This window comes from Pseudoalteromonas sp. SG45-3, assembly GCF_014164075.1.
GTDB classification, from domain to species: domain Bacteria; phylum Pseudomonadota; class Gammaproteobacteria; order Enterobacterales; family Alteromonadaceae; genus Pseudoalteromonas; species Pseudoalteromonas distincta.
This window is the reverse complement of sequence record NZ_JACJEN010000001.1, coordinates 289,252-346,922: the sequence shown is the minus strand read 5'-3', so window position 1 is coordinate 346,922 and position 57,671 is coordinate 289,252. Positions and strand designations below refer to the sequence as shown.

The window sequence follows — 57,671 nt, the reverse complement described above, 5'->3', positions numbered from 1 at the left end:
AAGCCGCTGTAGTCTGTTGTACCTGTAATACGGTTCATTGTTAACTGCATATCAGCTTTAGACATAATACGGCGCTTAAGGCGCTTGTCTAAAATTTTGTAGGTGTAGCTCATTGCATTACTAATGCCCTGCTCTGCTACATCTTTAATACGTACCGGTACTTTAGCTTTAACAGCACTTACGTGCGCAATACCTGCGCCCATTAGTCCACCACCTAAAACAGCAGTTTTGCTAATTGCGGGTGCGTCATCATTGCGCCACTCTTTTTTCATTTCAGTGGTTGCAAAGAAAATACCGCGAAGCGCTTTCGATTCGTCACTCATTACAAGTGTTGCAAAGCTTTCAGCTTCTGTTTTATACGCTTTTAGCTCATCAAGCTCTACACTAGCACGCACAGCTTTAATAATAGCGAGTGGTGCTGGGTAGTGCCCGCCCGTTTTTTTAAGTACGTTTTCTTTAGCTTTTTTAAAAATAAAGTTACGGCCAAACGGGTTTGACTCTAGTAATTTACTAATATTGTCGAGCTTTGGCTCTTTTGCTTGTGGCTTTTTCTTAGTCGCAAATTCTTTTGCAACTTTTAGCAGCACACTGTGTGGTACACAGTCATCAAGCACGCCTGCTTTTTTAGCTTGCTTAGGGCGAATTTGTTTACCTGTTAGCATCCACTCAAGTGCTTTTTGAATACCAACAATTTTAGTTAAGCGCTGCGTACCGCCGCCACCTGGTAGTAAACCAAGTTGCACTTCTGGTAAGCCAATTTTTGTTAAATCGCTGTCGGTACCAACACGGTAGTCACACGCTAAAGCAAACTCTAAACCACCACCTAATGCAGCGCCATGAATCGCACTTACTGTTGTGTATGGCAGTTTTGTCATATCAAAAAATGCTTGATGGCATAGTTCGCTAATAGCTAAAGCATCATCACGCTTTTGAACGCTATCAAGCATTTTTACATCGGCGCCCGCGATAAAGTTATCGGTTTTTCCGCTTATAAATACCATGCCTTTTACATTTTGCGACTTAGCGTCTTCTAATAATGCTTTTAAGTCATCGGCAAAACTACTGCGCAGGGTATTCATTTTCTCCCCTGGCACATCAATCGTTACTACGGCAATTTTGTTTTCATCTACCGCTAAATTAAATACTGAATCAGTCATTACGCGCTCTCCAATACAAAGGCTGCACCTAAACCACCAGCAGCACACGCTGTTGTTAATGCCAAACCGCCACCACGACGCTTAAGCTCGTGTAAGCTTTGCGTAATTAAGCGTGCACCTGTTGCTGCAAATGGGTGACCATATGCTAAAGAGCCGCCGTTAACGTTAAACTTATCCATGTTAATTTCGCCAATTGCTTTGCTGCGACCTAAATGCTCTTGTGCAAATTTGTCTGAGGCAAACATTTTCATATTGGCAAGTGTTTGCGATGCAAACGCTTCGTGCATTTCAATTAAATCTAAATCAGCAAGCGTAATACCCGCTCTATCTAGTGCAATAGGCGTTGAATGAGCTGGGCCCATTAACATGTCTTTTTCTACGCCAATTGCCGAAAATGCAAAGCTACGTACGTAACCTAGTATTTCATAGCCAAGTGCTTTTGCTTTGCTTTCGCTCATCATAAGTACGGCCGCTGCACCATCAGTTAATGGTGTTGCATTTGCGGCGGTAACAGTACCGTGCTGACGGTCAAAAACAGGTTTAAGCTTGGCGTAGCCTTCAACCGTTGAGTTTTTACGAATGTTGTTATCTTCTGAAATAAAGCTTTTATATGGCGGTAAATGCGCCGTCATTACTTCATCTTTTAACTTACCATCAGCCCATGCTTGCGTTGCAAGTGAGTGAGAACGATGCGCTAACGCATCTTGATCTTCACGGCTAATGTTGTGTGTTTTAGCCATTTGCTCAGCAGTTTGCCCCATTGAAAGGCCTGTTGAGTACTCTGCAACTGCAGGAGGCACTGGTAATAAGTCTTTTAAACGCAGTTTTGAAAATATTTTTAAACGTTGACCAAGCGTACGCGCTTTATTTAAATCAACTAAGCTGCCTGCTAGCTTTTTACTTACACCAATTGGCAATACTGATGACGAATCTGCGCCACCTGCAATACCTACACTTACAGATCCCGCCATAATAGACTCAGCTACATTAGCAATAGCCTGAAAGCTGGTAGCACATGCGCGCGATACAGAATATGCATCAACCGATACAGGCATACCTGTGCCCAATACAATTTCACGTGCAATATTTGGCGCTTCTGGCATTTGTACTACTTGACCAAATACAAGTTGATCAATTTCTGACTTATTGAAATTTAATCGTTCAAGCATTTCGTTAACCACCAATTTACCCATATCAAGTGCTGGTACATGGTGAAACGCTGTTGCTTGTTTTGCAAAAGGTGTACGTAAGCCGCTAACGATGGCAATACGGTCGCCCTTTGGTGTTTTTAGTATGTTTTGCTCAGACATTTATGCTCTCCCGCTGACAGGTCTGACCTGTTTGTTTTCCTCGATTCTAAACAACCCGTGCCCTAAAGCCAATAGATAAACACAAATTTATATAAACAGTGTTTAATTACGACTATCACAATAGGCTTTTTTAGACGCATTTACAAAGTTTTGTGGTACGCTAAAATTCGTTAAAAAATAACGAACTATTTTAAAAAATACAGTCTAACTCTTGAGTTACCCAATTATAAACCTTATAAATAGGTCAGTATTTATCACCTAACACTATTAGGTACAAACCCAGCTGACGAGGACAGTCCACTTATTATGGCAGCTAACGCATTTTCACAATTAAAAACGTACTTAGATACACAAATCATTGGCCAGCCAGAGCTTACTCAAGCGCTACTTATTGCTATTTTAGCTGATGGTCACTTATTAGTAGAAGGCCCTCCTGGGCTTGCAAAAACACGTGCAGTTAATGCACTTGCTAAAGGCATTGAAGGCTCATTTCAGCGCGTACAGTTTACGCCAGATTTATTACCAGCTGATGTAACAGGTACCGATATTTACCGCCAACAAACTAGCGAGTTTGTATTTGAAAAAGGCCCTCTTTTTCACAACCTAATTTTAGCTGACGAAATTAATCGTGCACCAGCCAAAGTACAATCAGCACTATTAGAAGCCATGGCAGAGCGACAAGTTACCGTGGGTAAAAATACCTATCCGCTTAGCGAACTGTTTTTAGTTATGGCAACGCAAAACCCGCTAGAGCAAGAAGGGACTTACCCGTTACCAGAAGCCCAGCTGGATCGCTTTTTACTGCACCTAAGTATTGACTACCCTGGCGCAGAGCATGAGCTTGATATACTGCGTTTAACACGCGGCGAAGCGCTTAACGAGCAACAACCAGTAATGCAAAAAATTAGTCAAAGCGATTTATTTGCAGCGCGTAAAGAAATATTAGGCCTTTATTTAGCAGAGCCACTTGAGCAATATTTAGTACAACTTATTATAGCCACCCGTGAAGGCGCTAAATTAGACGCGCAACTAGGTAGCTGGATTGAGTTTGGTGCAAGTCCGCGTGCAACAATAGCACTTGATAAATGTGCTCGTGCTCATGCATGGCTTCAAGGCCGTGACTTTGTAGCACCTGATGATATTCAAGCTGTTGTGCATAACGTACTGCGTCATCGCATTATTTTAAGTTACGAAGCCCAAGCCGATGGCATTACTAAAGATCAAGTAATAAGCCGTATAGTTGAACTTGTAGCCGTACCATAAGTTATGCAAAAACAATTAGAAACCCAAGCATGGCTCAAACAGAGCCATAGCCACGGTGTTAATTTAGCACTCAAAGAGCTGATGTATTACAAAGCCAAAGCGCAATTGCTTGAACTTGCCCCTAAGGTAAAAATAAAAAACACCTTAACAGGGCAATACCTTGCACCGCACAAAGGCCGAGGAATGGAATTTGCCGAAGTGCGACATTATCAGCAAGGTGACGATATTCGCTCTATTGATTGGCGAGTTACTGCGCGTACCGGCGAGACTCACACAAAGCTCTTTCAAGAAGAAAAAGAGCGCCCTGTGTTTGTGTTCACTGATTTTTCTAACTCAATGCTGTTTGGCTCAAAGTTACTGTTAAAGTCGGTGCAAGCTGCGCATATAAGCGCTCTTGTTGCATGGTCGGCGTGTCAGCGCGGCGATAGAATTGGCGGTATTGTGTTTAATCAGCACTCGCATTTAGAGCTAAAACCCAGCGCCCGTGAAAAAGCCGTGCTTAAGCTTTGTCATAATTTATGCGACAACCACCAGCAAGCGCTTAACAATATTGATAAAACAGCCACTAACAACTTTAGCGATAACCTAAAGCGCCTTAACCATTTAGCAAAACCAGGCAGCTTAGTGTATTTAGTGTCTGATTTTAATGCTCTGGATGATGCCAGCTTTAAGCAACTTGAAATATTAAGCCGCCACTGCGAGCTGATTGGTTGCCACATAAGCGATCCATTTGAGCATCAGTTACCTGCGTTTAAGCAAGCCGTTACCGTTAATGCAAATGGTCAAGACTTTGCCCTACCATTAATGGATAACAGCTTTAGAGAACGTTTTGCTAAAAATGCTGAGCAAGCATTTAGCGCGCGCTTTAATCGCCTAACTAAATCGGGTCTTAATTTAATATCATTCAATGCAGCAACACCGCTTGAGCTGCAATTAGTGAGAAAATAACCATGCAAACCAATCCACTCGATGGCCTGCACGATATAATAGCGCCAAGCCAAGTTAATTGGTGGCCACTCGCCCCTGCTTGGTGGGTTATTATTGCACTGCTGTTTTTAGCACTGTGCGCAGCTATTTATATATTTTATAAAAAACATAAATTTAAAAAGCCTAAACGCTACGCAATACAATTGAGCCAAAGTGAGCAAAACCCTCAGCAACTGCATATTATTTTAAAACGTTTAGTGATTGAATATTACGACAAGCGACTTGCTGCGCAATCTACCTCTAAATGGTGCACAACACTTAATACACTCACCGGTTTAAGCTTTACAGAACAAGAAATACTAAGCTTGTATAACCCCAGCCAAAAAGATACAACACTGTGCGAAAAATTTCGCCAAGGTATTAAGCAATTTAAAATAAAGGAGTCAGTAAATGTTTGAATTTAACTGGCCATGGTTATTTTTATTACTACCCTTGCCTTTATTACTTTTACTATTAAAACCCGCAGCAAGTAATGCCAGTACGCGTTTACGTATACCCAGTTTTGCAAAGCACAATTTAACCAGCCAAAGCATCGAGCCACACGCACGACGTTTAAACCCTTTCGAGTGGGTAATTTGGTTATTACTTGTTACTGCTGCTGCCAATCCAACATGGTTAGATGAGCCAATTTCATTACCAAATGAAGGACGCGATATAATGTTAGCAGTTGACTTATCAGGCTCGATGACCGAACAAGACATGGCTTATAATGGCCAATATGTTGACCGCCTTACCATGGTAAAAGCTGTACTCAGTGATTTTATAGAGCAACGTCAAGGCGACAGGCTTGGGCTAATATTATTTGGCGACACCGCGTTTTTACAAACCCCGCTCACCCGCGACGTTAAAACAGTAAGTAAAATGCTCAGCGAAGCGCAAATTGGTTTAGTGGGGCGCGCAACAGCAATTGGTGATGCATTGGGTCTTTCGGTAAAACGCTTTGCCAATAAAGATGAAAGTAACCGAATTGTGGTGCTATTAACCGACGGACAAAACACCGCGGGCAATCTAAACCCAGAAGATGCCCTACTGCTAGCTCGCGAAGAAGGTATTAAAGTGTACACCATTGGTGTTGGCTCAGATAATCCGCGCGGCTTTAGTCTCTTTAATGTGGGTGGCTCTAGTGGCAGTAATTTAGATGAAAGCTTACTTAAAAAGATTGCCGAGCAAACTGGCGGATTATACTTTAGAGCTAAAGATGTAGCTGGCCTTCAACAAATTTACGCAGAGCTTGATAAGCTTGAACCTATTAGCGCTGATGAACAAACATTTCGCCCACAAAGCTCATTATTTTACTACCCGTTACTTATCGCTATTTTACTTATTAGCTTAAAAGTAATGCTTAGTACACTGCGTGCATTAAAGGAGCCAAACTAATGGATTTTGAATTTATTCGCCCCGCTCTTTTATGGTTACTCATACCTGCTGTGGCATTATTTTTTGTTGCCTTAATTAAGCATAAAAAAACCACCAGTGAGCAGCTAATTGCACCTCATTTAGCACAATTTATAATGAGCGAAGCAAACACTAAAGCCAGCCAGCCACTTTGGTTAGTTGCTTTGTTTTGCAGCCTTGGCATTTTATTTAGTGCTGGGCCTAGTTTTGAGAAAAAACAAGTTCCTGTATTTCAAAGTAAAAGTGCCCGTGTAATTGTTATGGATATGTCGTACTCAATGTACAGCACCGATATTTTACCAAATCGTTTAATGCAATCACGCTTTAAAGCGCTTGATATGATTGAGCTATTTAAAGAAGGTGATACCGCGCTTGTAGCTTACGCAGGCACGGCCTATGTAATTTCGCCACTAACAAACGATGCCACAACACTCAGTAATTTAATTCCAAGCTTAAGCCCTGAAATAATGCCAGACAAAGGCTCAAACGTTTTAGCCGGTCTTGATATGGCCAAAGAGCTATTAACGCAAGCGGGTTATATTGATGGCGACATTATTTTAGTAACCGACGGTATTGACCAACAAGAACAAAGCGACGTGAGTAGCTTTACCAGTAACACCCAATATAGATTAAATATTTATGGTGTAGGTACCGCTCAAGGCGCACCAATTAAGTTACCTGAAGGCGGCTTTTTGAAAGACAGATACGGCCAAATTGTTGTACCTACAATTAATGCCTCTCAGCTTAAAAATTTAGCATCAAGCAGCGGCGGTAAATTTGCTAGTTACCAACCTAGCAATAACGACATAAATACGTTTGCTCCAAATGCGCAGAGTGAATTATTGAAAGACGAAAAACAAAGCCATGCGCTTTGGCGAATAGATGCAGGTATTTACGGACTCTTGTTATTACTGCCATTTGGTTTGTATTTATTTAGACGCGCTGCCTTGCTAGGCGCATTTTTAGCTTTTGGTTTTTTACCGCAGCAAAATGCGTATGCCGTAGAGCTCCCTACTCTTTTGAAAAATGCAGAACAACGTGCATTAGAGGCTTACAATAATAAAGAATACGATGCAGCAACACAGGCGCAATCGAGTGAGTTAAAAGGCGCTGCGCTTTACCAGCAAGGTAATTTTGATGCTGCACTTAATGAGTTTAGTAATGATAAGTCGGCTACCGGTTTATACAACTACGGTAATGCCCTTGCCAAAGCTGGTAAACTTGAGGACGCAATTGAAGCGTACAAACAAGCCCAAACCTTACAAGATGACTTTACGCAAGCAGCCGATAACCAAGCCTTAGTTGAGCAATTACTAAATCAACAAGAGCAACAAAACCAGCAAGATCAGCAAAGCGACGGCGACGACTCTCAAGACCAAGATGATAGTCAGAAAAAAGATGAGCAAAACCAAGGGCAAAATTCTGAACAGTCAAAACAGGATCAGCAACAAAATGGTGATAAAAGCGATTCTGAAAAAGGCGAAAACGAAAGTCAAAGCTCAAGCGATGAAAAATCAGATAAAGAGTCTGAACAATCAAAAGATCAACAAGGTGAGCCTGGCGAGCAATCAGATAAGCAAAATGAGCCTGATATGCAAGCCCAGCCACAAAGCGAACAAGGGCAAAATAAAGACGCTGACCAGCCTAAAGAGGATGAGCAGCAACAAAGTAAGCCACAAGCAATAAGTGAGCAACCTGCCACTGATGAGCAAAAACAAAATGCTCAGCAACAAGCGATGCAAGCCCAAGCAAGTGAGCTCACTAATGAAGAAAAAGAAAAAGCACAACAGCTTAATCAACTACTTAGAAAAGTCCCGGACGATCCGGCTATTTTATTACGGAATAAAATGCAATTAGAAGCCCAAAAAAGACAATACAAACGTCGCCCTACAGGAGTCGAAAAATCATGGTAATGCGATTATTTTGCTGTTTATTGCTATTAAGTGCGATGCCTTCGTGGGCTGCCACCAAATTAGAAGCCAGCGTAGATAAAAACCCTGTATTAGCGGGTGAATTTTTTATGCTTAATATATCGGTAGACGATACAGTTAAAGGCGAGCAACCAGACACCTCATCGCTGTTAAAAGACTTTGTTGTAGGCCCGACGAGCTTAAGCTCTCGTACCAACATTATTAATGGCAGCATTAATAAACAAACTACGTGGTCAGTTAAACTAATGACCCGTACAGAGGGTGATTACACGATACCGGCATTTAGCGTTGCAGGGTTAACCTCACAACCTATTAAGTTAAAAGTGGCAAAACGCTCAGTTGATGCAGATAAAAATAACGAAATATTTTTAAAAACGTCACTCTCGAGTAATTCATTATTTGTCCAAGAAGCCGGTGTTTACACTGTTAAGCTCTACCTTGCCAAAGAACTGCTTGATGGCAGCTTAAGCACACCAAGTATGGAAGATGCTCAGCTAACCCAATTAGGTAAACAAACTGAAAGTTATGAGCTAGTTGATGGCAAACGCTACCTTGTTATTACTCGTGAGTATTTGATTCAGCCACAAAAAAGTGGTGCCTACACGATTGCAGGCCCCGCTTTTCAAGGGCGAGTACAGCAAAATTACCGCCAACTGGAGGTATCTGCTCTTGGCGATGATCAGCAAGTAGAAATAAGACCAATCCCGAGTGATTATAAAGGCGCATGGTTACCAAGCGAATTGGTTAACCTTGATGAAGAATGGCAACCTAACGACAACACAGTAGAAGTAGGTACGCCTATAACACGTACTATTACGCTTACCGCGCTTGGAGTTACAAAAGAGCAATTACCTGAAATCTCTATGCCTACTATTGATGGCATACGCAGCTACCCTGATCAAAAAGAAAATAACAATGCAGTGCGAGACGGACGCGTTGTGTCGCAGCAAACGGCATCATATGCCTTACTGCCGCAAAAACCAGGTACTTATACTTTGCCTGAAATAAAGCTGCCTTGGTTTAATACCAAGATGAACCGTATTAGCGTAGCTACATTACCAAAGCGTACTATTACAGTAACGCCAAGTACTACCGCGCCTAATACAGCCATAGCAAACCCACAACCCAGCACAAATAATTCACCTACTCTTGAAAATATTTCGAATCAAGCAACTGGCACACAACCTATTGAAACTAAAAGTGATACTCCTCTTTGGTTAATAGTTGTTGCCGCTTTAGGGTATATTTTATGGATTGGTACTGTAATTTTTTACTTAATAAGCCGTTCTACTAAAAATACGACTGAAAAATTACAGCTAAACACCCGTGGTACTTCTCAGCCAAGCTTAAATGAGCTTAAAGCATTAGCTAAAACACACGATGTGAAAGCCTTTTACACCGCATTAAATAACTTTTCTGTAAAGGTGACCCATAAAAATGTTGGCGCGATTGATGAGCTCTGCATCCGTGTAAACAGCAGCGAGCTTAATGGTCTTATTAGCCAATTGCAGGCACAACTTTATAGTAATAAAGGCGCAAACACGGATCTTAATGCTATTATTAAAATTCTTGAGAACTATCAAACTCAGGCATCAAAGTCGCAACAAACTGTATTAAAAGACCTTTATGATTAATAACTACGAACCTCAGGTCTTTTTTTGCAATAACTAATAATTTTTAATTAAAAAAGTGCTTATGCTTGGAAAGAAAAAATCAAACAATCAGGTCTTAATCGATATGGCAGAGAAACAAAAGCGTTATGAAGCCTTGGTCCACGTTTACAATAAAGAGCTTTATCGCTTTGCTTATTGGTTATGCCGTGATCCGCACATAGCAGATGATTTAGTACAGGAAACGTTTTTACGCGCATGGCGTTCACTCGACTCTTTACTTGATCAAAAGGCAGCTAAACCTTGGCTGCTTACTATATTACGAAGAGAAAACGCACGCCGATTTGAACGTAAACAGTTTGATTACAGCGACGTAGAAAACGATACGCTTGTTGATGAAACCAGCCATTCATTAGACGATGAAATGGAACAAACGGTAATTCAACGCCAGATTGCACTGCTATCTGATGAATACCGAGAGCCATTATTACTGCAAGTTGTAATGGGCTGCTCTGGTGAAGAGATTGCAGGCATACTTAATTTAAATAAAAACACGGTAATGACTCGTTTATACCGTGCCAGAAATCAACTTAAAGAGGCTTTAAGCCGTGATGATGAACAACTTAAAGGGGCATCAAAATAATGGATGAACTTGAGTTTCGTCGCCGCACTATTGCGCAGCCAAACGACATTGACAAGGAGCTTATGGAGTTTGCTGACAATAACCCAGAGCGACAAAGTTTTATTAACGATATGAAAGATTTTGATAAATTCATTCAAGATTCTTTAGATATACCTGTGCCTGAAAATCTTGCAGACCGCATTCTTTTAAACACATCGTTAAAAGAAAAAGCACTCCAAGAAGAACAAGCAACAGGCAAAAACGTGGTTGATGCTCGATCGCGTTTTAAGTTTGATCGTGTACATCTTGCGTTAGCAGCGTCTTTTGTAGTGGCGATTAGTGCCTTCTTTTTTAGTACAGAGCAAAATATTGCACACGAAGCAGGTGAGCATGCGCTTGCCCATGTGTACTACGAAATTAATGCGCTTGATAAAAAAGACCCCATTAGCCTACAAAGCGTTAACGACAAGCTTGCAGTATTAGGTGGTCATCTTGATGAACTTCCTGGCGCTGTAACTTATGCCATGTTTTGTGATTTTAAAGGCGAAAAAGGACTGCATTTAATATTTGAGTCTGATTTTGGTCCAATGACGGTATTTATAGTGCCTTCTGAAAATAAATCATTTGGTTTTGGGGATGACAACTTCCGCGATGAGCGCTTTGAAGGTCACATTAATCGTGGCTCACAAGCTGATACTATTTTAGTGGCAAGTCTTGGAGCACCTCTAGATACATACAATGAACGCGTTACTGGCGCAATTCGTTGGCTTTAAAATAGACAAATTTACCGCTTAGTTTCTACTGAGCGGTTTTTTGATTATATACTCACTAACAAAGCGTTTCTTCACTCCCCAAAACCTCTGATTTTTAAAGTAATTAATTAAATTCCTAAAGAAAGTAAATTATAATCGCGGCTCGATTTTAATTAGGGAATTTCATGAAGAACATCATCGTTATTTTTTCATTATTGGCATTGTTATGTACAGCCAGTTTTGATGCACATGCACGTAAAAAGTTTGGCAGCAGTAAACGCGGACAGACACCTGCAACACAACAAACAGCGCAAAAACAACAAACAGATACAACAACACCTACAGCTGCACCTAAAGCCACATCGAATAAAAAAGGCATTATGGCAGGCGTTTTTGGGGGACTTTTAGCGGGTGGCTTAATTGCAGCAATGCTAGGCGACGATTTTGAAGGTTTTCAGCTATTAGAAATGATTTTATTAGCTGGCGGACTCTTTATTTTATTTAAGCTAGTAACGGGCTTTTTACGTGCTAATCTTGCCCCACAACTTGCCAGTGCAAGTACAAGTGCTCAGCAAAATGCTTTTAAACAAGCACCTATCGAGCAACCAACAAGTACAGCCTTTGCAAGCAGCGCCCCACAAGGTGAAAGTGTGCCTTTTAATTTACCACCTAACTTTGACGTTAATGGCTTTTTGCAAGGTGCCCGTAGTCATTACCATACGCTACAAACTGCATGGAACAATGCCGATTACACCACAATGGCTGAATACTTAAGCCCTGCACTTGTTGCCGAGTTTAAAGCTGAACGTGAAGCTATACAAAGCGTAGAAACAGAAGTGATGTTTATTGATGCCGAACTTGTGCGCGCAGATACAAACGCGCAATCGTGGCAGATTAGTGTTCGCTTTAAAGGTAAGTACCGTGATTTAGGCGATAAAAAAGAAGAGCCTATTTTAGAAATTTGGCACTTAGAGCGTCTAATTTCAGACGATGCTCCATGGCTAATAGTGGGTGTTGAAGATTTAATTGATACTCAATAATTTTGTATTGTTTAAAGCACCGCGCTTTTAGCGCGGTGTTTTTTTATTTAAAAAACAATTGATTTACCACGTCCTGATGCTTCAGAAGCGGCATCTAATTGGCCCTCTTTATTAATAATAACGTGTAAGTCACCAAAGTGATTCTCATCTATGGTGTAGCCCATTTTTGTAAGCTCTGCTTTTACGCTATCGGTTAAACCTATGTGTGTTCTAATTATATTTTTAGGCCACAGTTGATGATGAAAACGAGGGCTATTTACAACCTGCTCTGCAGTCATATCAAACTCTACCGCATTTAAAATAGATTCGTACACAGAGCTAATAATTGTTGTGCCACCAGGCGAGCCTGTCACCATTTTAACGGTGTTGTCTTTAAGGAGTATTGTAGGCGTCATAGAGCTAAGCATACGCTTGTGCGGCTGTATTTCGTTAGCTTTGCCGCCTATTGCACCAAACACATTCATAACGCCTGGTTTGGCACTAAAGTCGTCCATTTCATCATTTAAAATAAACCCTGCACCTTCAACAACTACACCGCTACCAAACCCTAAGTTTATTGTGGTGGTATTTGCGACAGCGTTACCCATTTTATCAACGATTGAAAAGTGTGTAGTTTGCTCACTTTCTTTAAGGCCCGGTTTAATATTTTTGGTAGTCGAGATAGCGGTTAACGAAATGCCATTACTGCGCTCTTTGAGGTAGTTAATATTAGTTAATGCGTTGACTGGTACATCAAAAAAATCAGGATCGCCTAAATACTCCGCCCTATCTGCAAATACACGTTTACCTATTTCAGAAAGTAAGTGTACATACTGAGTAGAGTTATGCGCTAAGCCCGCATCTGGTTTTTGTAGCTCATACATTTTAAGCCACTGTAAAATAGCAATACCACCTGAACTCGGCGGTGGAGAAGTAAGTACTTCATAACCATTCCAACTCGCTTTAATAGGTGTACGTGATTTAGCGGTGTAACCTTCTAAATCATCTTGATTAATTATACCGCCATGTTGGTGCATAAATTTAGCAATAATATTTGCAGTTTCGCCTTTATAAAACCCATCTTGGCCGTTATCACGGATACGCTTTAGCGTTGCCGCTAACTCGGGTTGCTTAAATACTTTATTAGCTTTTACATCAGCAAAGTATTTTTCGAAGTTTACATTTATTTTTTGCTCTTTTAGGTGGGCTATATAATTGCTCACACCTTTTGCTAACTTAGGCGGAACTACAAACCCTTGCTCAGCCAACGTTACCGCTGGTTGTACTAATTCTTCCCACTTTAAAGTGCCATGTTTTTTATGGGCAAGCCACATGCCCGCTACACTGCCAGGTACACCGCTTGCGTGAATACCATATATTGATTTGTTTGCAATAACATTACCTTGCTCATCTAAATACATATCACGATGAGCCGCTGTTGGCGCTGTTTCGCGATAATCTATAAAATCGCCCTTGCCATCTTTTTGAATAAGCATAAATCCCCCGCCGCCAATATTGCCGGCTTCAGGAAGCGTTACTGCTAGTACAAATTGTGCCGTAATAGCCGCATCAACAGCATTACCGCCTTGCTCTAATATACTTTTAGCAGCATCGGCACTGAACGAGTCAGGCATTGCTACCGCACTTTGCGATAAAGGCTGCGCTAAAACACTAAAAGCAGCGAACTGTAAAACCAGCACACTTTTGACAATTAATTTACGTGGTGAAAAAAGCAATCCCATACAACATCCTTAATTTATTATTTTTTAGTTACGCATACTTATTAATGCACGTCACTTAAGGACAGGTCAATCTTTATACTGTTGATATTTAATCATCTTTAAACACTTTTTGAATAAAGCACCGCAGGTAAGTCGCCTTGCTCGTCTGTATGTGTATAATTTTTTATAAATTGCAGACCTAGCTTTTTCATTATATTTATAGAGGCCGTATTATCTTTTAGTGCCGTTGCACTTATCGCCTTAACGTCATCTTGCTTTATAAGTTCATCACATAATGCTAAAGCCGCCTCGGTTGCATAACCATGCCCCCAACTTGCTTGCTTAAAGCGCCAGCCTATTTCAATATCACTGTAGTTTGGTGCATCAGTAAAAAAGCACATAGGCCTTATTAATACCCAACCTATAAATGTATTGGTTTGCTTTATAGTGATACTCCACAGCCCCCAGCCTTTAAGCTCATTTCGATATGCGAGCATACGAGGCACTCCCTCATTTTTTATTTGCTCTAAAGAGGTAGGTTCACCTCGTGTTAAATACTGCATTACAGCCGGGTCTTGGTCGAGTTCAAATAATTGAGGCCAATCATGCTCATTCATTAATTTAAAATTTAATCGTTTTGTTACGGGGGCGTTCATTTTCATTGTTGTATAGTCTGCCTCGAATTAATTATCAGTCTCTAAAGGAGATAGCACATGAATAAATTAGCAGGTTTAGCTTTATTAGGCACTTTAATTACATTAACTGGTTGTGAAGATGCCAACGAAGTTAAAGAAGATGCAAAAGATAAAAGCGCACAAATGCAAGAAAAGCTTGGTGATGCATGGAACGACGTTAAAGAGACAACTAACGATCTTAAAAATGACGAGTCTTTAAACGAGCTATTAGAGCAAAGTAAAGCAATGGGCTTAGACATGTACGACGACGGCAAAGAGATTGCGGTTGACGCATGGATTAAAAGCAAAGAAGCTGCTGGCGAGTTAACTGAAAAAACTAAGCAAAAAGCGCAAGAAATTGCAGACGAAATTGAGCAAGCGCGTCAAGAACATAACGAAGGTTAATTAAACTTTCGATAATAAAAAAGGAAAGCCTCGGCTTTCCTTTTTTGTTTTGGGCTATTTAGCCCAGATATGCGTTTGCATATAGGGCTTATAAGCTCAAATTAACCTTTGTACTTACTCATAACTAAAGTCGCGTTTGTGCCACCAAAGCCAAAGCTATTAGACATTACAGTATTTAACTCAACATCACGACGCTCAGTAATAATATCTAAACCTGTCGCTTGCTCATCTAGCTCATCAATATTAATTGAAGGTGCTACAAAGCTGTGCTCTAGCATTAATAATGAGAAAATAGCTTCGTGAACACCTGCAGCACCTAGTGCATGACCCGTCATTGCTTTAGTTGCGCTGATCATTGGTGATTTACCACCAAACACTTCTTGTATCGCACCTAACTCTTTAACATCGCCTACAGGCGTTGATGTACCATGCGTGTTTAGGTAATCAATACTATCTACATCTTGCATAGCTTGGCGCATACAACGTGCTGCACCTTCGCCAGATGGAGCAACCATGTCGTAGCCATCTGATGTTGCACCGTAGCCAACAATTTCAGCGTAAATGTGCGCGCCACGTGCAAGTGCATGTTCAAGTTCTTCAACTACAACAATACCGCCACCGCCAGAAATAACAAAACCATCGCGATTTGCATCATATGTACGAGATGCTTTTTCAGGTGTTTCATTGTATTTAGTAGAAAGTGCGCCCATAGCGTCAAATTCCATTGCCAATGTCCAGTGCAGCTCTTCACCACCACCAGCAAACACAACGTCTTGCTTGCCAAGCTGAATTTGCTCTACGGCATTACCAATACAATGCGCAGATGTTGCACATGCAGAGCTAATTGAATAGTTAACACCTTTAATTTTAAATGGTGTTGCTAAGCAAGCAGATGTAGTGCTCGCCATAGTGCGTGGCACCATATAAGGCCCTACACGTTTTACGCCTTTTTCACGTAAAATATCAGCAGCTTCTACTTGCCATTTAGACGAACCACCGCCAGAGCCAACAATAATACCCGTGCGCTCATTTGATACTTGGTCGTCAGACAAACCTGAGTCTTCAATTGCTTGCGTCATTGAAATATAAGAGTAAGCAGCAGCATCTCCCATAAAGCGCATTGCTTTGCGGTCAACGTGTGCTTTAACGTCAATATCAATTTTACCCGATACGTTACTACGTAACTTATAATCGGCAAATTCTTGATTAAAAGCGATGCCGCTTTTGCCCGTTTTTAACGATTCTAATACTTCTTCTTTGTTGTTACCTATACTTGATACAACACCGATACCTGTAATTACAGCTCTTCTCATGGGTAATTCCCTTAGCTTAATACTTAATTGCATTCTATTTTACGCGAATTTAATCACCTAAGTGGTCAGCTTTCTAGCGTACACTTGTACTCTGAACTGCTAGCTTATAAATAACGCCAGACTATTTCAAAGAAAACCCGTAAAATAATTAAAAAATATATCTATAAAATTAAAAAATCATGATCAAAAATGCACATATACACTTTAATAATTTAGGTACACCTTTCGCTAATGACTTCGGTGATATTTATTTTTCTAATGACGATGGCTTAGCTGAATCGCATTATGTGTATTATGAGCAAAATAATATAGATGCACGATTACAAAATCATGACCAGCCACATTTTGTTATTGCTGAAACCGGCTTTGGTACAGGTTTAAACTTTTTAAATACATGGCAACGCTTTACTGACCACCTTGCACGTCAACAAGTTCAAAATCAATTAGATAATGGTGTTAAACGCTTACACTTTATTTCATTTGAAAAATATCCACTGCACATAGACGATTTAAACAAAGCACTACAGGCATGGCCATCATTAAGCGCCTTTAGTAACAAATTATCTAAACAATACCCAATTAATTTAGAAGGATGCCACAGACTCGAATTTGACAATGGACTTGTTGTTCTCGATTTATACTTTGGTGATGCACTTGAATCAATACAAGCAATGAGCTATCCGCAAACAGGAATTGTTGACGCTTGGTATTTAGATGGTTTTGCGCCAAGTAAAAACCCCGAAATGTGGCAGCAAAGTTTATTTAATTCTATGGCCAATATATCAAGGGCAAGTGCAACCTTATCAACATTTACTTCAGCAGGTTTTGTTCGTCGTGGATTAATTGATGCAGGCTTTAATACTAAAAAAGCCAAAGGCTTTGGCCAAAAAAGAGATATGCTTGTTGGCCAACTAGAGTGCGTAAATGATGCTCAATCAGCTCCTGCATATTTTCATCAAGATAGCAGCGCTTTAAAAAATGTAGCGGTCATTGGCGGCGGTATAGCCAGTAGCTGCATTTTATATAGTTTGGCTAAACGAGGCATAGCAAGCCAATTGTTTTGCCAAGATGAAAAACCAGCTATGGGGGCATCGCACAATGTGCAAGGTGCTATTTACCCTCACCTTCAAGCAAAAAACTCGCCGCACAGTGAATTGTTTGCACATAGCTTTTTATACGCTAAACGCCTATATAACAACTTACTTAGCAGTGGTTTTAATTTTGATTACGATTGGTGCGGCGTATTACAACACGCAGTAAAAAAACCTCTGGCCGATAAACATGAAAACTTAGCACAAAAACAACTGTGGCCAACCCAGCTAATGCACAACGTAACCGCAGAGCAAGGCGACGAAATAGCCGGCGTAGAAACAGGTTATTCGGGCGTGTTTTTTGAGCAAGGCGGCTGGGTTAACCCACCGCAATTAGTAAACGCCATGTTAAGCGCTGCAAATAGCATAAACCCATTTAAAAGCGTATTTAACTGCAATATAAAACAGCTTAAAAAAACTGATAGCGGTTGGTTTTTATTAACGAATGATGAGCAGTTAGGTCCTTTTAGTGATGTAATTATTTGTGCGGGCGAGCACAGTGATTCATTTGAGCAAACAAAAGCGCTACCAATAGTAGGCGTACGCGGGCAAGTTTCACATATTGAGGCAAGTGAGCAATCACGCAAACTTAAAACAGTGCTATGCCATAAAGGGTATTTTACCCCAGCCTATTTAGATCATCACTGTATGGGTGCAACGTTTGAAAAAAACACCAAAAGCCGTCAAGTTACAGCGCTCGACAATCAGTTAAACCAAGAGCAACTACTTAGCTTTTATCAGCAAAGTGAATTTGCCTCAACCCTTGGCAACATTACCTCGGCAAAAGCAGCTGTACGATGCACATTTATAGATCACCTACCAATGGCAGGGCAATGGTGCGAACAAAGTGATTACACTATGGCTTTTGCTAACCTACGTTTAGGTAAACGCTATCAGTATGAGCAACTTAATAAGCCACAACAAGGCCTACATATTTTTACCGGCTTTGGCGCCCGCGCTTTATGTAGCGCACCGCTAAGCGCAGAACATCTCGTAAGCTGTTTAAATAACGAGCCTCGCCCATTAAGCGAACGTGTAAGCCAAGCTATTCACCCTGCTCGGTTTATAGTACGAGATTTAATTCGTAATAAAATTTAAATGACAAAGGTGCTTATTGAGGTAAGATGAGTACCAATAAATGGAATTTATTATTTAAAGGACTTTAATGAAAACTTTAGCATTTTTAATAATACTGCTATGCACTCTATCGTTTAATGTACTTAGCCAAAACGTCACTGAAATCCCACTTCCTGAAGAGTTTGTTACAACAATGGATGTAGCCGGCGAATATCCAATGGTACGCACTGGTTATTTAACAGATTCAATTTCTAATATCGCTCGCTTTTATCAGCAAAAATTAGGAGAGCCGTTAAAAACAAGCGGCAATAATACATATCGCACTTTGTTTTATAATTACCAAGAACATAAGGTTCGTATTAGTCTATATCGCCGTAGTTATGTGACCGAAGTGAGTATAATGGTTGAATAAAAAGTTCTAAAAAACACGCCAAAAGCAGCTAATTTTAATACTCAGTTAAGTATTGAATTTTAATTAAAGTATTTTTTGAAATTAGCTCATTTAAACTCTTTTTTACCCTTTAAAAATTATCCCCTACCCCAAGGTCTGTTTGTAAGCACATTACTTTTACTATTTATTGGAAGGAGTTAATTATGAGTAAGACCCTAATTATTGGCGCAAGCGGACAAATAGGTAAAATGGCAACTGAGCTACTTTTAGAAAATGAGCAAAATGTTGTGGCATTAGTGCGTGACAAAAATAAGCTAAGTGATTTAAACAGCTCTTTTTTAACTATTGTTGAGCAAGATCTTGAAGGCGATTTTGGCGAAGCAATAAAAGGCTGTGACCAAGTGATTTTTGCTGCAGGTTCTGGCGGAAGTACGGGCGATGATAAAACTGTACTTATTGATTTATGGGCTGCAACTAAAGCAGCTACCTTTGCAAAAGAGCATGGCGTTAAACACTTTATTATGGTCAGCTCAATCGGTGCAGACGACCCAGATTCGATTCAAGGTGATTTAAAACCTTACTTAGTTGCCAAGCACATGGCTGACGAGCACTTAATCAATAGTGGTTTAAATTACACCATTGTTCGCCCTGGTACACTGACTGATGATAGTGCTTCAATGCAAGTAACAACGCAGCGACCAAGTGATCGTTCTGAGGCTAAAATTAGCCGCGAAAACGTAGCTAATGCATTATTACATATTGCGACTAACTCATTTATTAGTAACCGCATTTTTGAGTTATTTGATGGCGACAAACCAATTAAAGCCGCTGTTAAATAAGCTTTAATACCAATTTATTTAAACGTATAAACAATTATTGCAGATTAGTATAGTTCATCGATAAGCCAAAAAATTACAGTGTAGTCGCTCTGCATCGGTAGTTTTTAGGCAATGAGTTATTTAATCCGCTTAAGTGATTTATGTTTAATAAAATTAAATTTACTCCACTAAGTAAATTAGTGGAGTAATATTTTAATACCTTGCCAACCGAGTTGTAGCGTTAATAACGTTAAAACGACTCTAAAAATACGCTTAAATTTATCCCCAGACATACTTTTAAGTAATTTAATTCCAAACCAAGTACCTACAGCACCACTTATTACCATAGCAATTACAAGCGGCATCCATTGCCAAAAGCTAAAGCCAACAGCACCATAAATTACCGCTTTTAATAAATGCTGCACACTCATAATGCTCGAAAACGTTGCCGTAAACTTTAACTTTTCGTAATTATTTATATATAAACAGCTACCAACTAATGGCCCGCTCGCCCCCACAAACATAGAAATAAAAGTCGTTATGCCACCGGCGACCATACGCCATAGCTTAGAGGTTAATTTTACTGGCGGCGTTTTACCCCACAGTAAATAAATAACAAAAATAGCGACCACTAACTTCATAGCATCAAGCGATATATCATCAATAACAAAACTTGATAACCCCGCCCCTACTAAGCCGCCTAACGCAAAATATACAAACATGCTTTTATCAATATGCTTAAAGCTGAGTAATAACCTATTTGCATTAGAGCCAAGCTGTACTAAACCATGCACAGGCACAACAACTGCCATAGGAATAAACGACGCCATAACAACAAGCAACATTAGCCCGCCACCCGCACCAAATGCAGCAGATATAAAAGAAGTAAAGCCAGCGGTGATCATCATTAATAAAAACAAAAATAAAGACATACTGTCGGGAAATAAAAAGTCCATAAAACTCCACTGCCTATTTAGGTACTTTAAAGTCGCAGTATTTTAAACAATAAAAGGTACAACATACACCTATAGCAAGCGTTATAAGCCTCTATTTCAGGCAATGTATTATGTTGCGTTGTTTTTGCACTTTGTTTGCACATTTAACAAATATTATACATTCAACTTCATTACCGGATATTTCTGATGAGAAAACTTAACGCACCAATTTTAGCACCGCTTACAGTGTGCATACTTGCACTGGGCTTAGCTGCCTGTAACGGTAGCGATACTCAAAGTACCGTCGTAACTGAAACAACCACCGATGAGGGCACTACAACAGATACTTCAACCGATTTCGTTGTAGAAGTTGACCCTTTTAACTTTGAAAGCGATGCGCTCATTTCATCAATTACCACTCAAACATGTACGCTAAGTAATGGCGATGAAGCTTCATGCTACAAAATTGATATTGCCGGTGCGCCTTCAAATTACGAGATTGGTGTATTTTGCCCTAGAAATATCACATCAACAGCAGACGAAGCCGGTATTTGGTTTGACGGCACCGGTGAGGTTTACGATATAACTGGCGACTTTATTTTAAATCTACCAACATTATATAACGATAACCATTGGCAGCTATACGACGAAGGTACAGGCCTGGTAAATGTAACAGACACACAAGAATCGTGTGATGGTGCTGCACGTCCAAACGTAGAGGAGCAATACCAAAACCACTGCGTAGAATGCTCTATTGATTATGTTGATGGCGGTATATCAGAATCATTTTTAATACCAATAACGCCTGTTGCAACCACTCAAAATAGCAGTATTGGTAACGCTAATGTGGGTGTTGCTCTCAATGGTGTTGTACTTGCTGCACCCGCCCCTGTTGAGGCTATTTTAGGCGCATACACTATTGCAGCCTTTGATGATTGCGCCGGCCATATTAACTTAGTAGCAGGTTATCACTACCACGGTGAAGCAGGCTGTAGCCAAACACAAATCCAATCAGACGGTCATGCCGCCATGATGGGTTATGCACTCGATGGATTTGGTATATTTGGCATGCTTAACGAAGATGGATTAGAACCCACTGATTTAGACGAATGTAGAGGCCACACCGACGATACACGCGGATACCACTACCATGCAGCCGATGTATCTGAAAACATGTTTATTGGTTGTTTTAAAGGTGCTACCGCAAGATAACTCGCATTCTGGCCAAATAATTAACTGAGATACTAATGAAAATATTTAACGTAATAAAAGCACTAACCACTGGCTTTTTACTTGCTACCTCATGCTCAGCGCTAAGTCATGCAGGCCACGGCTCAAACGCGCCTTGGGAAGCATGTGAAGAAAAAGCCATTAATGAAGGTTGTAGCTACACAAGCCATGATAAAAAAGCGACAGGCACATGCCAAGCAATGAACAAAGTACTTATGTGCGTTCGAAATAAACCACTTGAAACATTAATAGACAAAGCAACCCAACCTGCCAGTGATCAAAAGCAATCTGTAAAATCACTCGCAAAACGATAAAGTAAAGTAACAGCTACACGCCAAAGTCTTAACGCTGTTTGTTAAGGCTTTTTTTAATCACAAATCATTAGAAAGCATACCCTTTATCTGTTAAATTAGCTTTGTGTATCAAATAATAAAAATAAAATTCCAAAAATGGAATTACACAAGCAAGGTACTAACGTGAGCGCTACATTTAAAATTGTTTTTAATGGTCAGTTATATCAAAATACTGACCTTACCTCTGCCCAAGAAAAACTTAGCCAACTTCTAAATATTCCTCATAATATTGTTGTTCAGTTATTTGATGGAAAAGCTTACGCTTTAAAAAAAGACTTATCGAGTATTGATGCTGTTAAAACAGAATCCTCACTAAAAAAGCTAGGATTAATTACTAAAGTAGAACCGCAACTCTCTACTGTAACCTCTCAATCTAAAAATAATCAAATAGCACTCACTGAGCACAACAAAAATACAGATAAACACATTAGTGAAAGTACTGACGGCAAAAGTATTTCAATACAAAACGAACGCCTAGATACAAACGAAGCCCCAAATACAGCTGCAGCTATTAAGCAAAGTTATAATAAATATAAATTACTGCGTAACACTTTAAAAAGCGGATTGTACTTTTGCTATTGCGCACTTTGTATTATTACCATAATAGGCGTAGGGATCAGTGTTAATGCACTTAAAAACAATTTTGGCACTCTAAATAATGGAACCACAAATAACACAACTACAAACAGCTTAAGTTACCAAAACTATAAACAATATTTGATTGATCAAAACAGCCTAAATCAACCAACACAAAAAGTAACAAACGAGCAAGCAGCTAACCCTACACAGCAAAAAAGTAATGAGTACTTTAGTCGCTTTTCATCGCTAATAAATAGCTACGCGCAAAGTACAGGACAAGCTGATATAAAAACGATGGGGGGCGATAAATTACAACAGCACCTGCAAGAAATAGATGACCTAGGCCCTAAAAATGAATTTTGGCAGCAACTGGTACAACTTTCAAAAGGCTTAGATAACGATAAGCATGTAATAGGGATGCTAAACAATACTGATCCCGCCAAAGTACAATGGATAAACGCGGTAGATTGGATCAGCCAAAGCTATATTAGGCAACAGCAAAACTCGCAAACTACAAACAATTCTCCTGTCACTACCTACGAGCCAAGTAACCCTATACTTAACCTAACGTTGTTAATAAGTATGCTGTCGTTATTTAGCCTGCTTGTGATTGCAATAAAAATGAAGCTACGCGCAATAAGACATTCTTAAACTTTATTTTATAAATTCCATAAAAAAACCCGCAAATTTGGGTTAACAAATTTGCGGGTTTCTTATGGTTTTCGAATAACGAGTTCAAAAACCTTTATTGGTGGAGCTGGGGGGATTTGAACCCCCGTCCGAAAAGCCTCGACCGTCGGTACTACATGTTTAGTATTGTCATTTAATTAACCTTTAAGTCCCGGACAAACACGGTAAATAAAGGCGAGGCCGCTTAGTTTTAACGCTTCAACCCCGGCCAGGGTTTCCGTCGCGATCAGGTGTTAGGGTGACACTCCAAAATCCAGTCCACAAGAATACATGGAAGGAGCGCTAGCCAGCCTAAGCTGCTAGAGAGTAGTTATCGTCGTTTGCGATTACTTTAGGTTGCGGCTGTTTAACGAGGCAAACCGCACCTCGACATGCACCTTGGGCTTCTTGAATTCCGTCGAATCCTAATCAGCCCCTGAATTAGTAACTCAATTCAGAGCGTGCAAACAGTATAACTGAGTAAAGTACTGATACTCAAGGCCTAGTAACGCTTTATTTTAATTGCGTGCACTAACCGAGCATTAAGTAACCAAAATTTAGTTTATGCAAGCCCATATAAACATTTGCTTAACAATGTGTTTAACCTGTGTTCAAATAAGGAGTTAAGGTTTTTGTCATTTCTAAACCTTTAGTTGTAAAAAACAAAAATAATAACAGGCATAGAGTAGGGAATTAATAAATGTCGGTTTTTTCATTTGATCAAAATACAGGGTTTGTCTCTTTAGTTAGTCACCCTATTGATAGTGGCTTTCCTGTTACGAGTACTCAGCTTACGCAAATGCTCGAACAATCTGAGTTTAGTGAGTACGAAGCTGTCATTGCCAATATTGGAAAGCTTTTTGCGCCAACTAAAAACTATCAGGAAGTATCACTTGTCGTTGCTAAAGCGGTAGATGCGTCGCTTGTCATTAATATTGATGAAAAAAACATGGTCGCAGAAGCAACATTAACTACCGCTAAAGGTGGTGCGCTTTTGTCTATGGAAGGTGCGCAAAAAGCGCTTGCTGATGCAGGTGTTAAAAAAGGCATAAGCCCACGCGCGCTTGATACCTTTTTAGGCCAGCAATTTGAAAAACCAGCAGGAAGCTCTTATAGCGCCATAATTGCACATGGGCGTAATCCTAAAAAAGGCAGCGATGCTAAATTTGTACGTTTATGCTCAACAGCCCAAGACCGTGTGCTTAGCCCACAAGCTAAGGAAGGTGGTAAGGTTGATATGAAAAATCTTGGCGCTATTATCACCGTAAAACCTGGTACCCCCTTAATGCAGCGCATTGCCGCTACCCCTGGAGAAGATGGCTATACGGTATTTGGCGATTCAATTAGTGCAAAACCAGGTACAGATCACCAACTCCAGCCTTTCGAAGGTACAAAAGTAGATCCTAATAACCCTAATATGCTTATTGCCGACTGCAAAGGTGTGCCCGTTGCCCTACCCCGAGGTATGCGTGTAGATGACGTTTTATGCTTTGATAACGTAGATGTAAGTACAGGCCACGTTGATTTTGATGGTAGCGTAATTATTACTGGCGATATTAAAGACGGCATGCGTGTAAAAGCCAATGGTGATATTACGGTACTGGGTTTTGTAGAATCAGGAGCTGTTGAAAGTAAAAGTGCGGTAACCATTATGCTTGGCGCAATTGGTAGAAAACGTGAAGGCGAGGAAGCATTTACATGCTCTATAACCGCTCTGCGAACTATTTCTATTGGTTATGCCCAGTACTGCAATATTAAATCCGAACAAGATTTATTTATTGAACGCCAAGCTCTGCATTGTGATTTAAGTGCTAGGCGATTAATACGTGTAGGCAAAGCAAACGATCCGCGAGGTAAAATTATTGGCGGTAATATTTTAGATGCTATGCGCATTGAAACGGGTGAGCTAGGCGCGCCAGCCGGTACTAAAACACGCGTATTTTTAGCGCAGCTCTGGTTTGAGCTTCGCCAAAAGCAAACACAAATAACCGATTTTGAAAAAGTACTTGCGACTAAAGTAACCGCTTTACAACAGGCTCGTGAAAAAGCGAGTAAAATTGCGGGGGCTGCTCAGCGTCAGCAATTCATGAATAAGATAACTGAAAATGAAAAGCATATAAAAATACGCTCTGCGCATATTCATCGTCAAAAACTACTTATTAAGCAAAAAATAGTGCAATTACTTGCCAGTAGTCGTTTAAAAGTAAATGAATTAATGCACCCTGGTGTGGAACTTAAAATAGCGAAAGATTCTAAACAATTTTCGCGTATTTACCCGCCCCACCTAGTTAAGCTAACTGAGGGTAAAATTACTCAGACGTTTTAGTTTCTTCGTTATTTTGTGTCTCAGTTTCAACTTCGCCATTTGCGTCGCAATCATCAGTTGGCGCTAATGGCCAACCACCTAATTGCTGCCAGCGATTTACTATTAAGCAATAAAGCTCAGCTGTACGTTCTGTGTCGTAAAGCGCTGAGTGTGCTTGGCTGTTATCAAACTCGATACCTGCCGCTCTACATGCTTTTGCTAATACAGTCTGCCCTAACGCTAAACCCGCTAAAGATGTTGTATCAAAGCTTACGAACGGATGAAATGGCGTACGCTTAATGTTATTACGCTCTATTGCTGCATTTAAAAAGCCATGATCGAATGCGGCATTATGCGCCACAATAACTGAGCGTTGGCACCCAGCGGCCTTTTGCGCTTTGCGTACTACTTTACATATTTCTTTAATTACTTCGTCTTCAGGTACTGCGCCACGTAATGGTGAAAACGGGTCTATACCGTTAAAGTCGATGGCTGCTTGTTCTATATTAGCGCCTTCGAATGGCTGAACATGAAAATGAACAGTATGATCTATGCTGAGCAGTCCTTCGTCATCCATTTTTAAAACAGAAGCTGCTATTTCTAACAAGGCATCTGTCTCTTTGTTAAAACCAGCAGTTTCAACATCAATAACAACAGGAAAAAATCCACGAAAGCGTTTTGCGAAAGGTGTTTGCTCAGTATTTGCCATAGTCTTCTTTGTTTATACGTGTAAGCTGACTATTATGTCAAAATTGATGCCCCCTAGGCTAGGGGATTTAAGTATTTATTGCTTTAAAATTGTAGGCACATAACTTGCTTTAACTAATAAGTTAGTTACGTAGAGAACAAACTAATCATTGCAGTCGTTAATTTGCCAAATTATTGGCATTCCCGGATAGCTGGAGAGCACCATGAAGTATAAGTTGTTATTTATTAGCCTTAGTATAAGTGCAGTGCTTTGCAGTACTCACTCGCAAGCTGCTATGCGCCAATATACAGCAACCCAAGACAACTCCAACTGGGAAGTCGTTAAAACAACGCGCTTACAATGCCAATTAAATCATGAGGTTCCTTATTATGGGGAAGCTATTTTTAAAGCTTCAGCAAGTAAAAATAAAAACTTAACATTTAATTTAGACATGGTTGTACGCCCAGATAACTACGCAATTGCAGGTTTAAAAGCCGTGCCGCCTACATGGCGTGCAGGGTTGCCGGCTCGCGATATTGCAAACATGAAATTACTTAAAAAGTTTGATGGCGAGCTGGGCAATAAAACCGCATGGGAGATGCTTAGCGAGCTTGAAAAAGGCTACTACCCTACTTTTTATTATCAAGACTGGCAAAACAGTGCCGATAAAATTGCCGTTGGCATATCGAGTGTAAACTTTAAACAAGCTTACTGGGCTTTTTTGCAATGCCGCGATGAGCTACTCCCTTACAGCTTTGAAGATATTTCGTTTACTGTAATGAACTATCAATCTAACAGCAGTAAATTAACTAAATCGTCGCAACAACGTCTTGATAAGATTGCTGAGTATTTAAAAAATGACGCAAGCATAGAGTCCATTAGCATTGACTCATACACCGATAGTTATGGCGGACGCTGGAATAACTTAGATTTATCGCGCAAGCGCGCCAAAACTATAAAAGATTATATGGTGAGCTTAGGTGTCGATGAAGCAAAAGTACAAACCACCGGTTTAGGCGAAAAACGCTTTGTTGATAATAACGATAACATTTTAGGCCGAGACAAAAACCGTCGTTTAATTATTCAAATAGAGAAAATGTAGTAAAACTAATTGTGTTTACTTTCTTTAGCTTTAAAAACTTATCACCAAATTGAAAAATGTAGTAAAACTAATTTGCGCTTACTCTCTTTTGCTTTAAAAATTTATCACCGAATTGGAAAAAACCCAGACTAATTAAAATAATAACCGCACCAATTATTAGCTCTTGGCTTAATGGCTCATTGTTTAGCCAAGCTCCTAAGCCTAACGCAAAGCTAGGAGTTATGAGCGTAGTAAGTGATACCGTACTCGCATTTAGGTTTTGCAGTACATGAAAATACGCCAAAGCCCCAACTAAAGATCCAAACACACCTAGATAACCAATTGCCCACAATGATTTTGCACTCCAGTTTTGTATATGCAACTGACCATCTAATAACCACCAAGCAATAAAAAAGAGTGGGGTTACAAAAACTAAGGCACCAAATGTTGTCGCCATAGGATGAATCGCAATTTGTACGCGTTTAATCATCACACCACTTAAGCTAAAAAAGCAGACAGCCATAAACACATAAAGTAACCCGAGCCCTTGAGTTTGCGAGTTTTGTACTTGGTTATAACTAACAAAATATAAGCCGATTAAGGCGCACGCTAACGCCACTAATTTAATCGGGCTAAATTTAGGTTCATTTAATAATTGCTGAGCAAGCAACCCTGACAAAATAGGTGCAAGGCCAAACATAAGCGAAATAATACCCGAAGGGACTGTTTTAGCTGCCATATAGCTCAACAACATACCGCCAAAAATACCTATACTCGAATAAAAATAAAGTAAGCATGCATTTTTGCTCCAAGGTACTCTAATGTTTGTTATGGCAACAATTAAACCACCTAAAAACAACCCCACCAGCATACGCATTAATACAGCAAGCGTTGGCGATACTGTTTCACTGCTCCACACAATCCCCAGAGGTGTAGTAGACCAAATGAGAACCATAAAAAAATACGATACTTTTACCGGCACATGCCAATCCTTAGCGTTTTATAACGCAATCCAACGTACATAAAATTATACCCTCACCACCCTATTTTAATACTTTTAAATGCATACAAGTCCTTAATAAATACAGTTGTAAATTGTAAGTTACATTTTAATACAGCTCTTTTATTACAAAACTATTTGAGATTTGAGTAACTAGTTATATCGTGCATGTATATTAATAATAATTAAGGTAATTAAGTGCTTAAAAATAAAACAACTGGAAGCATGTTAATTGTTGCAGGCACAACTATTGGTGCAGGTATGTTGGCACTGCCAATTGCATCTGCCGGGCTTGGGTTTAGTACTGCGCTTGCATTGATAATTGCTAGCTGGTTACTAATGACCTACACCGCACTACTCATGCTAGAGCTACACCAATATGCACCACGCGATGCAACGTTAAATACGCTGGCTAAATTATTGCTTGGGAAGCGAGGACAATACATCGCGAATTTTTCGATGGTTTTTTTATTTTACGCTTTATGCGCTGCTTATATTGCAGGTGGTGGTGCACAACTTCAAGCGCGTATAAATATAGGCTTTGATGTAAATATAGCCCCACAGTTTGGCTCTGTGATCCTCGCTGTTATTATTGCAAGTGTGGTAACACTGGGCACTAGCAAGGTAGATAAACTAAATAGAGTGTTATTTACAATAAAAATTATTGTATTAGCTAGTTTGTTTTACATGCTAACCCCTTATGTACAAGGTAAGCATTTATTAGAGATACCTGTAGAGCAAGGGTTAATCCTTTCGGCTATACCGGTTATATTTACTTCGTTTGGCTTTCATGGCTCTATTCCTTCAATTGTTAAATATGTTGGTGTAGAAATAAAAGTACTGCGCAAAGTAATGATTGCTGGAGCCGCCCTGCCTTTAGTCATTTATATTTTTTGGCAACTACTTAGCCAAGGTATTATGAGCCAAGCTGACTTACTCAACAGCCAAGGCCTTAGTGGCTTTGTATCAAGCGTAGCAAGTATTGCGCATAACCCAAGTGTAGCAACGGCCGTTAAGTTATTTGCTGATTTAGCACTTGCGACATCATTTCTAGGGGTGAGTTTAGGGTTATTCGATTTTTTTGCTGATACATTTAAAAAAGGTGACAATAAAATAGACCGAATTAAAACGGCCTTAATTACGTTTATTCCGCCGCTTGGCTTTGCATTATTTTATCCTCAAGGCTTTATTATGGCTTTAGGTTACGCTGCAATAGCACTTGTCGTACTTGCAATATTTTTGCCTGTAGCAATGGTTTATAAACAGCGTACAACATCAAGTAAAACAGGTTACAAAGTTAAAAGTGGGAATATTGGGCTTGGCATAGCAGCTATATGTGGCATAACGATTATTGCTGCGCAGTTTATGCAAATGGCGGGGCTAATTCCTGCTATCGGTTAAAGCTTTTTGTTTTAATTTAGATAATAAAAAACCGCACATCATTAGATGTGCGGTTTTTTATATTAACTGCGTTTATTTACAAACGTCAGCTACAGCATTTGAAAAGTATTCAATATTTGACTGGCTAACACCTGCAACATTTACGCGGCTAGAACCAACAATATAAATACCATATTCTTTTTGTAGGCGAGCAATTTGCTCTTTATTAATACCTAAGAAAGAAAACATACCGTTTTGGCGTTCAATAAATGAGAAGTCTTGCGCAATATCTTTAGTTGCTAAGCTTTCTTTAATTAAGCTACGTAAGCCATTTATGCGGCTACGCATTTCATCAAGCTCTGAGTGCCATAATTGTGTAAGCTCTGCACTGCTTAAAATAGTATTAACAATATCAGCACCATGCGCTGGCGGCATTGAGTAAATACTACGTACAACGCTTAGCATTACAGAGTTTGAAATATCTGCTGTTGCGCTATCTTTTGCAATTAGTGAACATGCACCAATACGCTCGCGGTATAAGCCAAAGTTTTTAGAACATGAAGAACAAATAATTAGCTCTTCTACTGCATCAGCTAAAATACGTAAGCCACGTGCATCTTCTTCAAGTGAAGCACCAAAGCCTTGGTATGCAATATCAACAAGTGGTGTAAAGCCAACTTCTTTTGCAAGTTCGGCAACTGTGTTCCACTGTGTTTCGTTTAAGTCCATACCGCTTGGGTTATGACAACATGCATGCACTAAAACTACATCACCTTTAGACACTTGTTTAAGTGTATTGATCATTTCATCAAACAGTAAGTCTTTATTTTCGTAATCGTAATACGGGTATTCTTTTACTGTTAAGCCTGCAGCTTCAAACAAGCTAATATGGTTTGCCCATGTTGGGTTAGTTACCCATACTGTTGCATCTGCATTGCAACGCTTAATAAATTCAGCTGCAACGCGAAGTGCGCCTGTACCACCTGGCGCTTGTGCAGTACGTACGCGATTTGCTAGCAATGCTTGATGTTCGCCTAGTAGTAACTGCTCCATCTTTTGGCAGTAATCTAAGTTACCCGCTAAACCAATGTAAGATTTGCTCATTTCGTTTTCAAGACGAAACGCTTCAGCTTTTTTAACCGCTTTAAGAACCGGTGTATTGCCTTGCTCATCTTTGTAGACACCTACACCTAAATCAATTTTATTAGGGTTTGTATCTTGTTTATAGGCCGCCATAAGGCCAAGAATAGGATCTGTTGGTAATGGTTTTAATACTGAGAACATTGGCTATCTCTTATCGTTATTTAGGGGTTAGCTGTTAAGCTAAGCTTAACATAAAAGCACATCATGTTGACTAGCGTTATTTACACTAGAAAGTGAGGAATTTTAATACAACATGCAATTAAAACGGCAAGCGTCTTTTCATCAAAAAAATCATTTTTAAAGGCTTCAGCATCTACAATACCAACACATTCATTTTGTGTATTAAATAAAGGTAAGCAGGTTTCTGATTTAACTTTAGGATCGCATGTGTAGTATTCACCACCTTGTGATAAGTACTCTTCAACGTTATTAATAATACGGCCCTTGTGAGATAGCGCAACCTGCACGTTATTACTACCTGCCGCAAATGCTTGCGTTAAAGGGAACAACGGACGACTAGGTGCACCATGATAAGCCAATTTTAATAGTTGCTTACCTTCACTAGTATTAGTTGATTGATAAATACCATACCAATCAACACTTGTTTGTTGCTCAATGTAGCTCACAATACTTTGTAAATTAGCTAGCTTGAACTGGGTTTGCTCATCATTTTCAAGATAATCAGTTAATTTGAATGGCTCATCTTGTAGGTAACCAAATAAACTACACGCACCGCCCTCGCCAAGCTCAGGTATTTGATACTCCCAACATACATTAGGCAAAGCTGTGTTTGCTAAATGTAGCTCAAGCTTTTCAAGCTCTGTTGAAATCAAAGCTGGATTAGCACTTAGTTGTGCTTGTTTTAGGTAAGAAGAAATCATTTGGCCATCCATACATCTAAAGTTTCGAGAATAATAGCATGGATATTTTTGCAGAGCTAGCTCAACTTGTAGCACATTTCAACTTGGTTACCGCTGGCGTTATAAGTTACTTTTTCGGCTATTTCTTCTAGTAAAGACACCCCTCTACCAAATTCATTATTAACCTTTGCCAACTCATCGTGCTTACTACTAAACCCTCGGCCTGAATCACAAATAATGAAATATAAACTGAGCGTGTCGGGGCAATAGCGCATATCAATAATAATCATCGCATCTGTAAGTTTAGCAAGAGCTGCCTCTCTTAATTCGTAATATCGAAAAAAGCCGTCTTCTTGTTTTTTAATCTCTGAGTTAAGCCCTAGTACACCATGATCAAGCGCATTGTTATAAGCCTCAGACAACAGTAAAAATATATTAGAACGATGGGCATTTAGCCCCCCAACACTGCTTAAAATATTAACAACGTCGTAAACGGGGTCTGTTTTTTTTATTTGTTCTGAGTTTAAACTCAAAGATAAATTAAACGCTAAAGTAGAGAATGCTTCTCGCTCTTGCTCCTCAGGAACTAAAGGCAGGCAATTTAGTAAAACAATGCTTAAATCGTCTTGCTGTTTAGTGCCATCTGCAAACTTAGTAACGTCAGCCACTATATCTTCGCTACTAATCATCGATTTACTTTTTAAGGTTTGTAAAAAACGCTCTTCCCCAAAAAATGTATCTTCTTTGTTTGCTGTTTCTATAATACCGTCGGTTGCTAATACTAGGCGTGTATTACTATTTGTTTCAAAGTGAATAACTTCATATTCAAATTCTTGATCGTCTAAAATCCCCAGCGCCATATGTTGCGACTCTAATGTTTGTTTTACATTACCGTCTTTATCTATTAGGTACGCATCTGGCAGGCCGCCCATCCATGCAGAAATACTTTTACCGGATGCACTAAGCTCTATAATGGTTGCAGCACAAAACATGTGTCCAGGTAGGAGATTGTAAAGCAGTGTATTTAGCTCACAGGCAATGTCATTAATCGCCATGCCTTTTTGTACCATAGTATAAAAAACACGAGAGATAGGTAATGCACCAATAGCTGCCGCTAAGCCGTGCCCTGTAAAGTCTCCCAACATGCAATACAGATTGCCTATTGGACTTTGCGCCACTAAAAACATATCGCCGTTAAACATAGACGCCGGCGATAAATTAAAATCGAGGTACTCTTTAAACTTGCCTTGATTCTCTAATGAGTTATTAAAAATATGCTCAATTATTTCGTGTTCACGTTCAATTTGATTGTGATGATATTCAAGCAGTTTTTTTTGTTGATTCGATTTTTTACTTAGCTCTCTGGTGCGGCTATGTGCTTTAATTTTTGCATGCAAAATAACTTTTTCAAATGGTTTATGAATAAAGTCATCGCCACCTAACGCGAGGCACCGCTCAAAACTTGCTTGATCTTCTAAGGAGGTTATAAAAATAATCGGTAAGTAAACTTCACTATACTGCTGCTTTATTTTTTCAGCTGCTTCAAAACCATCCATTACGGGCATTAATACATCGAGTAAAACAATGTCTATTTGCTCTCTTTTAAGTACATTAAGTGCATCTAGCCCATTGTAAGCCACTGAAATTTTGTAACCTTCCTGCTCAAGCATTTTACTTAGTAAAATGCGATTGAGCGCCTGATCGTCAACAATCAACACATGTATCATTAGCTAATATCAAACTTTTTATCAAAACGTGAAATTTGTAGGATTTTTCTAAGCTGAGGCTGGCAATTACTTATTTCGATGGTTTGTACTTGGCTATCAATGGTTTTTTTCATGTTAAGTAACATGCCAAGTGCTGAACTATCCATATAATCAGTCTCTCTTAAATCGATAATAACCTTTACTGTTTTTTCGCTCATTTGAGCATAAGCTTGGCGAAACGATTGCACTAAATTAAAATCAAACTTACCTTTAATTTGTATTGTTAATGTAGTGCCATCGACTGATTCATTCTTAGTTAAACTCATATTAAACTCCAATAATATTTCCTTTGAACTAAATATAACCTGTTAAAAGTATTTAGCAAAAAGAAAAACACACAACTTCAAATTTGCTATCATTTACACCAGTATTTAATTCATTTTTATCCACAAAGGTAAGGTATGAGTGATAGTCACTTAGTATATTCAACTAGTACGGGTCGCATTGACCAGCCGAAACCAGAAAAAGAGTTGCACGCTAAACTTTTTAAAGATGGTTTTATTCGCATTGAGCGTCAAACAAAAGGGCGTAAAGGCAAAGGCGTAATGCTAGTTGTTGGCATTGATCCAAAAGATCATGATTTAAAAAAGTTAGCTAAAACTATAAAAAGCAAAATGGGCCAAGGCGGCGCAGTAAAAGAAGGCATTATTGAAGTACAAGGTGATGACCGAGATAAACTAAAAGGCATTTTAGAAGCGTTAAAATTTAAAGTTAAAATTGCGGGTGGTTAACCCGCAATTTTATTAACTAGTTACTTCGCTATTTGCGAGTTCATTTAACCTTTCATACAAATTCGGTAGTTCGTGCTCAGCAATTGGCTTACTAAAATAATAGCCTTGCACAATGAAGCAATTATTATTTTGTAAAAACTGCATCTGCTCTATTGTCTCAACCCCTTCTGCGACCACGTCTAGCTTTAACTTTTGCGCCATGGCAATAATAGCTGCAGTGATTTCCATATCATTTGTATCCTCTGGGATATCTTTTACAAATGAACGGTCAATTTTCAATATATCAACCGGGAACCGTTTTAAGTAACTGAGCGACGAATAACCTGTACCAAAGTCATCAATAGAAATAGATATACCTAATGCTTTAAGCTCGTGCAATTGTGTAATGGCTGCCTCTACATTACCCATTAGCATGCTTTCGGTCAGCTCTAAATGAAGGCGCTTTGCTGAAACACCCGACTTAATTATCATTTTGCTCAGTGTTGTAACTAAGCTTGAGTCTTTAAACTGGCGGGCCGATAAGTTTATCGATATATTATTTTCTAGACCTTGTTCTGCCAATCTTACGGCAAAATCACAAGACTCTTGAAGCACCCATTCACCTAATTCAACTATAAGGCCTGTCGCTTCTGCAATAGGAATAAATTTATCTGGAGGGATTGCGCCTTCAGTTGGGTGGAACCATCTTAATAACGCTTCATAACCAACGACCTGATGAGTACGGCTATCAACTTGAGGTTGGTAGTAAACTACAAATTGCTTTTCTTTGAGCCCTATACGTAACTCATTTTCGATAAATAAACGCTCATTTGCGGCCGCGTTTAATTCTTGGCTATAAAAGTGGAAGGTATTACGTCCTTTTGCTTTTGCCTCATACATTGCCAAATCAGCATGTTTGAGTAACTGATCTTCCTCTAAGCTATCGTAAGGAGCCATAGTTATACCAATACTTGCACTGACAATAACTTCATTGCTACCTAGTTTTATAGGCACGTTCAGTGTTTTTTGAATTGTATTGGCAACATCAGCCGCGTGAGCTTGGCTTTCTATACCACTAAGCAACACTGCAAATTCATCACCACCTAAGCGCGCTATGGTGTCCTCGGCTCGTAAACGTTTTTTAAGTCTGTTTGCCACTTCAATTAATAATTGATCGCCAGCATCGTGCCCTAATGTGTCGTTAATACGCTTAAATTCGTCTAAGTCAAAGTAAAACAAAGCAAATGCATAATGCCCGCGCTCTGCTAATGCCATTGATTTACGCAATTGCATTCTAAAAAACGTTCTGTTGGCAAGTCCCGTAAGGGTGTCAAAGTAAGCCAGTTGTTCCATTTTACGCTGGCTTTCTTTTACAAACGAAATATCTTGTGCTGATGCTACATAACTGGTTATTTCACCGCCCTCTTCACGAATTGGCGAAACACTTAAAGACACCCAAATTGGCTCTTTGTTTAAACCAGCTATTAATGTGTCCCCGCGCCAGTAATTACGGCTGCGTAAATCTATGTCTATATCTTCAATTAAAATAGACATTTCTGAGGCAATAATATTAAGTAATGGTGCTCTATTAAAATGGCTTTCTGGATAGCCTGTCATTTCGAGCATTTTGGGGTTTACGTACTCAATGACAAAATTTTCATCGGTGATCACAACCCCAGTGCCCGAGAACGCGACCGCTTTAGATAAACGATTAGCTGCTTTTTCAGCAATTTCTTTTTCTGTAATTCTTTGGTTTAAACCATCAATAAGTTTGCGGATTTCTACCGTCATGTCTCTAAATGAGCCATTAAGGGTACCAATCTCATCTTTGTTTTCTGGCGGAAACTCTGTTGTTAGCTGACCTTTACCAAAGCTTGTTACTGCATAAACTAAAGTATGTAAACGCCGAAGCACTAGTTGATAAAGCGCCTGATGCAGCAATAAGGCAACTAATATTGCGTATAAAATAAAGAGTCCAAAAAACTTCAGTTTTAAATCTTGTAACGCAGATAACGTTGATGAACGTTTTTTATAAACCCCTATGTACCAATCTAAATCATCAATTTTACGGATATTAATAATGTGAGCTTCATCATTTTGTTCAAATGAATTGGCGTATTCTGGTAACTTCACCGCAATTGCATCGTCAATAATTGACTGCAGTTCTGGGTTTACAAATTCGTTAGTAGCGAGTGCTTTATTGTCACTACCGTAGTCAGCTAATAATGCAGGGTTTAGATTGGGATGGGCTAACAATTGCCCTTTACTATCAAATACAAGTAAGTGTTTTTCTTTATCGCCAACAGGTAAAAATGAAATAAGTTTATTAAGGGAAATATCGCTTCCCGTTACACCTAAAAACTCGTTATCAACATACACCGGCACTAGTAAGCTAATAACCCACTTTCGCCATACTGTATCGTAATAAACTTTTGACCATGCAGGCTCTCGCTCTGACCCCAACATACTTTTAATATATTTATACGTTGTACCTTGCGTAACTCTAAACTCGGCTGGTGCATTTAATGCCCAGTTTGGAGGAGAAACACGAATGAAATCGTCATCGGTAATTAAATAAAAGTTAAAAAAGTCATGTACCAGAGTCGGAGAAATTATACGCCATAACATTTCAGAATCATTAAATAGGCGTTTATAAAAAGGAGAGTAATTTTGCTGTGGTAAAAATGCTGCTGATAATCCGTCAGCCGAGGCACTTCGAATGGTACCATCGCTATTAAACTGTAACTGTGATTTATTACCTAAATTAATTGGTGAATTAGATTGAAAAAGCTGCTCTGTCACTACGTTATTAGCTTGCTGAGCAATATTTATTTTTGTTTTAATACGCTCATTAAACTGCTTCACTAATAAATCTGTAGAGCTTTTTAACACCTCATGTTCTTCAAAAACAAGTTGTTTCTCTTCAGATTTAAGCATTAAGGCAGCCGCACATACCCCTGCTATTAAACAAATAGCAGATATAAGCAGTGAAAGTTTTACACTTAAAGAATTCAATCCAAAACGAGATGGAGGCCGTCTGTAAACCACGGGTCAACCTTAATTATTAATAATTGTTATTATTTGAACCAGTTAACGAAATATACCAGATCCGCATTCATATTTATAAATTATTTGTAAAGTTTCTATAATAATCACCTAAGGTAAATAAATAGTACCCTAAGCTTATTTAGATCTTTATTGACATTGTTGGCAACTCTCCATACATTAACCGTATGAACATATTTATCTCTCGCACATTTATTTCGTTTTTTAGCTTCTTTATATAGAAGAGGCTTCCCTGTTTGTGAGATAAAATCAATCGAATAGTAAAGCCTCCCAACCGGGAGGCTTTTTTGTTTTTGCTGTGTAATAGCAGCCTACTTTTGGAATGAGGATACCAAAATGACAAATGATGTATTAAATGCACTAAGACACGATATAAATGAAATAGACTCCGACTTACTCGTGTTATTAGCTAAACGCCGTCGCATTAGCCACGGTGTGGTTGAATATAAAATAGCCAACAACAAGCCAATTCGCGATGAAGCACGTGAACTCGCGCTTCTAGAAAAATTAATTGGTTATGGTAAGTCACTGGGTTTAGATGCTTACTACGTAAATAATGTGTTTCAAACTATTTTGGAAGATTCAGTTTTACACCAACAAGCAATGTTACAAAAAAACCTTAATCCAGATGCACTGAGTGAAACACACCGTGTAACTTACTTAGGTGGTCAGGGTTCTTATAGCCAGCTTGCATGTCATAAATACTTTAGTCGCCGCCCTGGTAAATTAATTGAAATTGGCTGTACATCGTTTGACGAAATAACAGGTAAAGTAGAAAACGGCCAAGCTGATTTTGGTTTATTACCGATTGAAAACACAAGCTCTGGTAGCATTAACGAAGTATTTGACTTATTACAGCACGCACAAGTCTCTATTGTTGGAGAGGTCACTCACAGTGTAGAGCATTGCTTACTCGCAAACCCTGATACTGAACTTAGCCAACTAACAAAAGTATTTGCACATCCACAACCATTTGCACAGTGCAGCCGTTTTTTACAGGGCTTAGGTGATTTACAACACGAAACATGTGACTCTACATCAAGCGCATTACAATCAGCTCTAAACACACCAAATAGTGCTGCAATTGGCTCTGCCCAAGCAGGAAAAAATGTCGGCCTTGAAGTCATCAAATCAAACCTTGCTAATCAAAGCGAAAACCATAGCCGCTTTATTGTTGTTGCGCGTAAACCTCTGCAAGTGTCTAACCAAATTCCAACTAAAACTAGTTTAATCATGTCGACAAAACAGCAAGCGGGCTCACTAGCCGATGCGTTGATGATTTTTAAGCAGCATAAGATTAATTTAGTAAAACTTGAGTCGCGCCCAACTCCGGGTAATCCGTGGGAAGAAGTATTTTATGTAGATCTTGAAGCAAACTTAGCTGATAGCCAAGTAAAAGAAGCACTAGAAGAGCTTAAAGAGCACACCCAATATGTGCGTATTTTAGGCTGCTATCAAAGCGAGTCATTACAGGCAGTAAGCGTTAATACCTAATACACACTTCCATAAAATAAAAAGGGCCGATATCGGCCCTTTTTAGTAAAAAGTGACAAGTATTAGTCTAAAACTTTTGAATCATTCGCTTTATTTAATAAGCTTCGGCTTTGTGTTAAAAAGTGCTCTGTTGAGTCAGAAAAGTAAACTTTCGCCTGCGCAAAAGAATCAATAAGCGCTGCTTTATCTCCTGCTTTTAATTTTTTCAATGTACTTGCAAAAGTGTCTTGGTACTGTGCGAGCAGGCTCTCTACATCATCGAATTGCGCTAACATAATATCTGAGTACAACTCCGGCGACTGCGCAAATAAACGCCCTACCATCATCAGCTCTAATTGATAAATGGGTGACGAGCAACTACGTAACTCTTCTAGTGTATGACTTTGTTTTGCTAAAAACTGTCCGTACACAAATGTTGTTAAATGGCGCATTACCTGAATAATTTGCATTGCTTCGTCGTGCTTTTTAGCATCAAGCTCAACAAGCTGACAACCCCATACTTGTAACTGCTGTAACAAGCCTTTTGCCGCTTGGTGCTCTCGCCCTTCACATACAACGACCGTTTGTTTTACCCAATGTGATATGTCAGGGCCAAACATAGGATGCAAACCAACCACAGGGCCACTGTGCGCAGCTTTTAGTGCTTTAATAGGCGATTGCTTTACCGATGTAATATCAACTAGTAAACAGTCATCATCTAGTTTAGGTAACTTAGCAACTACTGCGTCCAATGCATTAATTGGTACGCTAATCATTACCAGCTTGGCACCTTTTAAAATATTTTGCGCATCGTTTTGCTGATCTTTATCTAAAACTTTAACTTCGTAACCTGAGCGAATAAACTGCTGAGCAAATAGCTGCCCCATAGCACCTTGACCACCTACAATAACAATTGGCGAAAGCTCTGGCGCTGCACATGCAAGTTTTGCTTGTTGGTTTTGATAGGCTTCTCGCATCATGCGTCTTAGTATATCTTCAACTAGATCGGGGCTTACATTTTGATTTATTGCTTCTTGTCTTCTTGCCGCTAATAGCTCTGCTTCACGATTAGGTGCATGCAAAGGCGCGCCTGTTTGTTGTTTTATCTCACCAATTTTTTGCGTAATACCATTACGTTTAGCAAGTAAGGCAACAAGTTGTGCGTCGCATTCATCTATACCTTCTCTCAGCTGTGCTAAATCACTTATGTCAGCCACGTTCATACCACCTTAAAAAACAAATAACGTAAATATAAATTTACATAAAAGTAAACTAATCAATACGATAAATACTAACAGGATCAGCTAATTGATAAAAGGCTAAAGCTTAAATTTTACTAATAAGGAAATAAGAATTGATAATTGAGAAGTGAAAATTGAGAATTGAGATAATAATATTCTAAAACCAAAGCGGGTTGCAACCCGAAGGATGCAACCCGTTTTTTTGCGTTGATAAACAGCGCGTATTAGTTAAGTTTTTCTCTAATACGTGCAGATTTACCAGAACGCTCACGTAGGTAGTAAAGCTTAGCACGGCGAACTGCACCGCGACGCTTAACTGCTACGCTATCAATAAGAGGGCTGTGCGTTTGGAATACACGCTCAACACCTTCACCGTTCGAAATTTTACGAACTGTGAATGCTGAGTGAAGACCACGATTACGCTTAGCGATTACAACACCTTCAAAGGCCTGTAGACGCTCTTTAGCACCTTCTTTTACTTTTACCTGTACAACCACTGTATCACCAGGGCCAAATGCAGGTACGTCTGTTTTAAGCTGCTCATCTTCAAGCGCTTTAATAATATTTTGGTTTACTTTTGCCATTATGTTTCTCACTTTCCTAGGTGTAACTGTCTTCTAGCCACAAGCTTTTTGGTACTCTTGCTGAAATTCTGCGAGTAATACCGCTTGCTCCTCAGTCAGAGCTAGGTTATGCAACAAGTCAGGACGTCGTAACCAAGTTCTACCTAATGACTGCTTAAGCCGCCACTTTGCTATCTCTTGGTGGTTTCCACTGAGTAATACAGCAGGAACCTGTTTGTCGTCCAATGTTTCTGGTCGTGTATAGTGTGGACAATCTAACAAGCCATCCGAAAACGAATCTTGTTCTGCTGACTGGTTATGACCTAACACACCTGGCACTAATCGCGCTACTGCGTCAATTAATGTCATGGCAGGTAGTTCACCACCACTCAAAATAAAATCACCAATTGACCATTCTTCGTCAACATATGATTCTATTATTCTCTCATCTATACCTTCATAGCGACCGGCAATCAAAATCAGTTTATTAGAGTTAGCGAGTTCGCTAGCGCCCTGCTGATCAAGTTTGCGCCCTTGCGGGGACATATAAATTACTTTAGCGCCATCACCAGCTGCTTTTTTAGCTTCGGCAATCGCTTTTTTTAATGGCTCAACCATCATTAACATACCTGGTCCGCCCCCGTAAGGACGGTCATCTACGGTTCTATGCTTATCTAAAGCGTAGTCTCGCGGACTCCAACAGTTAAAATCAATTAAACCATTTTTTACTGCGCGACCGGTAACACCTTGGTCTGTAATAGCGTCAAACATGTCTGGAAAAAGGCTTATCACCCCTACCCATAATGAACTAGTTTGCGTCATTAAAACCCTGGATCCCAATCTACGGTAATTTCTCTTGCGTCGTATTTAACTTCTTTAATAACTGAATCAGTTAAAAAAGGAATCAAACGTTCAGCTTGACCAAATGCGTCTTTACTGTTTGCTTTCACAACTAGTACGTCATTTGACCCTGTCTCCATAAGGTCATCAACAATGCCTAAGCTATAACCTTTATCGGTTACAACAGACATGCCAATGAGATCTCGCCAATAGAACTCACCTTGCGGAAGTTCTGGTAAATGCGCTGCATCCATTGAGATTTCAGCATGGGTATAAGCCATTGCTTCGTCTCGGTCGTTTATCTGCGCAAATTTAGCGATAAAGCCTTTGTTGTGGCGACGCCAGTCGACCACTTCTAAGGACTGCCATTTACCTTGCTGCCCTATCAACCACGGGCTGAAATCGAAGATCCCTACGGGATCATCAGTAAATGAATGTACCTTAAGCCAGCCCTTTATACCATATGGGGCACCGAGCTTTCCTACGACAATTATTGATGAGGTGTTCTCTTGACTCATGGTTACACTTACGCCTATTAAGCCGCTTTACGAGCGTCTTTTACTAACTTAGCTACGCGATCTGAAAGAGATGCGCCCTGACCTACCCAGTGTTCAACACGTGGTAAATCTAAACGAATTTTTTCTTCTTGACCTGAAGCAATTGGGTTAAAAAAGCCTACTTTCTCGATGAAGCGACCGTCACGCGAGAAACGGCTATCCGCAACCACAATTTGATAGAAAGGGCGTTTTTTAGCGCCACCACGTTGCAAACGAATAGTTACCATACCGTCCTCTATAAAGATTGACTGTTTTCATTAATAAGATTTACTCCCCAGAATGGGGAGCTGGGGAATTGTACGAGTTTTTGGCAATAACGCAAGTAAGAAGTGAAGCAAAAAGACAGTTTAGTAGGTTAAACCGTGATCTCAACGACAAATTAGGGTTAAAGGTGTATTACATGCATAATTTATTCAACAAAAAAGGAGCTATTTGCTCCTTTAAATATGATTCGCTATTATTTTAAAAAATAACTCAAAAGTATTTTTTAAAACTTAGGACCACCGCCACCCATCATCCCAGGTGGTAACATGCCTTTCATACCACGCATCATTTTAGTCATGCCGCCTTTACCTTTCATCTTTTTCATCATTTTTTGCATTTGCGTAAACTGCTTAAGCAACTTATTAATCTCTTGTACTTGTGTACCAGAGCCAGCAGCTATGCGTTTTTTACGCGAACCTTTAATGATTTCTGGACGTGCGCGCTCTTTTTTAGTCATTGAGCTAATAATAGCTTCCATTTGGATAAATGTTTTGTCACCCATTTGGCCTTTAACAGCATCTGGTAAGTTAGACATACCAGGGAGCTTATCAAGCATCGACATCATGCCACCCATATTTTTCATTTGCTTTAATTGATCAGCAAAGTCGTCAAGGGTAAAACCGGCACCTTTAAATACTTTTTCAGCAACTTTGGCAGCTTGCTCTTTATCTACTTTCATTTCGACTTCTTCGATTAATGAAAGTACATCACCCATACCTAAAATACGCGACGCTATACGGTCTGGATGAAAAGGCTCAAGTGCGTCAGTACGCTCACCCACACCCATAAATTTAATTGGTTTGCCTGTGATATGACGAATAGATAAAGCAGCACCACCACGTGCATCACCATCGGTTTTTGTTAATATTACACCGGTTAGTGGCAGGGCTTCGTCAAATGCTTTAGCTGTATTTGCCGCATCTTGACCCGTCATTGCATCAACAACGAATAAAGTTTCAATTGGGTTGATTGCTTTGTGAAGATCTTTAATCTCGTCCATCATGTTGCTGTCAACATGTAAACGACCTGCGGTATCAACAAGTACTACATCTATAAATTTCTTTTTAGCATGAGAAATTGCAGCGTTTGCAATATCCACTGGCTTTTGCGAAATATCACTTGGAAAGAAATCAACGTCAACTTCTGTAGCAAGCGTTTCTAGCTGTTTAATCGCAGCAGGGCGATAAACATCGGCACTTACTACAAGCACTGATTTCTTTTTGCGTTCTTTTAAAAACTTAGCAAGCTTAGCTACACTGGTGGTTTTACCCGCACCTTGCAGACCCGCTACCATAACAACGGCTGGCGGTTGTGCATTTAGGCTTAGCTCTTCATTGGCCTCACCCATTGCTTTTTCTAGTTCTTCACGCACTATTTTTATAAATACTTGGCCTGGGCTTAAGCTTTTTGTAACTTCAACCCCAACTGCACGTTCTTTAACTTGTTTTACAAACTCGCGAACAACAGGCAGTGCCACATCGGCTTCTAAAAATGCCATACGCACTTCGCGAAGTGTGTCTTTTATGTTGTCTTCAGTCAGACGGCCACGGCCACTGATATTTTTTAAGGTTTTACCTAATCGTTCTTGGAGGTTCTCAAACATGTAACGGTTCCGATAAGACGTTTATATCAATCCATTTAAATTTTACGGTTAGTTTGATTTTCAATTAACCAGGATTGACTTATTAAGTTTCAATTAAAAGTAGTATACCGTATATGGCGTCTTACAATACAGTGTTCAAGTGCACCTTGTTGAGTTTCTTTTTTTAAGGTCTATGCATTTGCTTTGCTATAAAATACAATGGCTATATAACAACAAGGATTATTTTGTCTCAAATTAAGTGGCCCAAGCACAATGCTGATTATTAGTTTAACTATTATTGCCAGTTTATTTTATGTGTTAGCAACGTCTCACGTGCTCTCACGCCTGTTTCATCAACAAGGCCCTAGCCAAAAGGTAACCGTCATATTGAGCACGGTTGCTATAGTGGCGCATATGCTGCTGTTAGTTAACTCTGTTTTTAGGTCCGACGGTCAAGACCTAAGTATTGTAAACGTCTCCCTTTTAACATGCTGGGTTATTGTAGTTTCAGTAACAGCTGTGTCGCTAAAGTTCCCCGCCACTTTACTATTGCCCGTTGTTTATGGTTTTGGTGCTTTACTTACAATTGCCAGTTTATTTATTCCTCATCATATTTTACTGCAAAGCATTAATATTGAGGTTGGCTTAGTAACACACATTTCCTTATCCCTATTGGCCTACTGTATTTTAATTATTGCTACTTTATATGGTGTACAGTTCTACTTTATTGATAAACGTTTAAAACGTAAAGATTTAGCAATTGTGCATAGTCACCTTCCGCCTTTGATGGTTGTTGAGCGCCAGCTTTACCAACTCCTTAATTTAGGCACCATATTACTCACGTTCGCATTACTCTCGGGGTTTGTATTTCTTGATGGGATGTTTGCTAAAGAGTTCATTCATAAAACGATATTGTCGTTAGTTGCGTGGGCTATTTTTGCCATTGTAGCCATCGGGCATATGAAAAAGGGTTGGCGCGGTAAACCTGTGGTTATTACGATCATGGTCGCTGCATTTGTCCTCACACTCGCATATTTTGGCAGCCGTTTCATACAAGAAGTGATACTAAATAAGTTTTAACTTGACTCTGCTTGCTCACTCTAGCTTAATACGCATTGATTTATAAGAAAAGGATCCATCGTTGGACGACATATCGACAAGTACCCTATTTATCATTTTAGGTTTTTTGGTGCTTTTTTCTGCTTATTTTTCTGGTTCAGAAACCGGAATTATGTCAATCAATCGTATACGCCTGCGACACCTCGCTAAAGAGGATCATCGTGCAGCTAAACGAGTCAGTAAATTACTTAGCCGTCCAGATAGGCTCATCGGTTTAATCTTAATTGGCAATAATCTTGTCAATATAGCTGCAGCTCAAGTTGCTACCATTATAGGTATTCGCCTTTACGGTGACCTTGGTATTGCTATCGCTACGGGTGTGTTAACTTTAGTCGTGCTTATATTTGCCGAAGTAACACCTAAAACTCTTGCTGCCCTCTATCCTGAAAAAGTTGCTTTTCCAAGCTCAATAATACTTAAAGGGTTACTAAAAATTCTTTTTCCTTTTGTTGTTATCGTTAACTGGATGACCAACGGGATATTGCGATTATTTGGTATTAGTGCCGCTCAAATCGACGAGCACAGCATGAGCAAAGAAGAATTAAAAACAGTGCTCAATGAGTCAGGCGCACTTATCCCTGCTCGCCATCAAAGTATGCTGACCTCAATTTTAGATTTAGAGCAAGTAACCGTTGAAGATATCATGATCCCACGTAACGAAATTGTGGCTATTGATATTAATGATGATTGGAAACTAATTAGTCGCCAGCTTACCCATGCACAACATACTCGCGTGTTGTTGTATCGCGACAATATAGATGACGCAGTAGGTTTTATTCACTCTCGAGATGCACTTCGTCTACTTACAAAAGAGCAATTTGATAAACCATCGTTGCTGCGTGCTGTACGCGAAATTTACTTTATCCCAGAGGGAACATCACTTAACACTCAGCTGTTAAAGTTTCAGCAGTCTAAAGAGCGTATTGGCTTAGTAGTAGACGAGTATGGCGATATTCAAGGTTTAGTAACGCTTGAAGATATTTTAGAAGAAGTTGTTGGCGATTTTACAACTACACAAACTCGTACGCCAAGCGAAGAAGTAGAAACACAAACAGATGGCTCTTGTATTGTAGATGGCGGCGCTAACGTACGCGATTTAAATAAAGAGATGGGTTGGGATTTCCCACTAGACGGCCCAAAAACTTTGAGTGGTTTAATTGTTGAATACTTAGAAGATATTCCCGATGCAAATATTAGTCTACGTATTGCGGGCTACCCTATTGAAGTACTTGAAGTAAAAGAGAATATGATAAAACAGGTGAAGATTCAGCCTAATAAGCGTTCTCGCTAAGTATAAAAGGAGCCGATTGGCTCCTTTTTTATATCCATTAATAACTCTCTAGCCAAATATAAGACGTTCAAACCAACCTTTATCAAGCTCGTCTTCACAGCGCTTTAATTGCGCGCCATAACGGCTCGCTCTGTGTTTAACTTTATTTGCTACACCCATTAACCACTTTTTCTTTTTATATGTGCCACGCTTATAGCCACCCCAACCTTCATGATAATTAAGGTATTGTGCGTAAGCATCCCATTTAGAGATTTTATTTACTTTATGCGTTTTATAAACAAACCACGCCATAAAGTCGATTGCATCGTCAAAGTCGTCTCTATCAGCACCATTGTTGCCTGTTTCACGAATATAATCTGACCATGTTGGTGTTTTAGCCTGTGAGTAACCATAAGCATCACTTGCGCGACCGGTTGGAATTATCCATAAGAAGTACTCCATAGGCGGAGCGGCATCATGCTTAAATGAGCTTTCCTGGTACATCATACTCATGAGTACATGCTTAGGAGAACCCCATTTTTCTTGCGCATCTTTTGCGTCAAAATACCAATCAGGTTTTTCTTCAAAGATTTTACATAGATCGTTAGGTTGTTTTGGAGGGGCTGTAGCACAACCAGCTAAAGTAATGGCAAGAGATAAAATAATTGCATTTTTTTTCATTTTTCTAAGATCTCACAGAACTTTTCTAAAAAGTGTGGGTCTGACTCAATGAATGCAGCAGTACAGCATTAGTTCATCCCTGAATATATATTTACGCAGCCTACTTAGGCTGCGTTTTTTTGCTTAAATTTTACTAAGTATTAAGATTATTTACCGCCAAAATACGCATCTAAAAAGGCGGTAAATGACTGAGTATCTGCTTGCTCAATTGCAGTTTGTGCTTCGTTAGACTCTACAACTTGTTGTTCCAGCCAAGGCTTTAAAAACTCACTGTAATCAGTGTCTGCGTGGCTTTGTTTGTATTTATTAGCCAGTGCTAGTGCAAAGTGACCGTTGTCTAAACCAGACTCTTTTAATTGCGACACGTAACGTCCAGAATAAGTAAGCTCTGGATTATGCACCCACGTTGCCATGCGCTTTATAGTATCGGAGTAATAATTAACACCATAAGCATTATCCATCCATTTAGCGACATCAGTGAGCTGGGTAAATATTTCATCGCCCCACGACTGAAGACTACGCTGTGTGTTATTAAAGTTAAGCATTAGCCCTTCTTCTCGACCTTGATTGACTACTGTGTCGAGATTTTCAGTACTGCGTGCTTGTTCTTTCCAATCCATTGGAGCTGAATCTTTTAATAAACAATACGTTAAAAACACATCTAAAAAGTGAATTTGCTCAATATCAATACCAACTTCGCTAAACGGATTAACGTCTAATGCGCGAATTTCTACGTATTCAATGCCTGCTCGAAGCAGTGCATCCGTTGGCGTTTCGCCACTTTTAGCATTACGCTTAGGACGAATTGGCGAGTAAAATTCGTTTTCAATCTGCAGAATATTTTTATTTAACTGCTTAGGGTTTTCACTCTTATAGTCATCAAGATCACCATAAATTTCTGATGGTGTGTTGATTGCTTTTTTAAGGCCTGCTACATATTCATCTAACGAGTTATACATTACGCGTAGTGACGACTGAGCGCTATTTGTATAACCTAAATTGCCTAAACGCAGTGCCGTACCAACTTCTAAGTAAAGTGTACCTTTACCTAGTTTTTTAAATGGTAAATCGGTTTTTCGACCTTGTAAAAATGAGTTACACAATGCTGGCGATGCGCCAAACATATAACTTATTAGCCATAGTTCGCGTTTAAAGTTACGAATAAGAGCTAAATAACCTTCTGAAATAAAATCTTGAAGGCTTGCATTACTTTGTTGTAACGAATGAAGCGATTGCCAAAGCGTATCTGGGAATGAAATATTAAAGTGAACACCTGCAATTGCTTGCATCATACTTCCGTAACGATTTTTTAATCCTTCACGGTATAGTGTTTTCATTTGACCAGTATTTGAACTACCAAATTGAGCTAAAACAATATCATCTTGGTGTTCAATAAAGCATGGCATACTAATAGGCCAAAGCAGTTCATCGTCCATCTTTTCTAGAGTGAACTTTTGAAGATCTTTTAATTGCTTAAGAGTTTGCGTTGACGACTCACTAACTGGAGTAATAAATTCAAGTAAAGATTCAGAAAAATCAGTTGTGATATGGCCATTAGTTAACGCACTGCCCACCCCTTTTGGATGACCTTTAGGTGATATAGCACCATTCTCTTGTATTCTTAGCGACTCTCGCTCTATGCCACGTTTAATGCCTTTAACTGCATGTTGGTGCTCATTTACTGATAACGCTTCAAGTGCGTTAGCTAAATCATGTGTTGTCAAAAAATCTTTCCTCGGGCCACGTGGCTTAATCATAAGGTTATGGGGACTAATTACTTAGACTCAAGATTAATACCAATTTTTATTGAAAATATGATCATTGTATCGCATTAAATAGCGCACTGACTGCGTTAAAAATTATTCATATAGAACAACTATATTTCATAATTTTCGACGTGCTATTGTGCTATTTTCTTAGCGCTATAATAGATCACTTATTTAATGCAACTGGTATAAATTGCTAAGAACTATATAACTTTCAAATTTAATAATTATTTCCCCACTTTATACATGCGCTTAATATGACCAACATCATTATATTAAGTCGTAATATTGCCATTGCTATGTGCATTATACAAATGCTTTAAATACGTATTTAACTAAAATCAAATAAGTAAAATATCAGCTTAAAGTAATAGACCGGAACTTATGCAAAATCAGTTCAATTTAGCTGTCCGGTATTTAAACTTGATCTAGATCAATAAATACAATTATTTGTCTTATGAGCATAGAAGGAAGGACGCTATTTTTTGCTTTGTAGAGTGTAAGCAATATAATGACTGCAACAATAAAGGATGATAATAAATACAATGCACAATGATAAAAGCTTAAAAAATGAAGAAGTATACTTTGATGAATCACAAGAGCTGGTTTCCACTACTGATCTTAAAGGTGTAATAACATACGTCAATCAAGCGTTTTGTGCTGTAGCAGGATATAGCGCACAAGAGCTTATCGGTCAGCATCATAATATTGTTCGCCACCCTAATATGCCAAAAGCAGCCTTTAAAGAAATGTGGGCAACATTAAAACAAGAACACTCGTGGCGCGGTATGGTTAAAAACCGCTGTAAAGATGGCCGCTATTACTGGGTAGATGCCTTTGTAACCCCCATTTTTGAACATGGCCGACTTGTTGGTTATCAATCTGTAAGAACCAAAGCAAACTCTCAACTTAAGCAACGTGCACAAACACTTTACAACAAAATAAATACCAACAAGTCATTATTTAAACTACGAGAACACACCACAATAAGACAAAGCCTTACTTTTATAAGCCTATTATTTTGGCTGATTTTTATTGCTGTTGCGGCATCAATCACCATTGCTGCAATTAGCCTATTTATTTGTGCTTTAGTTATTGTGCTAAATTATGACGAACTCATTGTTACCCCTAAAATATTACGCGAACAAAAAGCAAAAGCCGATTCAATCTCTCGTTATATTTACAGCGGCCATACACCGCACAGCGTAAGTGATTATAGAGAGCAAATGCTAAGTGCAAAATTGCGCACAGTTCTTGGCCGTATGAAAGACTCAACATTAAGCTTTAATGGCATCGCGACTGATTTAGACAAACAATCAACACTCACCGAAAAAGGGATTTCTTCTCAAGGTGAGCGTTTAGAACAAATTGCATCAGCGATGACTCAAATGAGTTCTACCATTGGTGAAATATCAGTAAATACCGCTCAAACAGCGGATAAAGTGAATAACACCCATCAAAGTTGCTCAGAGATAAAAGACCACATTGCTGATAATAGTAAAATGGTATCTGACTTAGCTTCTCAAGTAGAACAAGCTGCAAATACAGCCACCAGCTTAGCCTCTGAAGCAGATAAAATTGGTAAGGTAATGAGTGAAATAGAAGGAATTGCCGATCAAACTAACTTACTTGCTCTTAATGCAGCGATTGAAGCAGCTAGAGCGGGAGAACATGGTCGAGGCTTTGCTGTAGTCGCCGATGAGGTAAGGACTCTTTCGTCACGCACTCAAAATGCTACGACACAAATCCATAGTTCTATTAAAGAAATACAAGACACTTTATTTAGCTGGTCCAAAGTAATGCAAAGCACTAAAGCACAAGCCGATAACTGTGTTTTGACAACCGATAAAACCCAAGTTGAATTAGAGGATATTTTTATCCAAATCAGTGAAATATCTCACTTGGCAATACAAATATCATCCGCTGCAGAAGAGCAACAAATGGTTAGTAACGAGATTAGTAATAATGTTTCGCAAATTAAAGACTTTGGCGATAACAACTTAAGTTTAAGCTTTAATGTGGCAAAAGGTGCAGCTGAGCTTGTTGAAGGCTCACGTAGAGTGAATGATTTATTACTAACCTTTAAAGTTTAACAAACATAAAAAAGCCGCTATTTTAGCGGCTTTAGAGTTTAATTATTTACAATCAGCGTTTGGTAAATACCAAAGAGTCGTCATTTGCATCAATAACAATCACGCTACCTGGTATGTAGTCCCCATTAAGTAGCTTTTGTGCTAGCGGATTTTCAATCGTTTGCTGAATAGCACGCTTAAGCGGGCGTGCACCGTACACAGGATCAAACCCACTTGCTGCAATTCGCTCAAGTGCAGCATCGCTTATTTCAAGCAGATACCCCATCTCTGTTAAACGCTCACGTAATTTCATTAACTGAATATCGGCTATTTCTTTTATATGCTCGTTTGCTAACGGGTGGAATACAACAGTCTCGTCAATACGGTTAATAAACTCAGGTCTAAACTCATTAATCAATACTTCCATTACTTTAGCTTTAAGGGTCGTATAGTCATTATTACCCGCTTGTTCTTGGATAATATCTGAGCCTAAATTTGATGTCATGATAATAACAGTATTTTTAAAATCAACGGTTCTACCTTGTCCGTCAGTTAATCGGCCATCATCTAACACTTGCAGTAAAATGTTAAACACATCTGGGTGTGCTTTTTCTATTTCATCAAGCAATATAACTGAGTAAGGTTTACGACGAACAGCTTCTGTTAAATAACCGCCCTCTTCATAACCCACATAACCTGGAGGTGCGCCCACTAGGCGTGCAACTGAGTGCTTTTCCATAAACTCAGACATGTCGATACGTACCATGGCATCTTCGGTATCAAACATAAAACCTGCCAGTGCTTTTGTAAGCTCGGTTTTACCCACACCTGTTGGACCTAAAAACAAGAAAGAACCAATTGGGCGATTAGGATCTGCAAGTCCTGCACGTGAGCGTCGTATTGCGTTAGCAACAGCAACGACCGCTTCATCTTGCCCTATTACTTTACTGTGTAACTTATCTTCCATTTGCAGCAGCTTTTCACGCTCACCTTGTAGCATTCTTGCAACAGGAATACCTGTCCAGCGAGATAAAATTTCAGCAATTTCATCCTCACCTACTTGGTTCTTAAGCAGAGTCATTTCATGCATTTCAGCTTGTGAGGCTAAATCAAGTTTTCGTTCAAGCTCTGGAATTCGCCCATATTGCAGCTCTGACATACGCTGTAAATCACTTGCTCTTCGCGCTACATCTAAATCTAATCTTGCTTGTTCAAGTTCGGCTTTAATTACTTGTGTACCTTGAAGCGATGCTTTTTCAGCATTCCAAATTTCGTCTAGTTCACGATATTGTCCATCAAGGTCGGTGATCAACTCTTGCATTTCAGTGCGACGTTTTTGACTCGCCTCATCTTTTTCTTTAGCAAGTGCATTATCTTCTAATTTTAATTGGATAATACGACGTTCAAGCTTATCTAACGACTCTGGTTTTGAATCAATTTGTAATCGAATCGAAGACCCCGCTTCGTCAATTAAATCAATTGCTTTATCTGGTAACTGACGATCGCTAATGTAGCGGTGAGATAACTGCGCCGCAGCAACTATCGCGGGATCCGTTATTTCTACTGAATGATGCAGCTCATACCGCTCTTTTAAGCCACGTAATATTGCAATGGTATCTTCAACAGATGGCTCTTCAATAAGTACCTTTTGGAATCGACGCTCAAGAGCTGCGTCTTTTTCTATATATTTACGGTATTCATCAAGCGTGGTTGCGCCAACACAGTGTAATTCACCGCGTGCTAAAGCAGGTTTTAGCATATTGCCCGCATCCATTGCGCCATCACTTTTGCCTGCACCCACAATAGTATGTATTTCATCAATAAATAAAATAACTTGGCCTTCTTCTTTAGCCAATTCGTTTAGCACTGATTTTAAACGCTCTTCAAATTCACCGCGATATTTAGCGCCCGCAACTAGTGCTCCTAAATCAAGCGATAAAACACGTTTGTTTTTTAATCCTTCGGGTACTTCACCATTAATAATACGCTGTGCTAAACCTTCTGCTATTGCTGTTTTACCAACACCTGGTTCACCGATTAATACAGGGTTATTTTTAGTGCGCCGTTGTAGTACTTGAATCGTGCGGCGAATTTCGTCATCACGACCAATAACAGGGTCAAGCTTACCTTGCTCTGCTCGCTCAGTTAGATCAATTGTGTACTTTTCAAGCGCTTGACGTGTTTCTTCGGCATTTGGGTCATCAACTTTTTGACCGCCGCGAATCGCTTTAATTGCAGTTTCAATTTTAGTCGAGGTAATATTTAACGATCTGAATATATCGCCAAGTGGACCTTTATCGTCGCATGCTGCCAGTACAAACAATTCACTTGAAATGTATTTGTCTTTGCGTTTTTGCGCATACTTGTCACATAGGTTAATAAGTGAAGCCATATTATTTGATAGCTGCACGTCGCCACCTACGCCTTCTACTTTAAATAGTTTTTCTATTTCTTGAGAAAGCTTGGTGTTAAGTTCATCTGCGCTGACCCCCGTTTGGGCAAATAACGCGCGCACACTGGAGCCGCTTTGCTGCAGTAATGAATACATTAAATGTACGGGTTCAATAAATTGATGGTCGCGGCCAAGGGCTAGCGATTGCGCATCAGAAAGCGCAGATTGAAATTTACTTGTAAATCTATCTAAACGCATGGTGTTACCTATTAAATAATCTAATTGCTTAATTAATGGGTATGTTTAGGTGTTTGTTCAAGGTGTAGAGAGAAATATAATAGCTAAAGGTGCTAATTACTTGCGCCAGATCAAACTTGCCATACGTCCGGTTTGTCCATCCCGTCGATAAGAAAAAAATAAGTCACTTTGAGAGACTGTACAATAGTCGCCGCCTGTAATCTTTTTAACGCCTTGCTGGGTAAGTAAAGTACGCGCAATGCCATAAATATCAGCAAGATATTTGCCATTAGCTTGTGGTGTAAATGCTTGAATAAATGAAGAAGACCTTTTTTGAAATAACTCAAACACTTCACCCCCAACCTCAAATTGAGTTGGCCCAATTGCAGGCCCTAGCCAAGCATTTATATTTTCATACTTTGAGCTAAAACATTCTAAAGTATTTTTAATAATTCCCTGCTCAAGCCCTCGCCAGCCGCCATGTATAGCTGCAACTTCCTTTTCATCATCACTCACTAATAAAATAGGCAAGCAATCGGCGGTCATGATAGCCAAAGGCTGATTTAATAACTGAGTATAAAGCGCATCAGCATTGTGTAACTTATTAGAGTCAAAATGTTCATCAACAATAACAACCTCAGAGCTATGAACTTGATTTAGCCACACGGCAGATTTAGGTAAGTGTTTGGTTAATAGTGAGCGGTTTTTTGATACATGATCTTGATTATCTCCAACATGGTATCCCAAATTGAAACTTTCAAATGGGGTTTTTGAAACACCACCTCCACAAGTAGTACTTAACGTTCCTACTTTATGAAGGTTTTGCCATGTCGCTGACAATAAGTGCATTATCTATCGATATCAGGATTAGCTTTAGTATCTTCACGTAGTGCATGTGTCATAGCAACCATATCGTCAGGGATAGGAGCTTGCCATGTCATCATTTCACCCGTGATTGGATGCGCAATACTTAATTTTACGGCATGTAGTGCTTGGCGTCTAAAGCTACGAAGTAACTCAAATAACTCAGGTGTTGCACCTTTAGGTGGACGCGGACGGCCGCCATAAGATTGATCGCCAATTAGCGGATGATTTAAATGTGCCATATGCACACGAATTTGGTGAGTACGACCTGTTTCTAAACGCAAACGTAAACGAGTATGAGCACGGAACTTTTCAGCAACACGGTAATGCGTAATTGCCGGCTTACCCATTTCATGTACGGCCATATGCGTACGCTGCGTAGGATGGCGGCCAATTGCTTTTTCAACCATACCACCAGCAGTCATGGTGCCATTACACAGTGCTTCATATTCACGAGTGAAATTTTCGCGCTTTTGTAGTGCTTTCACTAAATGCGTTTGGGCCTGAATCGTTTTAGCTACAACCATTAAACCGGTCGTGTCTTTATCTAAACGATGTACAATACCTGCGCGTGGCACGTTAATTATTTCAGGGTAGTAATGTAGCAATGCGTTTAGCACTGTTCCATTAGGGTTACCCGCACCTGGGTGAACCACTAGGCCCATTGGTTTATTAATTACCAAAATATCATCGTCTTCATAAACAATGTTTAATTTGATATCTTGTGCTTCGTATTCGCGTGGTGCTTCAATTGTTGTTTCAACACTTACAACTTCACCACCTAGTAGCTTTTCGCGTGGAGTGTTGAAAATTTCACCGTCTACAGTGATTTTATCATCCAAAATCCACGTTTTTATACGAGAACGTGAATAATCAGGGAACAATTGTGCTAATACTTGGTCTAGACGTTTACCACCTAATTCGGTTGGAACGTCGGCTTGAAGAGAAATTTGCTCTGACATTAGTAACTTTACCCAATTTACCAGTGCAAGCTTTGCTCGACTGGGTTAGAATCGCTTTTAATAAAAGCATAATATAATACGCATAGTTTACTCGGTTTTACCGACTTGGCCTAGCCGAAGACATCGAAGGTAACAAATAAAATGATAAATAAAATAGGGAAACGTGCATTTGCCATTGTTTTTTCAGTTTCTGTACTTAGTTTAGGCGCTTGTTCGTCTGCTCCAGACCAAGAAGACATTCAACGTGTACCGAATAAGTCTGCACACGCTTTATATGAAGATGCAAAAGAAACGCTAGATTCTGGTTTATATGCTCGTGCAATTGAACTTTTGAGTGCTATAGACTCTCGCTACCCATTTGGCCCATTCTCTAAGCAAGTACAAATGGACTTAGTCTATGCACATTATCAATCAGGTAATACTGAACAAGCACTTGCAACCATTGACCGCTTTATTCGCTTAAACCCAAATCATAAAGATTTAGACTACATGTATTACATGCGTGGTTTAGTAAATATTAAAGCAGATAAAAATGCGTTCCAAGAGTACTTTGGTGTAGATAGAGCCGACCGTGATGCCAACCGTACTCGTGTTGCATTTACAGATTTATCGACATTAGTAAAACGTTTTCCAAAAAGTGATTACGCGCCTGAAGCTAAGCGTCGTTTAGTGTGGCTTTTAAACCGCATGGCACGTTATGAATTAAAAGTAGCAACTTACTATTACGAACGTGAAGCTTATTTAGCTGCTGCTAATAGAGGTAAGTTTGTTGTTGAGCATTATTCACAAAGCAGTTACTTAGATCCCGCGCTTGAAATGATGGAGAAAAGTTACGACCAATTAGGTTTAACTGAGCTTAGTGAGCACGCAAAGCAAACACGAAAACTAAATAAAAGAACTAAATAAATAAAAAAGGCGCTTACTAAAGCGCCTTTTAACTACATAGAAAAACAAGCTTAAATCGCTTCTTCATCTTCCTCTGCAGTACGAATACGTATTACACGCTCAACATCTGTGACAAATATTTTACCATCACCGATTTTTCCTGTTTGCGCCGTTTTTACAATAACTTCAATTGCACGGTCTACATCTTCATCAGTCAATACAATATCAAGTTTTACTTTAGGTAAAAAATCGACCATATACTCTGCGCCACGATATAGCTCTGTGTGACCTTTTTGACGTCCAAAGCCTTTAACTTCGCTTACCGTCATCCCCGTAATACCTACATCAGACAACGCTTCACGCACATCGTCTAACTTAAAAGGTTTGATAATTGCTTCTATTTTTTTCATATTAAGTACTTTTGAAAGCTTCAGTTGCCTCGATTTTAGACAATCATGATGTTCATAGCAAACAAAGCGATTGAATTACGGTGATAAAACAACCGATCGTGGTATAATTTATTATATAAAAATAGCTATACTTAAATGACTAGCAGTAAATGAGATTAATATGAAAAACAAACAAAACGGGTTCACCCTTTTAGAACTCATGGTAACCGTTGCTATCGTTGGGATCATTGCATCAATTGCAATTTGGAATAGTAGCGATATGCTAGAAGAAAATAGAGCTGAGAACTTTTTGTTGGAATTAAAAAGAAATATTAGCTACGCCCGTGCTCAAGCTGCAAGTACGGATGAAATAGTCATTGTATGCCCTGCTCCTAATACAGTTACAAGTAGTAGCTCAAGTCTCACATGCCAAAGTGAATGGGCATCAACTAATACCGTTATTTTATTTATAGATACTGATAATGACGGAAGTTATAAAAGCGCAAATGATAGTCTATTACGTGTAATGTCAGAAACTCCGTCTAGCGATAGAATAAAATTCTCTGGTAATAATAGCCTTCGGTTTAATACGAGCGGTCGTATTACGACAAGTTTAGCTGGCTCAGGTAGCTTTACGGGCTTTGTATACTGCCCCAATAATGACAACGAAAACAATAAAGCGCTGAATGTATCAGTATCTGGTACTGCTTTTTACCTTGGTGACACCACTGAAAAGTGTGATTAAAAAACGTACAATTATATCTTGTCATATTTGTATCATTTACTAGACTGAGTTAATCATTTATTAACTCAGGTCTTCAAGGATGAGATTATCAATATCAAAAAGTAAGGGAGTAACACTTCTCGAATTAATGGTATCTATGGCTGTTGTCAGTATTATCAGCCAATTATCTATGTGGTTTTACCCAGATTTTTTAGCTAAAAACCGCTTAGATAACCACGTAAACCTCCTACACCGAAATATAAATTATGGCCGTTTATATGCCATTGAAAATACTACTTACGTCACGCTTTGTGCACTAAAAGACAGTCAATGTACAAAGGACGAGTGGAATGGCCAAATGTCACTCTTTATCGACAAAGATAAATCAACCTCGTTAGATGATGATGAACTACTCTTAAGTACTTTTGAGGAGATCCATGAAGCTGACAGTCTTAAATACCCTCGCAGCGCAATTACGTTTCGTCCTGA

The 57,671-nt window shown here is 39.4% G+C and carries 52 protein-coding genes, 1 other RNA gene and 1 other annotated feature (2 of these 54 only partly in view); of the genes, 27 read left to right on the top strand and 26 right to left on the bottom strand.

What is annotated here, in order from left to right; translation table 11 throughout:
- Both fadJ and fadI read right to left on the bottom strand, forming a co-directional pair.
- A protein-coding gene (gene fadJ, locus H5126_RS01515) for a fatty acid oxidation complex subunit alpha FadJ (RefSeq protein ID WP_182693123.1) crosses the window boundary here: on the bottom strand, positions 1–1,157 show its 5' portion. 1,051 nt of this gene lie to the left of the window's left edge; 1,157 of the gene's 2,208 nt are visible here — the first part of the coding sequence; the start codon lies at positions 1,155–1,157; the stop codon falls past the left edge of the window.
- Positions 1,157–2,467, bottom strand: coding sequence for an acetyl-CoA C-acyltransferase FadI (gene fadI, locus H5126_RS01510; protein WP_004335629.1), 1,311 nt, complete (start codon positions 2,465–2,467; stop codon positions 1,157–1,159). Before fadI ends, fadJ begins: the two co-directional genes overlap by 1 nt.
- A 306-nt stretch (positions 2,468–2,773) precedes the next feature.
- Here fadI and H5126_RS01505 point away from each other — a divergent pair, with 306 nt between their 5' ends.
- From H5126_RS01505 to H5126_RS01465, 9 genes are all read left to right on the top strand, one after another.
- A complete protein-coding gene (locus tag H5126_RS01505) occupies positions 2,774–3,730 on the top strand; it encodes a MoxR family ATPase (RefSeq protein WP_007377762.1) in 957 nt (318 codons plus the stop codon).
- 3 nt (positions 3,731–3,733) lie between these two features.
- Positions 3,734–4,678 carry a DUF58 domain-containing protein gene (locus tag H5126_RS01500; RefSeq protein ID WP_004335626.1) on the top strand — a complete coding sequence of 315 codons (945 nt, stop codon included), beginning with the start codon at positions 3,734–3,736 and terminating at the stop codon, positions 4,676–4,678.
- Positions 4,679–4,680: 2 nt separating this feature from the next.
- Positions 4,681–5,115, top strand: a complete 435-nt coding sequence (locus tag H5126_RS01495; protein ID WP_004335624.1) for a DUF4381 domain-containing protein — start codon at positions 4,681–4,683, stop codon at positions 5,113–5,115.
- Entirely contained in the window at positions 5,108–6,094 is a 987-nt protein-coding gene (locus tag H5126_RS01490) for a VWA domain-containing protein (protein ID WP_182721228.1), read from the top strand. The genes H5126_RS01495 and H5126_RS01490 overlap by 8 nt, the downstream gene beginning before the upstream one ends.
- Positions 6,094–8,025, top strand: a complete 1,932-nt coding sequence (locus tag H5126_RS01485) for a VWA domain-containing protein (protein WP_182721227.1) — start codon at positions 6,094–6,096, stop codon at positions 8,023–8,025. The genes H5126_RS01490 and H5126_RS01485 overlap by 1 nt, the downstream gene beginning before the upstream one ends.
- On the top strand, positions 8,019–9,677 hold the full coding sequence (locus H5126_RS01480; RefSeq protein ID WP_182758492.1) for a BatD family protein: 1,659 nt from the start codon (positions 8,019–8,021) through the stop codon (positions 9,675–9,677). Before H5126_RS01485 ends, H5126_RS01480 begins: the two co-directional genes overlap by 7 nt.
- A 61-nt stretch (positions 9,678–9,738) precedes the next feature.
- A complete protein-coding gene (locus H5126_RS01475; RefSeq protein WP_032827217.1) occupies positions 9,739–10,296 on the top strand; it encodes a sigma-70 family RNA polymerase sigma factor in 558 nt (185 codons plus the stop codon).
- A complete protein-coding gene (locus H5126_RS01470; RefSeq protein WP_039489227.1) occupies positions 10,296–11,048 on the top strand; it encodes a DUF3379 family protein in 753 nt (250 codons plus the stop codon). The genes H5126_RS01475 and H5126_RS01470 overlap by 1 nt, the downstream gene beginning before the upstream one ends.
- A gap of 164 nt (positions 11,049–11,212) precedes the next feature.
- A complete protein-coding gene (locus tag H5126_RS01465) occupies positions 11,213–12,067 on the top strand; it encodes a Tim44 domain-containing protein (protein ID WP_182721321.1) in 855 nt (284 codons plus the stop codon).
- Positions 12,068–12,114: 47 nt separating this feature from the next.
- On the opposite strand, the gene ggt is transcribed toward H5126_RS01465, so the two are convergent.
- Together ggt and H5126_RS01455 are read right to left on the bottom strand one after the other, a co-directional pair.
- A complete protein-coding gene (gene ggt / locus H5126_RS01460; RefSeq protein ID WP_182721322.1) occupies positions 12,115–13,788 on the bottom strand; it encodes a gamma-glutamyltransferase in 1,674 nt (557 codons plus the stop codon).
- A gap of 98 nt (positions 13,789–13,886) precedes the next feature.
- Entirely contained in the window at positions 13,887–14,429 is a 543-nt protein-coding gene (locus H5126_RS01455) for a GNAT family N-acetyltransferase (RefSeq protein WP_024596749.1), read from the bottom strand.
- Positions 14,430–14,480: 51 nt separating this feature from the next.
- On the opposite strand from H5126_RS01455, the gene H5126_RS01450 reads away from it, so the two are divergent.
- A complete protein-coding gene (locus H5126_RS01450) occupies positions 14,481–14,846 on the top strand; it encodes a hypothetical protein (RefSeq protein ID WP_024596750.1) in 366 nt (121 codons plus the stop codon).
- Positions 14,847–14,947: 101 nt separating this feature from the next.
- Here H5126_RS01450 and fabB read toward each other — a convergent pair whose 3' ends face one another.
- A complete protein-coding gene (gene fabB, locus H5126_RS01445; protein ID WP_004335606.1) occupies positions 14,948–16,159 on the bottom strand; it encodes a beta-ketoacyl-ACP synthase I in 1,212 nt (403 codons plus the stop codon).
- Positions 16,160–16,338: 179 nt separating this feature from the next.
- On the opposite strand from fabB, the gene mnmC reads away from it, so the two are divergent.
- From mnmC to H5126_RS01430, 3 genes are all read left to right on the top strand, one after another.
- On the top strand, positions 16,339–18,348 hold the full coding sequence (gene mnmC / locus H5126_RS01440; RefSeq protein WP_182721323.1) for a bifunctional tRNA (5-methylaminomethyl-2-thiouridine)(34)-methyltransferase MnmD/FAD-dependent 5-carboxymethylaminomethyl-2-thiouridine(34) oxidoreductase MnmC: 2,010 nt from the start codon (positions 16,339–16,341) through the stop codon (positions 18,346–18,348).
- Positions 18,349–18,415: 67 nt separating this feature from the next.
- Complete coding sequence (locus H5126_RS01435) at positions 18,416–18,739, top strand: hypothetical protein (protein ID WP_182721324.1); 324 nt, start codon at positions 18,416–18,418, stop codon at positions 18,737–18,739.
- Between the two features lie 182 nt (positions 18,740–18,921).
- A complete protein-coding gene (locus tag H5126_RS01430; RefSeq protein ID WP_182721325.1) occupies positions 18,922–19,557 on the top strand; it encodes an NAD(P)-binding oxidoreductase in 636 nt (211 codons plus the stop codon).
- A 176-nt stretch (positions 19,558–19,733) separates the two neighbouring features.
- On the opposite strand, the gene H5126_RS01425 is transcribed toward H5126_RS01430, so the two are convergent.
- Positions 19,734–20,492, bottom strand: coding sequence for a sulfite exporter TauE/SafE family protein (locus H5126_RS01425; protein WP_182721326.1), 759 nt, complete (start codon positions 20,490–20,492; stop codon positions 19,734–19,736).
- Between the two features lie 186 nt (positions 20,493–20,678).
- Between H5126_RS01425 and H5126_RS01420 the strand changes: the two genes are divergently transcribed.
- The 3 genes from H5126_RS01420 to H5126_RS01410 all read left to right on the top strand — a co-directional run bounded on the left by H5126_RS01420 (position 20,679) and on the right by H5126_RS01410 (position 23,284).
- Positions 20,679–21,683 carry a YHYH protein gene (locus tag H5126_RS01420; protein WP_182721327.1) on the top strand — a complete coding sequence of 335 codons (1,005 nt, stop codon included), beginning with the start codon at positions 20,679–20,681 and terminating at the stop codon, positions 21,681–21,683.
- Positions 21,684–21,718: 35 nt separating this feature from the next.
- The gene (locus tag H5126_RS01415; protein ID WP_024596756.1) at positions 21,719–22,015 is read left to right on the top strand and encodes a hypothetical protein; all 297 of its coding nucleotides are present in this window, start codon (positions 21,719–21,721) and stop codon (positions 22,013–22,015) included.
- A 162-nt stretch (positions 22,016–22,177) separates the two neighbouring features.
- Positions 22,178–23,284: a hypothetical protein gene (locus tag H5126_RS01410; protein WP_310736022.1), complete on the top strand. Its 1,107-nt coding sequence runs from the start codon at positions 22,178–22,180 to the stop codon at positions 23,282–23,284.
- A 98-nt stretch (positions 23,285–23,382) separates the two neighbouring features.
- Here the strand turns inward: H5126_RS01410 and ssrA are convergent.
- Positions 23,383–23,739, bottom strand: a transfer-messenger RNA (tmRNA) gene (gene ssrA, locus H5126_RS01405).
- Between the two features lie 263 nt (positions 23,740–24,002).
- Between ssrA and H5126_RS01400 the strand changes: the two genes are divergently transcribed.
- Complete coding sequence (locus H5126_RS01400; RefSeq protein WP_154903370.1) at positions 24,003–25,628, top strand: DUF342 domain-containing protein; 1,626 nt, start codon at positions 24,003–24,005, stop codon at positions 25,626–25,628.
- On the opposite strand, the gene rnt is transcribed toward H5126_RS01400, so the two are convergent.
- A complete protein-coding gene (gene rnt, locus H5126_RS01395) occupies positions 25,612–26,316 on the bottom strand; it encodes a ribonuclease T (protein ID WP_002961267.1) in 705 nt (234 codons plus the stop codon). The two genes, H5126_RS01400 and rnt, sit on opposite strands and share 17 nt — an antisense overlap.
- A 202-nt stretch (positions 26,317–26,518) precedes the next feature.
- On the opposite strand from rnt, the gene H5126_RS01390 reads away from it, so the two are divergent.
- Positions 26,519–27,397 carry an OmpA family protein gene (locus H5126_RS01390; protein ID WP_182712756.1) on the top strand — a complete coding sequence of 293 codons (879 nt, stop codon included), beginning with the start codon at positions 26,519–26,521 and terminating at the stop codon, positions 27,395–27,397.
- Positions 27,398–27,464: 67 nt separating this feature from the next.
- On the opposite strand, the gene H5126_RS01385 is transcribed toward H5126_RS01390, so the two are convergent.
- Positions 27,465–28,358 (bottom strand): DMT family transporter, encoded by an 894-nt coding sequence (locus tag H5126_RS01385; RefSeq protein WP_182721329.1) that lies wholly within the window; start codon positions 28,356–28,358, stop codon positions 27,465–27,467.
- A gap of 216 nt (positions 28,359–28,574) precedes the next feature.
- On the opposite strand from H5126_RS01385, the gene H5126_RS01380 reads away from it, so the two are divergent.
- Positions 28,575–29,777, top strand: coding sequence for an aromatic amino acid transport family protein (locus H5126_RS01380; RefSeq protein WP_182721330.1), 1,203 nt, complete (start codon positions 28,575–28,577; stop codon positions 29,775–29,777).
- 72 nt (positions 29,778–29,849) lie between these two features.
- On the opposite strand, the gene H5126_RS01375 is transcribed toward H5126_RS01380, so the two are convergent.
- The 4 genes from H5126_RS01375 to H5126_RS01360 form a co-directional block, all read right to left on the bottom strand.
- The gene (locus tag H5126_RS01375; protein ID WP_182721454.1) at positions 29,850–31,040 is read right to left on the bottom strand and encodes an amino acid aminotransferase; all 1,191 of its coding nucleotides are present in this window, start codon (positions 31,038–31,040) and stop codon (positions 29,850–29,852) included.
- 80 nt (positions 31,041–31,120) lie between these two features.
- Entirely contained in the window at positions 31,121–31,780 is a 660-nt protein-coding gene (locus H5126_RS01370) for a GAF domain-containing protein (protein ID WP_182721455.1), read from the bottom strand.
- 56 nt (positions 31,781–31,836) lie between these two features.
- Positions 31,837–33,486 (bottom strand): SpoIIE family protein phosphatase, encoded by a 1,650-nt coding sequence (locus tag H5126_RS01365; protein WP_182712753.1) that lies wholly within the window; start codon positions 33,484–33,486, stop codon positions 31,837–31,839.
- Positions 33,486–33,791, bottom strand: a complete 306-nt coding sequence (locus H5126_RS01360) for an STAS domain-containing protein (protein ID WP_149602997.1) — start codon at positions 33,789–33,791, stop codon at positions 33,486–33,488. The genes H5126_RS01365 and H5126_RS01360 overlap by 1 nt, the downstream gene beginning before the upstream one ends.
- 135 nt (positions 33,792–33,926) lie before the next feature.
- On the opposite strand from H5126_RS01360, the gene H5126_RS01355 reads away from it, so the two are divergent.
- Complete coding sequence (locus tag H5126_RS01355) at positions 33,927–34,256, top strand: translation initiation factor (protein WP_002962947.1); 330 nt, start codon at positions 33,927–33,929, stop codon at positions 34,254–34,256.
- Between the two features lie 12 nt (positions 34,257–34,268).
- Here the strand turns inward: H5126_RS01355 and H5126_RS01350 are convergent, their stop codons facing one another.
- A complete protein-coding gene (locus H5126_RS01350) occupies positions 34,269–37,283 on the bottom strand; it encodes an EAL domain-containing protein (protein ID WP_182712752.1) in 3,015 nt (1,004 codons plus the stop codon).
- Positions 37,284–37,470: 187 nt separating this feature from the next.
- Positions 37,471–37,593: a sequence feature (Phe leader region), on the top strand.
- 44 nt (positions 37,594–37,637) lie between these two features.
- Between H5126_RS01350 and H5126_RS01345 the strand changes: the two genes are divergently transcribed.
- Positions 37,638–38,795, top strand: a complete 1,158-nt coding sequence (locus H5126_RS01345; protein WP_002962945.1) for a chorismate mutase — start codon at positions 37,638–37,640, stop codon at positions 38,793–38,795.
- A 62-nt stretch (positions 38,796–38,857) separates the two neighbouring features.
- Here the strand turns inward: H5126_RS01345 and tyrA are convergent, their stop codons facing one another.
- From tyrA to ffh, 6 genes are all read right to left on the bottom strand, one after another.
- Positions 38,858–39,991: a bifunctional chorismate mutase/prephenate dehydrogenase gene (tyrA, locus tag H5126_RS01340; RefSeq protein ID WP_182721456.1), complete on the bottom strand. Its 1,134-nt coding sequence runs from the start codon at positions 39,989–39,991 to the stop codon at positions 38,858–38,860.
- Between the two features lie 248 nt (positions 39,992–40,239).
- Positions 40,240–40,599 carry a 50S ribosomal protein L19 gene (gene rplS, locus H5126_RS01335; RefSeq protein WP_002962189.1) on the bottom strand — a complete coding sequence of 120 codons (360 nt, stop codon included), beginning with the start codon at positions 40,597–40,599 and terminating at the stop codon, positions 40,240–40,242.
- 33 nt (positions 40,600–40,632) lie between these two features.
- Positions 40,633–41,400: a tRNA (guanosine(37)-N1)-methyltransferase TrmD gene (gene trmD / locus H5126_RS01330; protein ID WP_182720525.1), complete on the bottom strand. Its 768-nt coding sequence runs from the start codon at positions 41,398–41,400 to the stop codon at positions 40,633–40,635.
- Positions 41,400–41,936 carry a ribosome maturation factor RimM gene (gene rimM, locus H5126_RS01325; RefSeq protein ID WP_024596584.1) on the bottom strand — a complete coding sequence of 179 codons (537 nt, stop codon included), beginning with the start codon at positions 41,934–41,936 and terminating at the stop codon, positions 41,400–41,402. Before rimM ends, trmD begins: the two co-directional genes overlap by 1 nt.
- 17 nt (positions 41,937–41,953) lie before the next feature.
- On the bottom strand, positions 41,954–42,202 hold the full coding sequence (rpsP, locus tag H5126_RS01320) for a 30S ribosomal protein S16 (protein WP_002962192.1): 249 nt from the start codon (positions 42,200–42,202) through the stop codon (positions 41,954–41,956).
- A gap of 260 nt (positions 42,203–42,462) precedes the next feature.
- On the bottom strand, positions 42,463–43,842 hold the full coding sequence (gene ffh, locus H5126_RS01315) for a signal recognition particle protein (protein ID WP_002962194.1): 1,380 nt from the start codon (positions 43,840–43,842) through the stop codon (positions 42,463–42,465).
- A gap of 252 nt (positions 43,843–44,094) precedes the next feature.
- Between ffh and H5126_RS01310 the strand changes: the two genes are divergently transcribed.
- Together H5126_RS01310 and H5126_RS01305 are read left to right on the top strand one after the other, a co-directional pair.
- Complete coding sequence (locus tag H5126_RS01310) at positions 44,095–44,901, top strand: inner membrane protein YpjD (RefSeq protein ID WP_002962197.1); 807 nt, start codon at positions 44,095–44,097, stop codon at positions 44,899–44,901.
- A 61-nt stretch (positions 44,902–44,962) separates the two neighbouring features.
- Complete coding sequence (locus H5126_RS01305) at positions 44,963–46,231, top strand: HlyC/CorC family transporter (RefSeq protein ID WP_002962198.1); 1,269 nt, start codon at positions 44,963–44,965, stop codon at positions 46,229–46,231.
- Between the two features lie 48 nt (positions 46,232–46,279).
- On the opposite strand, the gene H5126_RS01300 is transcribed toward H5126_RS01305, so the two are convergent.
- Both H5126_RS01300 and gshA read right to left on the bottom strand, forming a co-directional pair.
- The gene (locus H5126_RS01300; protein WP_002962200.1) at positions 46,280–46,891 is read right to left on the bottom strand and encodes a transglycosylase SLT domain-containing protein; all 612 of its coding nucleotides are present in this window, start codon (positions 46,889–46,891) and stop codon (positions 46,280–46,282) included.
- Between the two features lie 146 nt (positions 46,892–47,037).
- Positions 47,038–48,615 carry a glutamate--cysteine ligase gene (gshA, locus tag H5126_RS01295; protein WP_182720526.1) on the bottom strand — a complete coding sequence of 526 codons (1,578 nt, stop codon included), beginning with the start codon at positions 48,613–48,615 and terminating at the stop codon, positions 47,038–47,040.
- Between the two features lie 587 nt (positions 48,616–49,202).
- On the opposite strand from gshA, the gene H5126_RS01290 reads away from it, so the two are divergent.
- Positions 49,203–50,750 (top strand): methyl-accepting chemotaxis protein, encoded by a 1,548-nt coding sequence (locus H5126_RS01290; protein ID WP_182720527.1) that lies wholly within the window; start codon positions 49,203–49,205, stop codon positions 50,748–50,750.
- A 52-nt stretch (positions 50,751–50,802) separates the two neighbouring features.
- On the opposite strand, the gene clpB is transcribed toward H5126_RS01290, so the two are convergent.
- The 3 genes from clpB to rluD all read right to left on the bottom strand — a co-directional run bounded on the left by clpB (position 50,803) and on the right by rluD (position 55,184).
- Positions 50,803–53,379, bottom strand: coding sequence for an ATP-dependent chaperone ClpB (gene clpB, locus H5126_RS01285; protein WP_182712593.1), 2,577 nt, complete (start codon positions 53,377–53,379; stop codon positions 50,803–50,805).
- A 96-nt stretch (positions 53,380–53,475) separates the two neighbouring features.
- Positions 53,476–54,207 carry a peptidoglycan editing factor PgeF gene (gene pgeF, locus H5126_RS01280; RefSeq protein ID WP_182720528.1) on the bottom strand — a complete coding sequence of 244 codons (732 nt, stop codon included), beginning with the start codon at positions 54,205–54,207 and terminating at the stop codon, positions 53,476–53,478.
- Positions 54,207–55,184, bottom strand: a complete 978-nt coding sequence (rluD, locus tag H5126_RS01275) for a 23S rRNA pseudouridine(1911/1915/1917) synthase RluD (protein WP_149594281.1) — start codon at positions 55,182–55,184, stop codon at positions 54,207–54,209. The genes pgeF and rluD overlap by 1 nt, the downstream gene beginning before the upstream one ends.
- Positions 55,185–55,325: 141 nt before the next feature.
- Here rluD and H5126_RS01270 point away from each other — a divergent pair, with 141 nt between their 5' ends.
- Entirely contained in the window at positions 55,326–56,090 is a 765-nt protein-coding gene (locus H5126_RS01270) for an outer membrane protein assembly factor BamD (protein WP_002962210.1), read from the top strand.
- Between the two features lie 50 nt (positions 56,091–56,140).
- Here the strand turns inward: H5126_RS01270 and glnB are convergent, their stop codons facing one another.
- Positions 56,141–56,479 carry a nitrogen regulatory protein P-II gene (glnB, locus tag H5126_RS01265; protein ID WP_002962211.1) on the bottom strand — a complete coding sequence of 113 codons (339 nt, stop codon included), beginning with the start codon at positions 56,477–56,479 and terminating at the stop codon, positions 56,141–56,143.
- Positions 56,480–56,639: 160 nt separating this feature from the next.
- On the opposite strand from glnB, the gene H5126_RS01260 reads away from it, so the two are divergent.
- Together H5126_RS01260 and H5126_RS01255 are read left to right on the top strand one after the other, a co-directional pair.
- Positions 56,640–57,203: a GspH/FimT family pseudopilin gene (locus H5126_RS01260; protein WP_024603774.1), complete on the top strand. Its 564-nt coding sequence runs from the start codon at positions 56,640–56,642 to the stop codon at positions 57,201–57,203.
- A gap of 79 nt (positions 57,204–57,282) precedes the next feature.
- Positions 57,283–57,671: the 5' portion of a GspH/FimT family pseudopilin gene (locus H5126_RS01255; protein ID WP_024596577.1), read on the top strand. It continues 142 nt past the right edge of the window; the window shows 389 of its 531 coding nt (coding positions 1–389); its start codon is at positions 57,283–57,285; the stop codon falls past the right edge of the window.

Bases quoted from the DNA above. Each gene is read 5' to 3' on its own strand.
- fadI (WP_004335629.1), bottom strand. From the start codon at position 2,467: ATGTCTGAGCAAAACATACTAAAAACACCAAAGGGCGACCGTATTGCC.
- H5126_RS01505 (WP_007377762.1), top strand. From the start codon at position 2,774: ATGGCAGCTAACGCATTTTCACAATTAAAAACGTACTTAGATACACAA.
- H5126_RS01500 (WP_004335626.1), top strand. From the start codon at position 3,734: ATGCAAAAACAATTAGAAACCCAAGCATGGCTCAAACAGAGCCATAGC.
- H5126_RS01495 (WP_004335624.1), top strand. From the start codon at position 4,681: ATGCAAACCAATCCACTCGATGGCCTGCACGATATAATAGCGCCAAGC.
- H5126_RS01490 (WP_182721228.1), top strand. From the start codon at position 5,108: ATGTTTGAATTTAACTGGCCATGGTTATTTTTATTACTACCCTTGCCT.
- H5126_RS01485 (WP_182721227.1), top strand. From the start codon at position 6,094: ATGGATTTTGAATTTATTCGCCCCGCTCTTTTATGGTTACTCATACCT.
- H5126_RS01480 (WP_182758492.1), top strand. From the start codon at position 8,019: ATGGTAATGCGATTATTTTGCTGTTTATTGCTATTAAGTGCGATGCCT.
- H5126_RS01475 (WP_032827217.1), top strand. From the start codon at position 9,739: ATGCTTGGAAAGAAAAAATCAAACAATCAGGTCTTAATCGATATGGCA.
- H5126_RS01470 (WP_039489227.1), top strand. From the start codon at position 10,296: ATGGATGAACTTGAGTTTCGTCGCCGCACTATTGCGCAGCCAAACGAC.
- H5126_RS01465 (WP_182721321.1), top strand. From the start codon at position 11,213: ATGAAGAACATCATCGTTATTTTTTCATTATTGGCATTGTTATGTACA.
- ggt (WP_182721322.1), bottom strand. From the start codon at position 13,788: ATGGGATTGCTTTTTTCACCACGTAAATTAATTGTCAAAAGTGTGCTG.
- H5126_RS01455 (WP_024596749.1), bottom strand. From the start codon at position 14,429: ATGAAAATGAACGCCCCCGTAACAAAACGATTAAATTTTAAATTAATG.
- H5126_RS01450 (WP_024596750.1), top strand. From the start codon at position 14,481: ATGAATAAATTAGCAGGTTTAGCTTTATTAGGCACTTTAATTACATTA.
- fabB (WP_004335606.1), bottom strand. From the start codon at position 16,159: ATGAGAAGAGCTGTAATTACAGGTATCGGTGTTGTATCAAGTATAGGT.
- mnmC (WP_182721323.1), top strand. From the start codon at position 16,339: ATGATCAAAAATGCACATATACACTTTAATAATTTAGGTACACCTTTC.
- H5126_RS01435 (WP_182721324.1), top strand. From the start codon at position 18,416: ATGAAAACTTTAGCATTTTTAATAATACTGCTATGCACTCTATCGTTT.
- H5126_RS01430 (WP_182721325.1), top strand. From the start codon at position 18,922: ATGAGTAAGACCCTAATTATTGGCGCAAGCGGACAAATAGGTAAAATG.
- H5126_RS01425 (WP_182721326.1), bottom strand. From the start codon at position 20,492: ATGGACTTTTTATTTCCCGACAGTATGTCTTTATTTTTGTTTTTATTA.
- H5126_RS01420 (WP_182721327.1), top strand. From the start codon at position 20,679: ATGAGAAAACTTAACGCACCAATTTTAGCACCGCTTACAGTGTGCATA.
- H5126_RS01415 (WP_024596756.1), top strand. From the start codon at position 21,719: ATGAAAATATTTAACGTAATAAAAGCACTAACCACTGGCTTTTTACTT.
- H5126_RS01400 (WP_154903370.1), top strand. From the start codon at position 24,003: ATGTCGGTTTTTTCATTTGATCAAAATACAGGGTTTGTCTCTTTAGTT.
- rnt (WP_002961267.1), bottom strand. From the start codon at position 26,316: ATGGCAAATACTGAGCAAACACCTTTCGCAAAACGCTTTCGTGGATTT.
- H5126_RS01390 (WP_182712756.1), top strand. From the start codon at position 26,519: ATGAAGTATAAGTTGTTATTTATTAGCCTTAGTATAAGTGCAGTGCTT.
- H5126_RS01375 (WP_182721454.1), bottom strand. From the start codon at position 31,040: ATGTTCTCAGTATTAAAACCATTACCAACAGATCCTATTCTTGGCCTT.
- H5126_RS01370 (WP_182721455.1), bottom strand. From the start codon at position 31,780: ATGATTTCTTCTTACCTAAAACAAGCACAACTAAGTGCTAATCCAGCT.
- H5126_RS01365 (WP_182712753.1), bottom strand. From the start codon at position 33,486: ATGATACATGTGTTGATTGTTGACGATCAGGCGCTCAATCGCATTTTA.
- H5126_RS01360 (WP_149602997.1), bottom strand. From the start codon at position 33,791: ATGAGTTTAACTAAGAATGAATCAGTCGATGGCACTACATTAACAATA.
- H5126_RS01355 (WP_002962947.1), top strand. From the start codon at position 33,927: ATGAGTGATAGTCACTTAGTATATTCAACTAGTACGGGTCGCATTGAC.
- H5126_RS01345 (WP_002962945.1), top strand. From the start codon at position 37,638: ATGACAAATGATGTATTAAATGCACTAAGACACGATATAAATGAAATA.
- rplS (WP_002962189.1), bottom strand. From the start codon at position 40,599: ATGGCAAAAGTAAACCAAAATATTATTAAAGCGCTTGAAGATGAGCAG.
- trmD (WP_182720525.1), bottom strand. From the start codon at position 41,400: ATGACGCAAACTAGTTCATTATGGGTAGGGGTGATAAGCCTTTTTCCA.
- rimM (WP_024596584.1), bottom strand. From the start codon at position 41,936: ATGAGTCAAGAGAACACCTCATCAATAATTGTCGTAGGAAAGCTCGGT.
- rpsP (WP_002962192.1), bottom strand. From the start codon at position 42,202: ATGGTAACTATTCGTTTGCAACGTGGTGGCGCTAAAAAACGCCCTTTC.
- ffh (WP_002962194.1), bottom strand. From the start codon at position 43,842: ATGTTTGAGAACCTCCAAGAACGATTAGGTAAAACCTTAAAAAATATC.
- H5126_RS01310 (WP_002962197.1), top strand. From the start codon at position 44,095: ATGCTGATTATTAGTTTAACTATTATTGCCAGTTTATTTTATGTGTTA.
- H5126_RS01300 (WP_002962200.1), bottom strand. From the start codon at position 46,891: ATGAAAAAAAATGCAATTATTTTATCTCTTGCCATTACTTTAGCTGGT.
- H5126_RS01290 (WP_182720527.1), top strand. From the start codon at position 49,203: ATGCACAATGATAAAAGCTTAAAAAATGAAGAAGTATACTTTGATGAA.
- clpB (WP_182712593.1), bottom strand. From the start codon at position 53,379: ATGCGTTTAGATAGATTTACAAGTAAATTTCAATCTGCGCTTTCTGAT.
- pgeF (WP_182720528.1), bottom strand. From the start codon at position 54,207: ATGCACTTATTGTCAGCGACATGGCAAAACCTTCATAAAGTAGGAACG.
- rluD (WP_149594281.1), bottom strand. From the start codon at position 55,184: ATGTCAGAGCAAATTTCTCTTCAAGCCGACGTTCCAACCGAATTAGGT.
- H5126_RS01270 (WP_002962210.1), top strand. From the start codon at position 55,326: ATGATAAATAAAATAGGGAAACGTGCATTTGCCATTGTTTTTTCAGTT.
- glnB (WP_002962211.1), bottom strand. From the start codon at position 56,479: ATGAAAAAAATAGAAGCAATTATCAAACCTTTTAAGTTAGACGATGTG.
- H5126_RS01260 (WP_024603774.1), top strand. From the start codon at position 56,640: ATGAAAAACAAACAAAACGGGTTCACCCTTTTAGAACTCATGGTAACC.